47 protein-coding genes (1 of these 47 running past the window's edge) are annotated in these 57671 nt (G+C 66.2%); 15 read left to right on the plus strand and 32 right to left on the minus strand.

Features of this window, described 5'->3' with window-relative positions; all coding sequences use genetic code 11:
• The 3 genes from DU478_RS23030 to DU478_RS20615 all read left to right on the plus strand — a co-directional run.
• Positions 1-2222: MBG domain-containing protein (locus DU478_RS23030; RefSeq protein ID WP_267897122.1), on the plus strand; the 2222-nt coding region annotated here is incomplete at its 5' end.
• A gap of 13 nt (positions 2223-2235) precedes the next feature.
• Positions 2236-4152 carry a caspase family protein gene (locus DU478_RS20610; protein ID WP_114512755.1) on the plus strand — a complete coding sequence of 639 codons (1917 nt, stop codon included), beginning with the start codon at positions 2236-2238 and terminating at the stop codon, positions 4150-4152.
• Positions 4153-4216: 64 nt separating this feature from the next.
• Positions 4217-5548, plus strand: a complete 1332-nt coding sequence (locus tag DU478_RS20615; RefSeq protein ID WP_114512756.1) for a GMC family oxidoreductase — start codon at positions 4217-4219, stop codon at positions 5546-5548.
• Positions 5549-5692: 144 nt separating this feature from the next.
• Here the strand turns inward: DU478_RS20615 and DU478_RS20620 are convergent, their stop codons facing one another.
• A complete protein-coding gene (locus DU478_RS20620) occupies positions 5693-6349 on the minus strand; it encodes an OmpA family protein (RefSeq protein WP_114512757.1) in 657 nt (218 codons plus the stop codon).
• 149 nt (positions 6350-6498) lie between these two features.
• Between DU478_RS20620 and DU478_RS20625 the strand changes: the two genes are divergently transcribed.
• The 4 genes from DU478_RS20625 to DU478_RS20640 all read left to right on the plus strand — a co-directional run bounded on the left by DU478_RS20625 (position 6499) and on the right by DU478_RS20640 (position 13007).
• A complete protein-coding gene (locus DU478_RS20625; RefSeq protein ID WP_114512758.1) occupies positions 6499-7257 on the plus strand; it encodes a PP2C family protein-serine/threonine phosphatase in 759 nt (252 codons plus the stop codon).
• A gap of 3 nt (positions 7258-7260) precedes the next feature.
• Entirely contained in the window at positions 7261-8145 is an 885-nt protein-coding gene (locus DU478_RS20630) for a M15 family metallopeptidase (RefSeq protein ID WP_114512759.1), read from the plus strand.
• A 3-nt stretch (positions 8146-8148) separates the two neighbouring features.
• Positions 8149-10590: an ImcF-related family protein gene (locus DU478_RS20635; RefSeq protein ID WP_114512760.1), complete on the plus strand. Its 2442-nt coding sequence runs from the start codon at positions 8149-8151 to the stop codon at positions 10588-10590.
• A gap of 95 nt (positions 10591-10685) precedes the next feature.
• On the plus strand, positions 10686-13007 hold the full coding sequence (locus tag DU478_RS20640; protein ID WP_114512761.1) for a type VI secretion system Vgr family protein: 2322 nt from the start codon (positions 10686-10688) through the stop codon (positions 13005-13007).
• Here the strand turns inward: DU478_RS20640 and tagF are convergent.
• From tagF to DU478_RS20730, 18 genes are all read right to left on the minus strand, one after another.
• The gene (tagF, locus tag DU478_RS20645; RefSeq protein WP_114512762.1) at positions 12979-13488 is read right to left on the minus strand and encodes a type VI secretion system-associated protein TagF; all 510 of its coding nucleotides are present in this window, start codon (positions 13486-13488) and stop codon (positions 12979-12981) included. The two genes, DU478_RS20640 and tagF, sit on opposite strands and share 29 nt — an antisense overlap.
• Positions 13489-13491: 3 nt before the next feature.
• A complete protein-coding gene (gene tssM, locus DU478_RS20650) occupies positions 13492-17031 on the minus strand; it encodes a type VI secretion system membrane subunit TssM (RefSeq protein WP_114512763.1) in 3540 nt (1179 codons plus the stop codon).
• Positions 17032-17034: 3 nt separating this feature from the next.
• Positions 17035-18372 (minus strand): type IVB secretion system protein IcmH/DotU, encoded by a 1338-nt coding sequence (icmH, locus tag DU478_RS20655; RefSeq protein WP_114512764.1) that lies wholly within the window; start codon positions 18370-18372, stop codon positions 17035-17037.
• Positions 18373-18376: 4 nt separating this feature from the next.
• Positions 18377-19708 (minus strand): type VI secretion system baseplate subunit TssK, encoded by a 1332-nt coding sequence (tssK, locus tag DU478_RS20660; protein ID WP_114512765.1) that lies wholly within the window; start codon positions 19706-19708, stop codon positions 18377-18379.
• A 21-nt stretch (positions 19709-19729) separates the two neighbouring features.
• Positions 19730-20182 carry a type VI secretion system lipoprotein TssJ gene (gene tssJ / locus DU478_RS20665; protein WP_114512766.1) on the minus strand — a complete coding sequence of 151 codons (453 nt, stop codon included), beginning with the start codon at positions 20180-20182 and terminating at the stop codon, positions 19730-19732.
• Between the two features lie 4 nt (positions 20183-20186).
• A complete protein-coding gene (gene tagH, locus DU478_RS20670; RefSeq protein ID WP_114512767.1) occupies positions 20187-21695 on the minus strand; it encodes a type VI secretion system-associated FHA domain protein TagH in 1509 nt (502 codons plus the stop codon).
• Positions 21692-22738, minus strand: a complete 1047-nt coding sequence (gene tssG / locus DU478_RS20675) for a type VI secretion system baseplate subunit TssG (RefSeq protein ID WP_114512768.1) — start codon at positions 22736-22738, stop codon at positions 21692-21694. Before tssG ends, tagH begins: the two co-directional genes overlap by 4 nt.
• Positions 22702-24579, minus strand: a complete 1878-nt coding sequence (gene tssF / locus DU478_RS20680; RefSeq protein ID WP_114512769.1) for a type VI secretion system baseplate subunit TssF — start codon at positions 24577-24579, stop codon at positions 22702-22704. The genes tssG and tssF overlap by 37 nt, the downstream gene beginning before the upstream one ends.
• Positions 24579-25328: a type VI secretion system baseplate subunit TssE gene (gene tssE, locus DU478_RS20685; protein ID WP_233501495.1), complete on the minus strand. Its 750-nt coding sequence runs from the start codon at positions 25326-25328 to the stop codon at positions 24579-24581. The genes tssF and tssE overlap by 1 nt, the downstream gene beginning before the upstream one ends.
• Positions 25329-25354: 26 nt before the next feature.
• The gene (locus tag DU478_RS20690; RefSeq protein ID WP_114512770.1) at positions 25355-25843 is read right to left on the minus strand and encodes an Hcp family type VI secretion system effector; all 489 of its coding nucleotides are present in this window, start codon (positions 25841-25843) and stop codon (positions 25355-25357) included.
• Between the two features lie 32 nt (positions 25844-25875).
• The gene (tssC, locus tag DU478_RS20695) at positions 25876-27384 is read right to left on the minus strand and encodes a type VI secretion system contractile sheath large subunit (RefSeq protein WP_114512771.1); all 1509 of its coding nucleotides are present in this window, start codon (positions 27382-27384) and stop codon (positions 25876-25878) included.
• 3 nt (positions 27385-27387) lie between these two features.
• The gene (tssB, locus tag DU478_RS20700) at positions 27388-27921 is read right to left on the minus strand and encodes a type VI secretion system contractile sheath small subunit (RefSeq protein ID WP_114512772.1); all 534 of its coding nucleotides are present in this window, start codon (positions 27919-27921) and stop codon (positions 27388-27390) included.
• A gap of 34 nt (positions 27922-27955) precedes the next feature.
• Positions 27956-29095 (minus strand): type VI secretion system protein TssA, encoded by a 1140-nt coding sequence (tssA, locus tag DU478_RS20705; protein WP_114512773.1) that lies wholly within the window; start codon positions 29093-29095, stop codon positions 27956-27958.
• Between the two features lie 128 nt (positions 29096-29223).
• Positions 29224-30861, minus strand: coding sequence for a DUF4384 domain-containing protein (locus tag DU478_RS20710; RefSeq protein WP_114512774.1), 1638 nt, complete (start codon positions 30859-30861; stop codon positions 29224-29226).
• Positions 30858-31259, minus strand: coding sequence for a biopolymer transporter ExbD (locus DU478_RS20715; RefSeq protein WP_114512775.1), 402 nt, complete (start codon positions 31257-31259; stop codon positions 30858-30860). The genes DU478_RS20710 and DU478_RS20715 overlap by 4 nt, the downstream gene beginning before the upstream one ends.
• Entirely contained in the window at positions 31256-31663 is a 408-nt protein-coding gene (locus tag DU478_RS20720) for an ExbD/TolR family protein (protein WP_114512776.1), read from the minus strand. Before DU478_RS20720 ends, DU478_RS20715 begins: the two co-directional genes overlap by 4 nt.
• Positions 31660-32286 (minus strand): MotA/TolQ/ExbB proton channel family protein, encoded by a 627-nt coding sequence (locus DU478_RS20725; RefSeq protein WP_114512777.1) that lies wholly within the window; start codon positions 32284-32286, stop codon positions 31660-31662. The genes DU478_RS20720 and DU478_RS20725 overlap by 4 nt, the downstream gene beginning before the upstream one ends.
• A 3-nt stretch (positions 32287-32289) precedes the next feature.
• Positions 32290-32706: a hypothetical protein gene (locus DU478_RS20730; RefSeq protein ID WP_114512778.1), complete on the minus strand. Its 417-nt coding sequence runs from the start codon at positions 32704-32706 to the stop codon at positions 32290-32292.
• A gap of 194 nt (positions 32707-32900) precedes the next feature.
• On the opposite strand from DU478_RS20730, the gene DU478_RS20735 reads away from it, so the two are divergent.
• Positions 32901-33323, plus strand: a complete 423-nt coding sequence (locus DU478_RS20735; protein WP_114512779.1) for a DUF6484 domain-containing protein — start codon at positions 32901-32903, stop codon at positions 33321-33323.
• A gap of 11 nt (positions 33324-33334) precedes the next feature.
• A complete protein-coding gene (locus DU478_RS20740) occupies positions 33335-33682 on the plus strand; it encodes a hypothetical protein (RefSeq protein ID WP_114512780.1) in 348 nt (115 codons plus the stop codon).
• A 10-nt stretch (positions 33683-33692) separates the two neighbouring features.
• Here the strand turns inward: DU478_RS20740 and DU478_RS20745 are convergent, their stop codons facing one another.
• From DU478_RS20745 to tssH, 5 genes are read right to left on the minus strand one after another with little or no spacing between them, the layout of a single operon-like run.
• Positions 33693-34598, minus strand: a complete 906-nt coding sequence (locus DU478_RS20745; protein ID WP_114512781.1) for a beta propeller repeat protein — start codon at positions 34596-34598, stop codon at positions 33693-33695.
• Positions 34599-35912, minus strand: a complete 1314-nt coding sequence (locus DU478_RS20750) for a PAAR-like domain-containing protein (protein ID WP_114512782.1) — start codon at positions 35910-35912, stop codon at positions 34599-34601.
• Positions 35909-36943: a 3-oxoacyl-ACP synthase gene (locus DU478_RS20755; protein WP_114512783.1), complete on the minus strand. Its 1035-nt coding sequence runs from the start codon at positions 36941-36943 to the stop codon at positions 35909-35911. Before DU478_RS20755 ends, DU478_RS20750 begins: the two co-directional genes overlap by 4 nt.
• Complete coding sequence (locus DU478_RS20760; RefSeq protein WP_114512784.1) at positions 36940-38058, minus strand: DUF2169 family type VI secretion system accessory protein; 1119 nt, start codon at positions 38056-38058, stop codon at positions 36940-36942. Before DU478_RS20760 ends, DU478_RS20755 begins: the two co-directional genes overlap by 4 nt.
• A gap of 11 nt (positions 38059-38069) precedes the next feature.
• Positions 38070-40820 carry a type VI secretion system ATPase TssH gene (gene tssH, locus DU478_RS20765; RefSeq protein ID WP_114512785.1) on the minus strand — a complete coding sequence of 917 codons (2751 nt, stop codon included), beginning with the start codon at positions 40818-40820 and terminating at the stop codon, positions 38070-38072.
• A 135-nt stretch (positions 40821-40955) separates the two neighbouring features.
• Between tssH and DU478_RS20770 the strand changes: the two genes are divergently transcribed.
• Entirely contained in the window at positions 40956-43049 is a 2094-nt protein-coding gene (locus tag DU478_RS20770; RefSeq protein WP_114512786.1) for a serine/threonine-protein kinase, read from the plus strand.
• Positions 43050-43239: 190 nt separating this feature from the next.
• Positions 43240-43452, plus strand: a complete 213-nt coding sequence (locus tag DU478_RS20775) for a hypothetical protein (RefSeq protein ID WP_147276394.1) — start codon at positions 43240-43242, stop codon at positions 43450-43452.
• Here DU478_RS20775 and DU478_RS20780 read toward each other — a convergent pair.
• A complete protein-coding gene (locus DU478_RS20780; RefSeq protein ID WP_114512788.1) occupies positions 43435-44754 on the minus strand; it encodes a type II toxin-antitoxin system HipA family toxin in 1320 nt (439 codons plus the stop codon). The genes DU478_RS20775 and DU478_RS20780 overlap by 18 nt on opposite strands.
• Positions 44754-45005 carry a helix-turn-helix domain-containing protein gene (locus DU478_RS20785; RefSeq protein WP_114512789.1) on the minus strand — a complete coding sequence of 84 codons (252 nt, stop codon included), beginning with the start codon at positions 45003-45005 and terminating at the stop codon, positions 44754-44756. The genes DU478_RS20780 and DU478_RS20785 overlap by 1 nt, the downstream gene beginning before the upstream one ends.
• A 316-nt stretch (positions 45006-45321) precedes the next feature.
• Here DU478_RS20785 and DU478_RS20790 point away from each other — a divergent pair, with 316 nt between their 5' ends.
• Positions 45322-45633 carry a nucleotidyl transferase AbiEii/AbiGii toxin family protein gene (locus DU478_RS20790; protein ID WP_267897124.1) on the plus strand — a complete coding sequence of 104 codons (312 nt, stop codon included), beginning with the start codon at positions 45322-45324 and terminating at the stop codon, positions 45631-45633.
• A 62-nt stretch (positions 45634-45695) separates the two neighbouring features.
• Here the strand turns inward: DU478_RS20790 and scpB are convergent, their stop codons facing one another.
• Positions 45696-46298, minus strand: a complete 603-nt coding sequence (gene scpB, locus DU478_RS20795; protein WP_114512791.1) for an SMC-Scp complex subunit ScpB — start codon at positions 46296-46298, stop codon at positions 45696-45698.
• Between the two features lie 3 nt (positions 46299-46301).
• On the minus strand, positions 46302-47192 hold the full coding sequence (locus DU478_RS20800; protein ID WP_114512792.1) for a DUF1403 family protein: 891 nt from the start codon (positions 47190-47192) through the stop codon (positions 46302-46304).
• 76 nt (positions 47193-47268) lie between these two features.
• Here DU478_RS20800 and DU478_RS22750 point away from each other — a divergent pair, with 76 nt between their 5' ends.
• Positions 47269-47499: a hypothetical protein gene (locus DU478_RS22750; protein ID WP_147276395.1), complete on the plus strand. Its 231-nt coding sequence runs from the start codon at positions 47269-47271 to the stop codon at positions 47497-47499.
• A 694-nt stretch (positions 47500-48193) separates the two neighbouring features.
• On the opposite strand, the gene DU478_RS22755 is transcribed toward DU478_RS22750, so the two are convergent.
• From DU478_RS22755 to repA, 4 genes are all read right to left on the minus strand, one after another.
• On the minus strand, positions 48194-49261 hold the full coding sequence (locus tag DU478_RS22755) for a hypothetical protein (protein WP_147276396.1): 1068 nt from the start codon (positions 49259-49261) through the stop codon (positions 48194-48196).
• Positions 49258-50313: a plasmid replication protein RepC gene (gene repC, locus DU478_RS20810; RefSeq protein ID WP_114512794.1), complete on the minus strand. Its 1056-nt coding sequence runs from the start codon at positions 50311-50313 to the stop codon at positions 49258-49260. The genes DU478_RS22755 and repC overlap by 4 nt, the downstream gene beginning before the upstream one ends.
• 240 nt (positions 50314-50553) lie before the next feature.
• A complete protein-coding gene (gene repB / locus DU478_RS20815; protein ID WP_233501499.1) occupies positions 50554-51522 on the minus strand; it encodes a plasmid partitioning protein RepB in 969 nt (322 codons plus the stop codon).
• Complete coding sequence (repA, locus tag DU478_RS20820) at positions 51522-52721, minus strand: plasmid partitioning protein RepA (RefSeq protein ID WP_114512796.1); 1200 nt, start codon at positions 52719-52721, stop codon at positions 51522-51524. The genes repB and repA overlap by 1 nt, the downstream gene beginning before the upstream one ends.
• Positions 52722-53476: 755 nt before the next feature.
• On the opposite strand from repA, the gene DU478_RS20825 reads away from it, so the two are divergent.
• Complete coding sequence (locus DU478_RS20825) at positions 53477-55210, plus strand: ShlB/FhaC/HecB family hemolysin secretion/activation protein (RefSeq protein ID WP_114512797.1); 1734 nt, start codon at positions 53477-53479, stop codon at positions 55208-55210.
• On the plus strand, positions 55161-57671 hold part of the coding region annotated (locus DU478_RS20830) for a beta strand repeat-containing protein (RefSeq protein WP_114512798.1) (this coding region is incomplete at its 3' end). Its footprint extends 2396 nt past the window's final position; 2511 of 4907 annotated nt are visible. The genes DU478_RS20825 and DU478_RS20830, both read left to right, overlap by 50 nt.

The following is a 57671-nucleotide window of genomic DNA, read 5'->3' on the forward strand; positions in this document are numbered from 1 at the left end:
CCGTCGCCGGATCGCCCTACGCCATCACCGCGGCGGCGGCGGAGGGCACGGGCCTCGGCAACTACGCGATCACCTACGACACCGGCAGCTTCGACGTGACCCCGGCGCCGCTGACGATCACCCCCGACGATCAGAGCAAGACCTACGGCGAGCTCTTCGCCTTCGACGGGACGGAGTTCGTGGCGACGGGTCTGCTGTTCTCCGACGCGGTGACCTCGCTGTCGCTGACCAGCGCCGGGGCGGCAGCCGACGCGCCGGTGGCCGGGTCTCCCTACGCGATCACGGGGTCGGCGGCGGAGGGCTCGGGCCTCGGCAACTACGCGATCACCTACGACACTGGCAGCTTCGACGTGGCCCCGGCGCCGCTGACGATCACGCCGGACGATCAGAGCAAGACCTACGGCGAGCTCTTCACCTTCGACGGGACCGAGTTCGTCGCCACGGGGCTTCTGTTCAGTGACGCGGTGACCTCGCTGGCGCTCACGAGCGCGGGCGCTGCGGCGGATGCGACCGTGGCCGGGTCGCCCTACGCCATCACCGGGTCGGCGGCGGAGGGCACGGGCCTCGGCAACTACGCGATCGCCTACGACACCGGGGCGCTGGACGTGACCCCGGCGCCGCTGACGATCACCCCCGACGATCAGAGCAAGACCTACGGCGAGCTCTTCGCCTTCGACGGGACGGAGTTCGTGGCGACGGGGCTGCTGTTCTCCGACGCGGTGACCTCGCTGGCGCTCACGAGCGCGGGCGCCGCGGCGGATGCGACCGTGGCCGGGTCTCCCTACGCCATCACCGGGTCGGCGGCGGAGGGCACGGGCCTCGGCAACTACGCGATCACCTACGACACCGGCAGCTTCGACGTGACCCCGGCGCCGCTGACGATTACCCCCGACGATCAGAGCAAGACCTACGGCGAGCTCTTCACCTTCGATGGCACCGAGTTCGTGGCGACGGGTCTGCTGTTCTCCGACGCGGTGACCTCGCTGTCGCTGACCAGCGCAGGCGCCGCGGCGGATGCGAGCGTCGCCGGATCGCCTTACGCCATCACCGCGGCTGCGGCGGAGGGCACGGGCCTCGGCAACTACGCGATCACCTACGACACCGGCAGCTTCGACGTGACCCCGGCGCCGCTGACGATCACGCCCGATGACCAGAGCAAGACTTACGGCGAGCTCTTCACCTTCGACGGGACGGAGTTCGTGGCGACGGGTCTGCGCTTGAGCGATACGGTTGTTTCGGTTGACCTGGCCAGCGCCGGGGCGGCAGCCGACGCGCCGGTGGCCGGGTCTCCCTACGCGATTACCGGGGCAGGAGCCGCGGGCACGGGCCTTAACAACTACACGATCACCTACAACACCGGCGACCTCGACGTGGCCCCGGCGCCGCTGACGATCACGCCGGACAATATCAGGAAGGTCTTCGGCGAGCTCTATGTCTTTGACGGGACGGAGTTCACCGCCACCGGCCTGCTGTTCTCGGACGTGGTCACCAGCCTCACGCTGGCCAGCGCGGGGGCGGCGGCGGATGCGCCTGTCGCGGGCAGCCCCTATGCCATCACGGCGAGCAATCCGGTCGGCACGGGTCTCGGGAATTACGTCATTACGCTGAACCCGCCGGCAGCCGACGGCGGGCTGACGGTGACACCGCCGACGCCGGCGCAGGATGTGCCGACCCCCGAGCCGGATATCGGCGCGCCGCCCAACCCCGCGGACGAGCTGGGCCTCATCCTGGCCGGCTTTGGCACCGAGGAGGCCGCTCGGACCCTGAACGCGGTGCTGGGCTTTGCCGCGACGCTCGAAGTGGCGGCGGATGCCTGTTCTCAGAACCTCGCCGATACCGACCGCTACCTCGCCTGCCTGTCGGACGCGCTGGACGATTTCGCCAACGAGCTGGACGCGATCTCGACCCAGCTGCCGCCGGGGATGGAGGACGTGGCCCAGATCGTGCGCACGGCGCGGGTGCGGACCGATGCGGCCCGCGCACGGGCGGCGTCGCGTCTGGCCGGGGCCACCACGGATGCCGAGCGCAGCGCGATCCGTCGCGATGCGCTGAACGAGGCCCGCGCCGCCGTCGGCACCGCGGCGAGCGAGATCCGCAAGGCGATCAGCTTTGCCCGGGCCGAGGACCCGGAGTTGGCGGCGCTGCAGACCGCGACGGTGACAACGGTGGCGGCCGCGGTCGACAGCGTCGGGATCAAGCTGTCGCGGGCCGTCGGGCTGTGATGCGGGGGTCGTGATGTTGCTGCGCTGCCTGGTCATCGTGCTGTCCGTCCTGGTTCTGGGCGGGCAGGCGACGGCCGAGCAGCGGGTGGCGCTGGTAATCGGCAATTCCGAATACCAGCAGTTCGATCCCCTGGAAAATCCGCGCAACGACGCGCTCGACATTTCCGTGGCGCTGCGCGGGCTCGGGTTCGACGTGACGCTGGAAATCGACGTGACCACCGACCGCATGGACGCGGTGCTCGACCGGTTCGGCGCGGCGGCGGAAACCGCCGACGTGGTGCTGTTCTTCTACGCCGGACATGGGTTTCAGGCGGCGGGGCGCAACTACCTCGTGCCCGCCGATGCCGCGATCCGGTCGGCAGAGGACGTGACGACGCAGACTACCGGCCTCGACCGGGTGCTGGCCGCGATGGAGCGGTCGCGGGGCGTCAAGCTGGTGTTGCTCGACGCCTGCCGGGACAACCCCTTTGGTGCCACGTTGGAGGACGCCGGTGTCGGCAGCGGTCTGGCGCGGGTCGGGACCGCGGCGGATTTCCTCTTTGCCTATGCCACGCAGCCCGACAACGTGGCCTATGACGGCACCGGGCGAAATTCCTTCTTTACCGAGGCGGTGCTGCATCACATCTACACCCCTGGCCAGGACATCCAGCAGATGATGATCGGCGTGCGACGCGACGTGCTGGCCGCGACAGGCGGCAAGCAGATCCCGTGGGAAAATTCCTCGCTCACCCGTGCGTTCCAGTTCGACGACAGCCCGCCGTCGATCTCGGAGGAATCGATGCTGTACCAGCTGGCGGTGAACGCGGGAGATCCGCAGCTGCTGACGCTCTACGTCGACCGCTACCCAGAGGGGTCGCATATCGAGGAGGCGGTGGCGTTTCTGCAGACCGGTCCCGAGACGCAGACGCGCTCGCTGGGGCTGGCGGACGATGCCGACCGGCTTTGGGACCTGGCCCGGCGCAGTCGGATGCGGCCGCTGCTCGAGGTCTTTGTCGAGCGTTACCCCGAGGATCCGAATGTCGAGGAAGCGCGGCGCCTGCTGGACGCGATCCCGCGGCCCGAGGACGCCTTGCCGGGCGCGATCTGCCAGCGGCTGGCGACGCATCCGCGCGACGCCACGGCGGACAATCCCGGCGTGCCCTTCGACCGGCTGGCGCAGAATGCGCTGAGCGCGATCCAGGCCTGCAGCGCGGCGGCGGCGCAATCGCCGGAGCTGCCGCATTACGTGGCGCTGCTGGCACGGGCCACGGCGGCGTCGGGCGACCTGCCGCAGGCGGTGCGGCTCTATCGAGATGCGGCGGGGCGGGGCGACCTGCGGGCGATGGTGAGCCTCGCGCAGCTCTACGAGACCGGCACCGGCGTCGCGCCGGACCCTGCGGCGGCGCTGCAACTCTACCGTACGGCCGCCGAGGCGGGCAGCCAGGATGCGATGATCAACCTCGCGATCTCGCTGCTTGAAGGTTCGGGCGGGCCGCAGGAGGTGGAGGATGCCGTGGCGCTGCTGAAACGCGCCTCGGTCGAAGGGTCGTCGAAGGCGACCTACAACCTTGGGGTGCTGGCCCAGGATGGCCGGATCGACACGCCCCGCGACGCGCTCGACTATTTCACCCGCGCTGCCCGCGATGGCGCGCGCGAAGGCTACCTTGCCGCCGCGATCCTTCTGGATGAAGGCCGCGGAGTGGAGCGCGACCCGGACCGGGCCGCGGTCATGCTGTTGCGCGGCGCTGCAGAGGACCGCGGCGACGTGGTGCGTCAGCTGACCGAAAATGCCGACCAGTGGTCGCGAGACACCATCGCCGCGGTGCAGGAGCGGCTGCAGGCGGCAGGCTATTACACCAGCACCATCGACGGGCTGCCGGGGCGGAATTTCAGCGCCGCACTCGCGCAATGGCGCAACGGCGGATTTGTCGCCGAGGTACTGGTCAACTGAGGCGCCTTTTTTAACGTCAGATTCCTATATTGACGTCACAATCGGTAGGGTTTTGCGATTGGCTATGGGCAACGTGTGGCGACGACGGCGCGGGCAAAGCGAGGATTACGACACCTGGGCCCAGCTGGGCGTGCGCGGCTGGGCCTACAGCGATTGTCTGCCGGTGTTCCGGGATCTCGAAAACAACGAGGTTCTGAACGACGCTTATCACGGCTCGGACGGCGACCTGCACGTGTCCGCTCCGCGCAACCGCCACCCGCTCAGCGAGGCCTTCGTGAAGGCGGCGCAGGAGGTGGGCATCCCCTACAACCCCGATTTCAACGGCGCGGTTCAGGAAGGGGTCGGCTTCTACCAGACGACGACCCATAACGGTCGCCGATGGAGCGCCGCCCAGGCCTTTTTGCGCAAGGCGGCAAAGCGGTCCAACCTGACGATCCGCACGGAAACGGTTGTCAGCCGGCTGACCTTTGACGGAACCCGCGCGACCGGCGTGGAACTGGACACCGGGCAGACCATCACGGCAAGGGCCGAGGTCGTGATGTGCGCCGGGGCCTTCGAGACACCGCGTCTGCTGCAGCTGTCCGGCATCGGTAACGCCGACGAGTTGCGCAACCTTGGAATCGAGATGATCTGCGACCTGCCCGGCGTGGGCGAGAACTACCAGGATCACCTTGAATCGACCGTCCAGTGCGAAGTCAACGACCCCATTTCGACCTTTCGGCATGACAAGGGCGTTCGCGCTGTGATGCACATGATGCACTATTTGGCAACGCGCCGCGGCCTGCTGACCTCGAACGTCTGCGAAACCGGCGAATTCATCGACATATCGGGGGGCGGGACTCCCGACATGCAGTTCCATGTGTTGCCCGACATGGTTGCCGGGCTGGACCGTCCGGCGATTGATGCGCATGGCATCTCGATCGGCCGGTGTTTCCTGCGCCCTGCCTCGCCCGGCTCGTACAAGATCAGATCCGCCGATCCCAAGGAACCTGCGGTCTTTGTGAGCGGCGCGCTGACCGATCGGCAGGATGCGGAGATTCTGATGCGCGGGGTCCGGAAATCCATCGAGATCATGGACGCGCCCGCCCTGGCCAGATACATCAAACGCCGGCACCTGCCCGAACCGGGGGTGGAGACCGACGACGCGGCGCTTGAGGAGTACGTCCGCAAGACCGCCAAGACACTCTTTCACCCCTCCTGCACCGTCAAGATGGGGTCCGACACCGATCGGATGGCCTGTCTGGACAGCGAGTTGCGGGTGCGCGGCGTGCAGGGCCTGCGGGTCTGCGACGCTTCGGCCATGCCCGGCCTCGTCAGCGGCAACACCAACGCCCCGGCCATGATGATCGCGGAACGGGACGCGCGTTTCATCCTCGGACAGGACCGGCTGCACTGACCGATCGGACCGGCCACGCGCTATGACAGGGTAACGACACGCGCAACGGAGCGAGCGCCCAACTCGCGGCGCTGATACGGGTAATAGAAATTATGTTAATTCAACGCGCATAATGCCACCCGCACACGACCAAGCCGAAGCGCCTCAGCTCAGTGCCTGGAACTCTACACGGCGGTTCTCATCCGCTCGGGGATTGCCGGCATTGTAGGGGAAGCGTTCGCCCATGCCGACGGTTTCCATCCGTGACGGGTCGATGCCGCATTCCTCGTTCAGGTGGCGGGCGACCTCGCGCGCGCGCAGGATCGACAGGCGCTCGTTGTAGTCCTCCGATCCCGAGGCGTCGGTGTGGCCGACGATGCGGATCAGCTGGATATCGCTTTGCTCAAGAACCTGGCACATGGTGTCGAGCTTCGGCTTTTCCGCGTCCGAGAGCGCGGCGGAGTCAAAGCCGAAGGTGATGTTCAGATTGACCTGAAGCTCGGGGTCGAGCTGGCCGAAGACCATCGGCTGGTCCGGATCCGCCGCGGCCTGGATCGGCCTGTTCGGATCCATCGGTTCTGTTGTCGCCTCGGCAGAGACGGCGACGTTGGGGTCCGCGGATTCGACCGAGACATCCTCGACCGTGACCAGCTTGAGCCCGCGGGTGGCCCCAAGCCCGTTCGAATCCGCCTCGCTGAACACCTGTTTCTGCTTGTTGAACCGCTCGACCAGCTCGTCGACCGAAAGTGGGTCTTCGGCGAGGGCGGGACCCGCGGCCAGCAGGCCGCCAAGCAGGAGGGCAAAGGACAGGGAATGACGCATGGGAGTCACCTTGGTCAAAAAAGAGTTTGTTGCGAACACGCGCTAGGGTATCATCAAACCAGTTTGAAAACAGCCCTTTTCAGAGTGTCTGCATGGCCGAACCGTTCACGATCTGTCGCGTCTCGCGCGGTTTCGGCTGAGGCTCGCGGATGTCTGCCCCGATCACCCGCGTTCCACCGATCTGGCCCATGGCCGCCCCGCAATTCCACGGTGCCGGACTGACCCATGCCGGGCTGGTGCGCGAACGCAACGAGGACTCGATCCTGACCGATCCGTCCGGCGTGCTCTGGGCGGTGGCGGACGGCATGGGTGGCTACGGCCACGGCGACGTCGCCTCGGACATCGTCATCGACCGGCTGTCGCAGGTGGCCGAGGGTACGCTCTCTACCCATGCCCTGCGCAGCCGTCTCATCGAGGCGAACAGCGCGATCCTGGCAAAAGGCGGCGAGCCGGGCATGAACCAGATGGGTTCGACCGTGGTGGCGGCACTGATCCAGAATTCCGTCGCCACCATCGCCTGGGCCGGGGATTGCCGCGCCTACCTTATGCGCCACGGCGCACTGCGGCTGCTGACCCGCGATCATACGGTCGTGCAGGAGATGGTCGAACAGGGGCTGTTGCGCGACACCGCCCGCGAAAGCCACCCCGAAAGCCATGTCGTCACCCGTGCCATCGGGTTCGAACGGGATGTGGAGATCGACATGCTGCAGGTGCCGCTGGTGCCCGGCGACCGGCTGCTGCTGTGCAGCGACGGGCTCACCGCCTGCCTGTCGGACCAGGACATCGGCAGCTACATGCGGGCGGGGACGACGCCGCAGGGCCTGTGCAATGCGCTTGTCGCCGCCGCGCTCGAAGCCGGTGCGCCCGACAACGTGTCGGCGATCTGCGTCTTTGCGACCGGGGGTTAGAGGATGCGCGAAGGTGCCGTGATCGGGCCGATCATCGTGGCCATCGGGCTGGTTGTCGCCGCCATTGCCCTTGCGGTGGTCGGCGCGCTGCTCCAGACCGCCGATGGCAGCACAGAGTTGCGGCTGGAACGGGCCGAGGCCGAGACCGCCCAGCTGCGCAGCCAGATCGACACCCTGCGCACCGAATTGCGCGACGTACAGGCCGAGCTGGACACCCAGGCCGAGGACGTGGCGCTGGCCGCCGCCAACCCGACCTATGCGCCCCCCGCCGCGACGGACCTTGGCGTGACCGCCCCTGTGATCCTGGGCCAGGACGAGGGCGAAGGCGAGGAGCCGCCGGGCACGGAGGCGATGACCGAGGTGATGAAGCTCGCCAAGGAACGGTTCAACAAGGGCATCACCCAGCCGCGCAATTCGGTGATGCTCGAGGTGCTGGGCGCGCCGCGCGAAAGCAAGACGGTCGATTGCAGCGGCGTCACGCAGCCCCGGCTCAAGGCGCAGCTGGAAACACGGCAGGTCGGGCCGATCCGGGTGACGATGCTGAAACCGGCGCTCGAAAGCCTCGAACGGATCATGGCCAAGCTGCAGGCAACGGAACCCGACATCTACGAAGCGCTCGGCACCGCCGGGGCGCTCTGTGCGCGGCTGATCCGGGGGTCGCGGTCGTCCTGGTCGAATCATTCCTGGGGCACGGCGATCGACGTCAAGTTGCAGGGCCGGCTCGACGGGTTCGGCGACGGCGGCACCCAGTTCGGCCTGCTGCTGCTGGCCGAGCTTTTCAACGAGGAAGGCTGGTACTGGGGCGCGACCTACAATCGCGAGGATTCGATGCATTTCGAGGTCGGCGTCGAGACGCTGAAGAAATGGCAGGCCGAGGGCCAGCTGTAGCCCATGGCCCGCGGACCGGACCCTTCCGCGCTGGACCGTGCCGCCGTGCCGGTGCTGGACCTGGTCGAGGATTTCGACCGCCGCAGCCGCGTCGGCGAACATGCGCTACTGGCCGAGGCCGAGGCGGCCCTGGCGCGATTCGAAAAGGACGCCACCCGCGGCGGCGCGCTGTCCACGACGATCAAGCCCGCGCGCTACGGGCTTGCGGTGCTGCTGGACCTGCGCGCGCGGCAGGCCAGGGACGTGTCGCTGGGCACCTGGTCGGTGCTGGCGCAGCGCCAGCTGTTCGAGGGCCGCGACGTGACGCTCGCCCGGATCCGCGATTTCCGCGACACGGCGCAGAAGCAGGGCGCGGACTATGCCGAACTGGAGCGTTTTCTGTCCGGCCTGATTGCCCGCGCCGAGGAAGGGCGCCATGCGCACCGGCCCGTGGCCTCGGGGAACTGGGGTCTGCGGATCGGCGCCTATCTGGTCCTGCTGCTGCTGGTTCTGGCAGGCTATGCCGGATGGCTTGAATACCGGTTCCAGACCCGGCTGGCGGCGGTGTTCGAGCAGGATGCGCTGACCATCGGGCTGGACCGGCCGCAAAGGGCGGCCGAGCTGGTGCCGCGGCTCGACGACCTGCGCGCGGCGGTGCGCCGGGTCACCGCGGCCGAACAGCGCGCGCCGCTGCGCCGGATCGTGACCCTGCCGCTGGTCGACGGCGAGGCGCGGGCGCGGGCCGCCTATGCCGCCGCCGTGCGCCGTCATGTCCCGCCGGCGATCGCGACGGGCATCGAAGACGTCTTGGCGCGCGAGGGCGAGGGGTTGGTGCTCTACGACGCGCTGCGCGCCTGGTCGGTGCTGACCGGGGACGAGGCCTGGAGCCCGGCCTACCTGGCCGGCTGGCTCGAAGACATCGGGCAGGCGGTGGGCCTGGCGGGTTTGCAGTCGCATCTCGGCCCGCTCCAGGGCCCGTCGATAGACATCACCCCCGCCGACACCACCGTCATGGACCAGGCCCGCGTTTTTGCCGCCGAGGTGCCGGAACCGGCCCGCGCCTGGCTTGAACTGCTGCGGGCGGAACGCATGCGCGCCCTGCCCGCATGGGTTCCGACCGAAGAGGTGCCTGGCATCGGCGACGTGCTGCTGCGCCGGTCCGGCGTGGACATCGCGACACCGCTGCCGGGGCTTTTCACCGCCCATGGCTGGACCGAGGCGCGCGACTTCGCCGTCGGCGGCGCGGTGCAGCAGGCCCGTGACCTGGCGCCGCGCATCACCGGCCAGCCCCTGCCCGCGCTGAACCGGTCGCCCGACCTGCTGATGGACCGGCTGCACTCGGAAACCATCGCATTCTGGAAGGACTGGCTGGCCGATCTCCGGGTGCGTCCCTTCGCGCAGCGCGAAACCGCCATCGTCGTGTCGGGTGCGCTGGCACAGCCCGAAAACCCCCTCACGCAGTTGTTGCGGGAAGTCTGGGAGCAGGCCGGCGGCAACGACCGGGCCCGCAGCCACCCGCAGCAACTGGTGCTGGCGCGCGAATTCGGCGCGATGATCCAGTATGTCGAACAGGGTCGGATGGGCGAGATCGCGCGGCTCTTCTCGACCCTCAACGTCGCTCTGGGCGCCATCGACGTCACCCAGGGCCGCGGCACGCAGCGGCTGATGTCGGTGCAGGACCGCGCCCGCTCCATCGCCGCGCTGAAAAGCGCGCCGCGCATCGTGGTGCAGATCGCCGAGGACGTGCTGGCGCAATCCGCCCAGCCCGAAACGCAGGGCAATGCCTCCAATCCCTTGACCCGAAGCTGGCAGCAGGAGGTGTTCCCGATGTGCCAGACCCTGACCTCGGGGCATTACCCGTTCGTGAACGGCCCCGACGCGTCTCCCGCCGAACTAGCCGCGCTGCTGGGACCGCAGGGCGTGCTGACGACCTTCGTTCTGCAGAACGCAGCACCTTTGCTCGACACCGAGCAAAGCCCGTGGCGCTGGAAACCCGAGGCGAGCTTTGCCGGGCTCGCACAAGAAAGCGCCGCCTTTCTCGAACGCGCCGCGCAGGTCTCCGGCGGGCTCTTCGGCCCCGACGGCACCCTGCGTCACGATCTGACACTCGCCGCGCTTGCCGAACGCGGGCAGACCATGGTCGCCATCGGCGGCGCGGCCGAACCGGTGCGCGCCACCGGCGCCCCCGCGACGCTGAGCTGGCCCGGCCCGCAGCCCGACGCCGGGGTCGAGGTCAGCTTTCGCGACGCCGCCGATTCCGCGCGCATCCGGCACACCGGCCCCTGGGGCCTGCTGCGGCTGATGGACGGCCTGCGGCTGCGGCTGCGTGACGACGGCGCACGGGTGCTGCTGGACCTGCGGACGGATTCGGGCCGGGTGTTTCTTGAAATGACCTTTGGTCAGGCGCTCAACCCCGTGTCCGTGCGCCCTGCCCTGCAAGGCTTTGCCTGCCCGCCCGCGCTGTGACGGATTTTTCTGCGCGGCCCGGTAATCCTCGTATATACTGGCGGCATTGAGACTAACCCATTTCCAGCAAGCCCCGGATGGAAGGCGCCCCCGCTATGGCCATTGATTTCAAGTTCGATCGCATTGCCTACCTGGTCACCCCCCTGCCCCTGTTCGACGGCCTTGACGCGATGCTCTTCGCGCACCTGTCGGGCCGCGACGAAGTGAGTCGCTGCTTTCGCTACACCGTGCTGGCTCGCAGCCCCGATCCCAACATCAAGTCGCAGGACCTGCTGGGCCAGAACGTCACCGTCGCTGTGGTGGGAGAACCCGACAGCTTCACGCTGCGGTTTTTCAACGGCATCGTCGACCAGTTCCGGTTCGAGGGCAACGACGACGAGGACATGTTCATGTACCGGCTGGTGCTGCGTCCCAAGCTGTGGATGCTGTCTAAGACCACCGACAACCGAATTTTCCAGGAAGTGTCGGCCATCGATATCGTCAAGCAGTTGTTCGACGAACACGGCGTGACCGATTACCGGCTGGACCTCACCGGCACGCCCGAGCCGCGCGACTATTGCGTGCAATACGGGGAAACCGATCTGGATTTCGTGCAACGGCTGCTCGAAGAAGAAGGCATCTTCTACAGTTTCGTCTTTTCCGAGGACAAGCACGAACTGGTCCTGTCGGACGATCCCATGGCGCTGGACACCCCCGGCGGCTTCGGCGAACTGCGGTTCGAGCCGAATTTCGTGCCGGATCAGGACGGGCTCGGGGTGATCACGAAACTCACCCGGACCGAAAAGATCGTCTCGGGCTCGCACACCCTGACCGACTACAATTTCGAAACGCCCTCCACCGACCTGATCGCCCGGTCCGAGAATCTCATGGGCCACGAGAACGACGGGATGGAGCGGTACACCTATCCCGGCCGGCACGGAACGCAAGGCCTGGGGGAAAAGCTGGCCGGGTTCCGCAACCGGCAGGACCAGGCGCTGGCGCAGCAAATCTGGGCGGAGTCCTCGGCGGCGATGTTCTGCGCCGGCTGCGCCTTCAGCCTCGTCGACTACCCGCGGGACGAAGAGAACATCGACTACATGATCCTGGCGGTCGATTACGACATCTGGGATGGCCAGTATTCCTCCCGCGCGACCCGCAACCGGCCCGAGGGCATCTTTACCAGTTACCGCATGGTGCCGCAGGAGTCGGGCTACTGCCCGCCGCAGATCACGCCGAAGCCGGTGATGAAGGGCCCGCAGACCGCCATCGTCGTGGGCCCCGCCGGCGAAGAGATCTACACCGACGAATATGCCCGCGTGAAAGTGCAGTTCTACTGGGACCGCGAAGGCGGGCACGACGAGAATTCGACCTGTTTCATCCGCGTCTCGTCGGTCTGGGCCGGGTCCGGCTGGGGCTTTATCCAGATCCCGCGCATCGGGCAGGAGGTGATCGTCGACTTCCTCGACGGCGACCCGGATCGGCCGATCATCACCGGGCGGGTCTACAACGCCGAACAGATGCCCCCCTACGCCCTGCCCGGCAACATGACGCAATCGGGGTGGAAGTCCAACAGCTCCAAGGGCGGGGGCGGCTGGAACGAGCTGCGCTTCGAGGATCTGAAAGGGTCGGAAGAGGTCTATTTCCAGGCCGAGAAGGATCACACCGAATGGATCAAGAACAACGAGACCCGCAACATCGACAACGACTTTGCCGAAACCGTCGGCCATGACGCCAAGCAGGACGTCATCAACAACCGCGACGAAACCGTCGGCAACAACAAGACCACGCAGGTCGGCGTCAACCGCGACGTTACCATCGGCAACAACGACACTGAAAGCGTCGGCAACAATCGCTCCCTGACGGTCGGGGTCAACGAGGTTATCTCGGTCGGGTCGAACTCGGACGAAACCATCGGCGCCAACCACAGCCAGACCGTCGGCATCAGCCAGACCATCAGCGTGGGGGCGATGCGGGTCGACACCGTCGGCGCCGCCGAGACCCGCACCGTTGGCGCGGCCCAGGTCAACACCATCGGCGCGGTGCGGCAGATGACCGTCGGTGCCAGCCAGAGCCACGACATCGGCCTCACCGACAGCTGGACGATCGGCGGCGGACAGTCGGTCGAGATCGGCCAGGACCAGGCGACGATGGTCGGCAAGAACTACAGCCTGCAGATCGCCGAGGAAAGCTCGACCACCGTAGGCAAGAACCGGGCGGTCACCGTCGCGGAAGATCAGCGGACCGAGGTCGGCAAGAACATCATCGTCAAGGCCGGCGACAGCATCACCTTCACCTGCGGCAAGGCCAATTTCCAGATGAAGAAGGACGGCACCATCGTGATCGAGGGCAAGGACGTCACGATCAAGGGGTCCGGCAAGATCAACGTGAAGGCCAGCAGCGATGTCACCGTCAAGGGGAGCAAGATCGACCTGAACTGATCTGTGCCAGCACCGGCATCAGCGTGTCGAGCGCGCGCGGCGCGGTGCCGGGCCACCAGAGCGCCGGTGCCTCGGGCAGCTCCGGCCCCTGCCCCGGCGCCGGATCGGGGATCTGCGACAGCGCCGCCAGCAGCGCGTCCGGCCCCATGCCGCGGTCAAGCGCCGCGATGAGGTGCGGCCAGGCGGCATCGGCCCAGCGGTCCGCCGCCGGCTGCGGCGCGTCGCCATGTCCGACGCAGGCGACCAGCGGATAGGCCCGCCCCACCGCATCCAGCCCTGGTTCGATCAGCAGCAGGAAGGCGCCCTTGGCCGTGCGCAGCAGCGCCCGCACGCCGCCTTCGGGCCAGCCCACCGGATCCTGCACCAGCGGCGCGAAATGCAGGGTCAGCCAGCGGTCCAGCACCGGCTGCACGCCCGGCGCCAGCCCCCGCGCCACGAAATCCCCCGCCGCGGGCAGCTTGCCGAACAGGCCGGTCGGCATCCGTCAGAACCCGCGCGGGCAGGTAAAGCCCGAAAACATCGTCAGGTCGAAGGGGTTCTCGACCGAATTGGCGCGCAGGTTGAAGGCGGCGGAATAGCCGCCGGTCGCCAGGCTCAGGCTGAACACCTCGGGCAGCGCCGTCGCGGCCAGCCGGCCCTTGCGAATGAGCCGCAGGATCGCCCAGCTCCCGGTCTCAGAGGTGACTAGTTCCGCGGTGCCGTTCACCGGGGCAAAGCTGAGGGTGATCATGTTGGTGCCGTCCGGCCCCGGCCAGGTCATCGGCGTCGGGCGCGCCGCGGCGTTGAAATAGGTCAGCACCTGGCCATCGACGTTCAGCGTCACGCGGCTGGCATTGCCGGACAGATCCTTGGGTTCGAGCGAAAAGGCCATGACCGGACCGGCCCCGCCGGGAAATAGCGCGTCGCGCATGGCGCGGGCGTTCTCGAAGGGTTGCAGCAGCTTGGCATCGAGCCCGAAATCGGCGCGCCATTTCCAAGGCCGCACGGTGTTGTCGATATAGGGCTGCAGGTGGTCGCTGATAAAGCTGTCCACCAACCCGCCGCTGCCGAAGAGCCGGGCAAAATCCAGCGTGTTGACGTCGATGGCGCTGCTCTGGTCGAACGGGTAGCGCCCCGAGGTGGCAGAGACGCAGAACGGCAGCACGTCGGCGCGCCAGCGGGCGTTGAGCTGCGCGATCACCGCCTCGCGGGTGACGCTGATCGTATCGCCCGCGATGCCGGCGATCCAGCTGTCGATCGGGTCGGGCAGGCTCGCCGCCTCGTTGGCGATGGCACCGGTCAGCTGCGGGAGGCCGCCGCGCGCCAGCAGCGCCGCCTGCGGGTCAGGGCTGGCGGCGACGGTCTGCAATTCGTTCGACAGCGCCGTCAGCGCCGCCACCGCATCGTCCAGAAGCGGCGGCTGGCCATCCACCTCCTGCACCGTGGCACGGATAGGGGCGAAGTGATCGCTGACCGGCGTGCCCGGCGGCGCGGGCGGCGGCCCGCTGTCCTGCGCCCGCGCGATCTTGGCCCCGGTCTTGACCAGCTTGCCGAGCTTGCCCAGTTTCGACACCGCCTTGAGCCCGGCCCTTTCCGCCGCGGCATTGCCTTCGCCGCCCTCGTCCTCGACCCGCGCCAGATGCGTTTCGAAGACCACCGAGTCGAGCAGCCGTTTCAGCGCGCTGTCGACCGAAGCCAGGTCCTTGAGGTTCTGCCGCGCCTGTACCAGGTCGTCGATCGGGGTCAGCCGGATGTCACGCAGGAACCCGTCCCACTGGGCGATGAAGTCGTCATAGTAAAGCTTGAGGATATCCGCCTCGAGCGTGTCAACCGACGCGTCGGAGCTTTCCGAACAGCCCCCGGCAAAGACCGCACGGTCCAGCGTCGCCTGCGCCGCGACCTCGGGCACCAGCGGCAGAACGGCGGTGTGGAACCCGTCATAGGTAAAGGCGCCGGGCAGGCCGATGCGGAGGGTCCGCTCCGACAGGCGCGTCAGGACGCGGGCGCCGTTGGGGCCGGTCTTTTCCGCCGGAATCCAGTCCGGCAGACCCGCGACCGACGGGTCAGAACGCAGGTTGCGATAGGCGCGCACCGCAAGCGGAATGGTGCAGATGCTTTCCAGCGCCGTCGACACCAGCGCCGGGTCCGAGGCGATCTTGTCCTCCTCTCCTGCCATGCGGACCAGCGCCGCCAGCTGGTGATCGACCGACTCGTCCGTGGGAAAGGGATCGATGGGAGCGAATTCCGGCAGCACGGTCTGCCACCAGACCCCGAGGAACGCGGGGTCGTAGGGCGCCTGCCCGGTCAGCATCTGGTAGGATTTCAGCGCGCCCAGCAGGAATTCGGGATCGCGCGAATGGCGCCACATCGTAGCTTCGAGCAGCGCCAGCATGCGCGGTTCGAGGATGTTGCGCAGCGTGTGGTCGTAGGCGATGCGGTTGACCTGCGCGAGTTCGGCCTCGGCGGTCGGCCCCAGCAGGGTGAGCGCGCCGCCCTCGGCCGTGGTGGCGGCGTTCACCGTCTCGTTGGCCGCGTCGAGTGCGAGGTTCAGGTCCAGCGGATCGGTCGGCGCCTGCCGTGCGGCGACGTTGGCAAGCCGTGCCGAGAGGTTGGCCAGCTGCCGTTCCTGTTCGCCCAGGGCGCCGTTGTATCGCAGGAACGAGAACAGGAAGAGCGTCGCCAGAACCACCACAGTCAGCGTCGCCCCGGCCAGCGTGCCGCGCCAGATCCAGCGGCGCCGCTCTTCGGCGCGGGGATCGAAGCGGCCCAGACCGGCCTCGGGAAAGATCAGATCGGTGAGCAGGTTGCGCAGGAAAAAGCTCCGGGTGACGCCATGCGCCCGGCGTTCGGGCAGCGGCGCCGACAGGCCCAGCGACGCGGCGATGCCCGACACCATGCGGTCGATGGGCGAGCCTTCCTGCGTGGCCGAGGTGAAATAGAGGCCGCGCAGCCACGGGCTGTCCTCGTAGCGCGATTCTCCAAAGACCGCCTCGATCAGCACCTTGAGAGGCGCGGTCAGCTGGTCGAGCTGGCCCGGAAACCGGAAGATCTCGGCGCGCTGTTCCAGCGGTACATCCTCCGCGATGCGCGCGGTCATGCGCTCTTCAAGCGCCTCTTGCAGCACCTTCATCTCGCGCTCGACTGTCACGCCGTCCACGCGGTCGGCAGTGCCCAGCGTGGCGCCCCAGACCTGTTCGCGCTCGCGCGCGTTCAGGTCGCCGAAGAAGGATTCGAAGCCCGGCACCAGGTCGACCTTGGTGATCATCAGGTAGACCGGCAGCTTGAGCCCGCTCTCCGCCCGCACTTCGGCCAGGCGCTTGCGGATCTCGCGCCCGTGTTCGCGGATCGACACGTCGTCGCCCGCCAGCTCCTGCACCGACAGCGTCAGGATCACGCCGTTGAGCGCCCGTCGGCCGCGATGCTTGACCAGCAGGTCGATGAAGCCTTTCCATTCGGCGGAATCCACGTCCGGGTCGCTTTGCTGCTGCACATAGCGCCCGGCGGTGTCGATCAGCACCGCGTCCTCGGTGAAGAACCAGTCGCAGTTGCGGGTGCCGCCGATGCCCTTCAGGTCGTCGCCCAGGTCGATGGGGAAATGCAGCCCCGACTGCCGCAGCGCCGTGGTCTTGCCGGTGCCGGGCGGGCCGATGATCACATACCAGGGCATGTCGCGCAGGAACTTGCGGCCGCCCAGTTTCGACCGTTTCATCTGTTCGAGGATGCCCTGGAACTTGGTCTGTACCTCGGCCAGGTTCTCGTCCCCGGGGCGCGCCGCCATCTCGGGCGGCGGGGCGGCCAGCTCCGCGACGAAGGCGCGGTTCGCGCGGGCCGCGCGCATTGCCCGGACCAGCATCGACACCAGCCACAGGATGATGATCACCCCGATCACCACGATCCGCGTCAGGTCCCCGGCCAGCGGCGCCGCGTCGCCGACGCTGATCAGCGGCCCGTAGAACCAGATCAGCACGCAGAGGATGGTGATGCCGATCAGGGTCCAGAGGAACCGCGAGAACAGGAAGCCGAGGATCTTCTTCAGAAAGGACATCGTTCAGACCTTTTTCTGCAGGATGATTTCGACCCGGCGGTTGCGCGCGCGGCCCTCGCGCGTGCCGTTGTCCGCAATCGGCTCGGTCGCGGCCTTGCCTTCGGAGGTGACGAGCCCCGCCGGCACGCCGGCCGCGACCAGCATGTCGGCGATGGTCTTGGCGCGCGCCTCGGACAGACCCTGGTTGGACCGGAACGGGTTCGAGGTCTGCACCGGGATGCTGTCGGTGTGGCCCACGACCTTGACCGCGCCGATGAAGTCGATGTTGTCGCGGATCACCTGCGCGACGCTGGCCACCAGCGGGCCGTAGCCGTCGTTGAGATCGGCCTTGGACGACCGGAACACCTCGGGATTGGTGGCCTGCATGACGACCACGGCAATCGACACGTCTTCGCGCCCCGTCAGCGCCTTCGCGGTGTTCTCGGGCGCCGCCTCGGCAAAGAGCGGCAGCAGTTCAAAGACCAGCGGATCGGCGGTCAGCTGCGGCGCCTCGACGGTTTCGATCACCGGGCGGAAGATGTCGGCGCGCTCCGGAGGCGGCAGCACCGAGGCGAGGGTAAAGAGCTGCTCGCCCCGGTTCGACAGCTGGATCGACAGCCCGACATAGACGGCGGTGATCAGTGCCAGCGCCATCAGGCCGATGGACCACAGCGGCACGATGAAGCGGCGTTCGTCATCCGTCGCCTCGACGCCTTTCCAGTTCGGCGCCAGCGGCGCCTCGGCCTGGTCGCGGTCGTGCAGCAGCCGGTTCATCTGCACCCGCATCTGCGCAATCGCCGCCTCGCCCGACCCGCCGTTGATCCGATACTTGCCGCGGAACCCCAGCGACAGGCACAGGAACACCAGCTCCAGCAGTTGCGGGTCGCGTTCGGGATAGCGGATCAGGTCCTCGGCCAGGTCGAAGAACCGCTCGCCCGCGTCGACATTGCCGTACATCGACACCACAAGCGGCATCCGGGGCCAGCCGGAATGCCCGCCCCAAGGCGTGTTCAGCGCGATGTCGTCCAGCAGCGCGCCCACGAACCACGCGCCCTGGTCGGCCCGCGATAGCGGCACCCCGGCGGACACGGCGGAATCGCGGGCATGGGTCAGGCTTTCCAGCAGGCGGGTGCGCAGCACGTCCGGGTTGTCGGGCGCGGTGGCCCGCTCGAGCTCGGGCGCCATGCCCAGGAGCGCGGCATAGGCGTTGACCAGAGGGTTATCGCTGGCGCGCGAGATCCGCACCGGCGCCACCGGCGCGGCCCCGGCCTGGCGCTGCGCGGGCTGGGCGCTGCGGCGCACCGGCCGGATGCGGGTGCGCCCGGCGTCGTTCTCAAGGCCAAAGGGATCGTCTGCGCTCATGTCATCACCGGCTCACCGCGTAACAGTCGATCTGGGGTTCCCGCTCGAGGTTCCCCGCCACCCCCAGCACGAAGCCCGGCGCATCCGCCAGCGCCGCCCAGTGCTCGGACGTGCGGTCCAGTTCCAGGCACAGCCGGTCGCCGTCGTAGGGGATCTCGCGCGGCTGGCTGTTCAGCGGCTTGAGCGGGATACCGGTCAGCCGCGATTTCCAGAGCGAGTCGAAGGCATCCGCCGCTCCAACCGTGGCCTGATCGACGAAAATCTTGCGCAGCAGCTTTTCCGAGATGTCGCCGCCCACGCGCAGCACGATGCGGCTGCTGGCGATGATCTCGGGGTTGTCGATGCGCACGGTCCAGATGTTCTCGGAATGGCGCGACACCCGCAGCGCACGGCTCTTGGGCTCCACGTGCCGCAGCGACAGCACCAGCGACCGCAGCGTGTCCGCCAGCGCCTGGAAGCTCAGCTGAGGATCGGTGTGATCGTAGTCCGGCAGATCGCCCAGGCGGCGCGCCGAGGCGCCAAAGGTGGCCATCCGCCCGGCCAGCCCCGCCAGTTCCTGGTACAGTGCCGAAGGGTGATCGTTGAGCTGCGCCCCCATATGCGCCAGCCGCGGCCGCGCGGCATTGGCCAGCTCCAGGATCAGCAGGTTCTCCATGGAGGCACCTGTACCGCCCAGCACCATGGCCCCATGCGCATCGGCGATGCGGTCGAGCCCGGTCACCATCTCCTTCAGGAGCTGGCCGTACCAGTCCACCGCACCGATGTTGAGCGCCGGCGGGATGAAGTCCTTGTCGAGCGCCACCGCCCCCTCGGCGGTCAGCCCCTCGATCCGGGCAACCGGCAGGGTGCTGTAGCCCGCGACCTCGTCGCCGGGCAGCAGCAGCTTGGGGGCAAGCGCGGCGACCTCGATCTCGGTCGGTTCGGCGCCGCCGCGGATGATGTCTCGCACTTCGATCACCGTACCGCGATAGCGGGTGCCGCTGGGGTCGGCATGGGCCGGGTCGATCTGCGCGCCGCTGCCCGCCGTGGGCAGCGCGAGGTAGACATGCCCCGCGCCGGACTTGGCGCTGACCGGCACCGACGCCACCGACTCCGTGTCGCCGGGCACCGCGAAGAAGGTGCCGTCGGGCAGCACGCCCTCGGCCACCGCCACGGCGACCTGTCCTTCCTCCAGGGCGATCGTGTCCAGCTCCAGCTTCGTAAAGCCGAAGGCATGGCGCGGCAGGGCCCCCAGGACCTGGCGGATCAGCCAGTCCGTGTGCCGGTCCTGCTGTTGCAGATGCTGGGTCCGAAGGAACAGCCCCTCGGACCAGACCACCTTGTTCCTGTCAGTCATGTTCGTCCTTCTGACGTGGTCTCAGACCGCGGCAAGCGACAGCCCGCCCGATCCGACCGTGATGAGAAGCCCCTGGCTAGCGCCGGGCGCTGGGATCTTGTCGCGCACCGTGCGTCCGGTGGGGCTGATGAAGCCGCCGACCACGCCGATCATGCTGGTCGAGGGCTGGATGGTGATGGCGCGGCTCGCCGATCCGCCGGGGGCCAGGACCAGTTGGTCGGCCTTGACGAGGTCGCTACCCAGCGCGCCGGACGGGTCCTGCAGGGCAAAGTAGTCGGCGGCGTCGAAGGCGCCCGAGCCGGACAGCTGCAGGATCGACAGGGTCACCGGGCGGTCGCCGCCGCCCGAGCCGCGGTTCATGCCGGGCTGGGCGCGGGCGGTGACCGTCAGGACCGTCGGTTCCTCCGGCCCGCAACCGGCCAGCGCGAGGCCTGCGGCAGAAGTCAGCAGAAAGGTACGGCGTGGAAAAATCATCGTCTCAACTCCCTTTGTTTTCATAGGCATCTCTGAAATCGGCCCCGACATCTCCAAGGAACTGCTTTTCGGCCGATTGCGCAATGTCGCGGTAGCGGTCTTCGTAGATCTGCCACAACTTCGCCTTGCGGCCCCCTGCGGCGAGGGATTCGAGCAGGCCGACGTCGGCCATCTCCTTTTCGATCTCCGCCGGGTCGAACTTGTCGACCATGCGCCGCAGCGCGATCTGCAGGGCGCTCCAGGTTCGGACCTGGTGGTCGGCCAGGTCGCGAAAGGCCGCCGGCACCGCCTGGTCGGGGGCGAGGTAGCCGCGCCCCCGCGGACGGATCAGCGCCGCAAGCGCGTCCTCGGGTGTGGCAAGGAACTTGAGAGGGTTCACATCGGCATTGGCGATGATGGTCTGGGCCACGCGGACCTTCTGCTTTTCCTGCGCACGGGTGCGCAACAGCAGCATCACCCCCTCGACGAGGTCGTGCAGGCACTGCCCGAGATGCGCCATTTCGGCGGCGGGATCCTCGGGCCGGGGCAGGCTTTCGGGGTCCAGACCCATGCCGCGCAGCAGTGCGTCGCGCAGGTCGCCGTCCTCGGCGGAGAGGGGCCGCGGCGCCGGTTTGGGCGCGGCCGCGTGGGCTGGCAGCACTTCCGGTTCGGGTTCGGGTTCGGGCGGCGCCGATTCCGGCAAGGGTTCGGGCGGCACCGGCGCGGGGTCCGGCGCCTCGAAAAGCGGCGCGTCGAACAGCGGTTTCTCCGCAGCAGGCGGCTCTTCCGGAGCCTCGGCGGGTAGTGGCCTCTCCGCGACCGGCTCGACCTTCCAGCTGTCGAAAATGTCCTTCTTGACCGGCGGCGCCTCGGGCTCGGGTTCCGGCGCGCGCGGTCTGGCCGCCTCCTCCTCTCGTGGCGTCGACGTGTCGAAATATCCGCCGCGCGACGGGCGGTCCGGCGCGGACTCGGACTCTTGCGATTGCGGGCGGCGCAGGTCGAGCCCGAACGGATCGGCCTGGTCCAGCGGTCGCGGGTTGCGCGCCACTTCCTTGTGCCGCTCGTCGGGTTTGCCGTCGCTGCGCAGGCCGAACGGGTCCGGCAGGTTCGCCGGGCGCGGCGCCACCGGCTCGGGCGGCGGGGCGGGCGGTTCGTCGGCAAAGAAGCCGCCGCGCGCCGCCGGGCCCGGTTTCGGTGCCTCCGTCCCAGGCGCTGCCCCCCGCGCGGCTTCGACGCGCAGCACGAAATCGCCCATGTGCAGCCGCATCCCCGGCTCTACCGGCACGGATTTGCCGGTGCCCACCGGGCTGGAGGCATTGTCGATGAAAAGCCCGCCGGACGAGGCATCGGTCACCATGATGCGCCCGCCCTCCTCGCTCAGGATGCAGTGGCGGCGCGAGACATAGGCGCTCGGATCGTCGAGCTGCCAGTCGGCATCGTCGCCACGCCCGATGCTGAGCTGGCCGCCGGTGAACAGGTGTTCCGACACCGCCTGCGGCCCCGGCGCGGATTCGATGACAAGGCGCAGGGTCATGCGGCACTCCTTTCCGGCGGTCGTTCGGTGACATTGGCAAAGCTCAGGTCGTCGGCATCGCGCGCCGGATCGGGGTTGAGCCAGGTGGTGCGGCCCAGCTGGCAGGACCCAAGCCGCGCCGCGGGCACTTCGTCGGCGGCCAGGATCAGCCTCAGGCCGAAGGCGATATCCTTTCCGGCGGCAAAGACCAGCGCCTGCCGCAGCCGGTCCCGCGCGGCGGTGTCATCCAGAAAAGCGGTAAACTCCGCCAGCGTCAGCGGCCCCACCCGCAGTTCCGCATGGGCCTGCCGGTCGAAGACCCGGCCGCCGACCACGGCACCGGTGCCGAGACCGGCGTGCTGCATCCCCAACCGGCTTTGCAGGTGCTCCGGCAGGTCGATCCAGACACCCAGGTATTCCGTCAGCGCCACCGGCACGCCCAGCACCGTCTCCAGGAACGCGGTCAGCCGTTCGGGGCTGCGCGCCTCGAGCGCCAGCGACGTGGCATGGCGCAGTTTCGCCCCGTCGAGCCGTACGTCCCCGGTCGTGGTCCCCGGCAGCCCCAGCCCGGCGAGAGAGCGCATCATCGCCGTGACCCGCCCGCCGTCGCCATGGGCGATATGGACCTCGGGCCGGGCGTCGGCCCAGGCCCGCCAGTAGAGCGCGATCATCCGGTGCTGCAGCATGTTGACGAAGTCGAGGAAGGAGGTGTCCGCGCTCGCCCCCTGGCTGTCTCCGGCGAACCAGCGGTTCGACAGGCGCTGCATGATCCAGCGCGTCATATGCAGAGGCATCGGGCCTTCCGGTCCGATCAGGCCCAGCACGTTGACGTTGATCTGCGGCGGCGCCTCGGCCGCGCCGGGCGTGACCTCGGCGACATCGCTGGCGGCGAAGGCCATGCGCGCGCTCTGGCCCAGACGCGCCGGTTCGCGCCCGGCTCCGCCCGCCCGGCCAAAGCGCAGCTCGGCGGTTTCGAGCTGGCGCAGCAGCTCGAAAAAATCCATGCCCGCGACTGCCGAGGGGTCGGTCAGATCAGGGCGCGTGTTCCGGGCGTCATCGGCCATCGAACCTCCGTCTGGGCCTGGGTGAGCTGTGTGCGGGTGCAGACAAACGAATTGATCGCGGAATGGCGCGCAAAGAGCCGCGCCAGAAGCGCCGAGAGCAGCAGCGCCGAGCCGCCGGACAGCAGCCCTTCGTTGATGTCGAGCGTGATTTCCGTGCCATGGCCAAAACACAGCGGCCCCGGCACTTGCAGCCGTTCGACCACCGGACGCGACCGCAGCCGCACGAGCGAAGCGCCGTGCCGCGCCAGCGCCGGGTCGCCGCGGTCGGCGTAGAGCTTGATGAGGGCGCGCAGCGGCTCGGCGCCAGCCTCGTCCCCGGCGAGCGAGATGTGGTTCAGCGACAGCTGCGAGATCCAGCGCCAGGTCAGGTCGTCGATGCGCCGCTCGTCCGTCGCACCCGAAGGCAGGCTGGCGCGCAGGCTGGCGCGCGGGCGTTTCACCGGCGACAGCAGCGTCACGGTCTGCACCGGATCGCCAGAGTCCAGCGTCAGCACCGGCATGTCGTCGAGGATCGGCAGGTCGCGGTTGGTGCAAAGTGCGCGCACGTCCAACCGCCGCAGCGGCGCCGCGGCACGCCGCTGGCTGGGTCGGCCCACAGAGATGTAGAAGTCGTCGCCGACATAGCTGCTGCGGGTCTGGCCGCGCCGGACCTCTTCGGTGTCGGGGCGGCGCGGACGGCGGTCGGCGGAATAGACATGGCCGCTGTCGGCCTGCGCTTCGGTCGAGAAGAGCGGCGTCACCCGCGCCTGCGGGCCCTCGTTTTCGGCATCTTCGACCCGCAACAGGCGGTAGATCTCAAAATCCCGCGGGCGGGTGCGGTCGGCCTGAACGATATGCGCGGCGCGGTTGGCGCGCAGTTCGACGATGTTGCATTCGTGCTCGAACAAGTTGACCACCGGCGTCACGAAGAGCTGAAAGTCGGCGGCCGAGATGCTGGTCAGCTCGGGCCGTTCGCGGTCCAGCAGCACCACCAGTTCGACGTCATGGGTGCCGCTGGCGCGGATCACCGGCGACAACCCGTCGAGCCGCAGGAAATAGAACCGCTCGGGCATCAGGAAGTATTCCCGGAGCAGGCGGTAGCCTTCGAAGGACGACCGGACCCGCGGCAGCAGCGCCTCGGCATCGTCGATGCCGACCATGGCGGGCGCGCCGACCCGCCGGAATCGGGTGGTTGCGTCGGCCGGCCGCGCCACCGCCCCGGCGCCGAAACCGAACACCGCGTCGAAGATCGTACCACCACGGGTGCCGGCCCCGAAGTAGAGGTCGAGCCGGTCCAGCGACAGGTCCGCCAACGATCCCGCGCCCTGCCGCTTCAGCGCGATGCGAATGCCCGCCGCGGCCCCGCGCGCGGCGGGCTCTCCGACGCCGGCCTGCGCCAGCGCGCCCTTGTCCTGCAGATAGCCGACCGCGCCGATCTGTACCGGCCAGAGGTGAACGGGCTGCGCGGTCGTGTAGGTGCAGCGGGTCTGCTGCCCTTCGCGCAGGCCCGACATCATCCGCGTGCCGCGCTTCATCACGTGGCCGTCGAACATGCGCTGTACCTGCGGCCCGGGCGTCATCGCCGCCATGGTCATCGCGGGCGCCGGGCCGGCAAGGTCGGGATACAGCGTGTCGATCAGGTTGCGGGTATAGCGGCTGGCCTCGCCATCGACCTTGAGCCGGGTCCGCGCGGCCAGAAAGGCGACGCCCTCCAGCAATCGCTCCACGTAAGGGTCCGGACAGGGGATCGCATCCATCGACAGGTTGCGCGCGACATTGGGATGCAGCGCCGCGAATTCCTGCGCAAGCGAGCGGATATGCGACAGCTCCTCTTCGTAATATTCGAGAAACGCCTGGTCCATCAGCGCACCTCCAGCGCGGTCATGGCCTGACCGTTGTCGAGGTCGATGCTGGTCGACAGGCGCAGCCGCTCGGGCACCGGCGACAGCAGCAGGACCCCGTCGATGTCGATGCGCAGCCCGGTCTTTTCGCCGCTGCGCACGCGCACCTTGACGCTCTCCTTCTTCAACCGCGGCTCGTAGATGTTCAGCACCGCCTTGATCTCGCGGGCAAGATCGTCCTTGTCGAAATCCGATCCCATGCGCCCGGAAAAGGACGGCACGCCGTAGTTGAGCACTGAGGCGCGCACCTCGGGGAAGTCGGCCAGCTGGCTGGTCGGGTCCGGGTGGTCCAGGGCTTCGCGGTCGCTGAGCAGGAACTTCGCCTCCATACGTTCGATGTTGAACAGCATTTCGATGTCGCGGCGCACCGCCTCGCGCAGCACGTCGGCGGTCACGATCACGCCGCTCTCCTCGAGCCTGCGGCGCCGCGTGGTAAGCTGCACCACCCGATGCGCCAGCTGCCGCGTGTCGGGCGACAGATCCTCGCGCCGTTCGATGGCACGAGCGCCGCCCGCGATGAGCGCGGCGGCGTCCTCTTCGGCATCGGCCCGGTCGCTGCCGGCCTCGGCCATGATCTCGGTCACCAGATCGCGGCGCAGCGCGTCGGATTCGGCGACCAGACCCGGCAGGTCGTCGACCAGCCTGTCCCAGAGAGACGGCTGGACGGCTTCCTGCCGGGACACGGAGGGGGCATTGGTGCGGTCAGTCACAGATCAATGCCCCGCCCCTGCGATCCTCAGACACCCGCGGCGATGTCGTAGCTGATCTCGTGCTCGTCGCCCGCCGAGTGGTCATCGGCCTGCACGACGTATTTCACGGTGACGTTCTCGAACACGAGGCCAAGCGCCTCTTCCATGATCTCGCCGCCCTCGACATCCCCGATCCCGAGGATCTCGGATTTCGAGATGGTGACGTTCTCCATGGTGATGATCAGGTAGTCGAGATGCGCGTCACCGCTGTCCTTGCGGACCGACAGGATCATGTCCGGGAAGGACTTGCCCTGCATACAGGCCAGTTGAAGGTACGGGGTCGAGGCGTCGACGAACTTCTTGAGCATCAGGGCGCCGACCTGGGCGCGGGCGCGCGACCGGCCCTTGCCGACCTGCGCGGCCGACCCCTGTTCGATGTTCCACATGATGTCGTGGATGTCGATCTCGTCTTCGTGCTCGGTACGCTGCGATTCACCGGCGATGTCGCCGATCTTGAGATATCCGGTTAATGGCATTTGGTGGTCTCCTTTTGGTTAAATAAATTCTCTTACGATTTCACCGAGGGTAGTTCCGACACCAGCCGCAGGGACGCGTTGATCCCCTCAAGCTGGTAGTGCGGGCGGAGGAAGAACCGGGCGTTGTAATATCCGGGCCGTCCTTCAACGCTGTCCACCTGCACTTCTGCGGCGGCCAGCGGTCGTTTGGCCTTGGCCTTGTCGTCGGCCATGGCGGGGTTGGCGAGAACGTAGCGGTTGATCCACTCGCTCAACCAGACCTGCATGTCGGCACGTTCCTTGAACGTCCCGACCTTGTCCCGCGCGATCGCCTTGAGGTAATGGGCAAAGCGGCTGACGGGGAAGAGATACGGCAGGTTCGCGGACAGCCGCTCGTTCGCCTGCGCATCCGGGTCGACCAGCCGGCCGGCGCGGGTTTCGTCGTCCTGCAGGCTGTGGGCGCCGATGAAGGCGGCGACGTCGGTGTTCTTGCGGTGCAGGATCGGCATCATGCCGAGCTTGGCCAGCTCTGCCTCGCGCCGGTCGTCGATGGCGATCTCGGTGGGACATTTCATCGCCACGCTGCCGTCGTCGGTCGGGAAGGTATGCACCGGCAGGTTCATCACCGTGCCGCCCGATTCCACGCCCCGGATCTGCGTCCCCCAGCCGGAAATCTTGTGGCTGCGATTGATGTTCACGCCCATCGCAAAAGCCGCGTTCATCCAGACGTAGTTCTCGTGGTTGCCCTCGATCTCTTCCTCGAAATCGAAGCCCTTGACCGGCACCGTCTCGGCGCCGTAGGGCAGCCGTCCCAGCACGCGCGGCATGGTCAGACCGATATAGCGCGCATCCTCGCTTTCGCGCAGCGACTGCCACGAGGCATAGTCGGGGCTGCTGACGATCTGTTCGAGGTCCTGCGGGTTGGGCAGTTCCGACCAGCTTTCCATGCGGAAGAGCTGCGGCGCGGCGGCGGCGATGAACGGCGCATGCGCGGCGGCGCAGATACCGCTGAGGTTGCGCAGCATGCCCACGTCCTTGGGCTTGTGACTGAACTCGTAGGCGCCGACGATGGCGCCGAAGGGTTCGCCCCCGAACATGGAATACTCGTCGCTGTAGATCTTCTTGAAGATCGGCGACTGGTCCCACATCTGGCCCTCGTAATCCTCGAGATGATCGGCCAGTTCGTCCTTCTTGACGTTCAGCACCCGGATCTTGAGCTTCTGATCCGTTTCGGTGTTGTTGACGAGGTAATGCAGCCCGCGCCAGGTGCCTTCGATCTGGCGCACCTCGGGGGCATGCAGGATCTCGTTCATCTGCTTGGTCAGGATCTGGTCGATCCCGGCGATCAGCGACTTGATCGACTTGACCGCATTGCCGGAAATGGCCGCGGTTCCGGCTTTTTCCTGCGCGGCCAGCGCCAGGTTGGCGACCAGCGCCTGAAGCTTCTCGCCTTCGGAATCCTTGACCCGGAAATCCTTTTCCAGCAGTTCGCTGAATTCACCGAGATCAAGCGCTTCGGCTTCCGCGGCGCCGCCGGCGGCCTGCTTTTCCTGTTCAGCCATCCATCAATCCTCCTTCTTGGTGGCGGCCATCGCCTGTTCGGCGGCCTGGGCCAGCAGCGGCTGGTTGGTCAGCAGCTGCGCGATGCGCTTCTCGGCATCGACCTTGCCGTCCATGTATCCCAGCAGTTCCTCGAGCTGCTTGCGCATGGTCAGCAGTTCCGCCAGCGCGGGCACCTGTTCGGCCACCTTGTCGGGGGCGAAATCCGACATGCTCTTGAACGACAGGTCGACGAAAAGCTCTTCCTCGGCCTCTTCGCCCTCGGCGGTCGGCAGGGTGTTCTTGACCCGCGTCTTCACGCGCGGCGACAGCGCCTCCATGAACTTGGAGAAGCGGCCCGCATCGGTTTCGACGAAGGTCCGGTCGTTGATCGGCTTCTGGGCTTCCTTGGTCTCGGACGCCCCGGCAAGATCGGCCATCACGCCCATCACGAAGGGCAGTTCGATCGTGGTGGGGCTGCCGTAATGCTCCACGTCATAGGCGATCTGCACGCGCGGCGCGCGGTTTCGTTCGATGACCTTCTGCTTGCTGTCACTCATCTTCAGTCCTTCCCTTGTGCGTCAAATTCATACGTCATTTCTTCTTGCCCTCTTCCACGCCCGCGATATTGCGGAATTCCTTCAGACCCGAGGGCGCGATCTCTTCCATCAATTCGAGAAAATCCATTTTCACCATCCGCCGCATCCGCCGCGCGAGATGCGGGATCGGGCTGCTGGGTTCGGTGCGTTCGTAAAAGCCGATGATGCGCTCCAGCGCCGCCTCGACATCCTCGCGCGAGGCAACCGTCCCGGGCGGGGCGGCAGCGGCGGCCGTCGACGGGGCGGGCGCGGCACCGTTTGCCGCGGCGGGCGCAGGGGCCGCGGGGTTGTCCTCCACCGGCGCCGCATTCGCCGCCGAAGCGCCCACGGCCTTTTCCAGCGTCTGGCGGCACAGTCCCAGGAATTCGGTCAGCTCGGTCAGCGCGAGGCCCGGCTGGCTGCCAAAGCCGCCCTTCTCGTTCACCGCAGAGACCAGCGCCGCGATCGCCGTATCGCAGGCCGTGAGGCCGGCGATCATCTCCGCGGCGCGGTCGGGTTCTTCCGTGGCCATGGCGCGGGCGGCGGCGGTGACGCGGTTGACCCGTTGGCCATGCGCGGCGACCAGCGAATCCTTTTCGGCCTGGCTCAGACCCGACGCGGCCCTGTTGAGCATCTCGAAATCGCTCAGCACCGCCGCGGCCAGGTCGTCGCCGGTAATCGGCCCGATCCCGCGCGGGTTCAGCATCATCCCGAAGCGCAGGTCGCAGAGCAAGCCGTCGTCGTCGTTCTCGAGCTGCTTGATCGCGTTCAGCCGCGGCAGCGCCGCCATCTTGGCGTCGTCGCGGTCGCGCAGCGCCGGGTGCAGGCTGTCCCAATATTGCTCCACGCTGCCGGTCAGAACCGACAGACCCTCGGCGAGGCCCGCAAACCCGTTCAGGTTGTAATTCGCGCGCACAAGGATCGTGAGCAGCCGCAGGTCGCGGCCCTGGTCGGCCAGGTCGTGACCCTGATCCAGCAGCCCCTGCCAGTCCACATTCGGCACTGCCTCGGCCACGGATCCGTCTGAATTCAGCCGGTTGGACCGCGCGGCGGGATCCATCATGCGCTCCAAGGCATGGAACTGCGCGTCGTTGCGCAGTTCGTCACCCGATGGCGAATCGTCACGAATGCTGGTCAGGAGGCGATCAATGTCCATGCCTCAAAGCCTTACGAATAATCTAATCAACGTGGCGAAGTCTCTCAGATGTTTTTGATTCTGGCAACAATTCCAGCGGTATGGATTTCCACCATAGGTGGTTTGCCCGCGACACGGCGGTTTCCGGGCTAGGGCGGCGCGGGGCCGGTCTTTACGAAAAGGTAAACCCATTCGCCGCGAAACGACGGATCGGCGGCGCGCGCGTCGGCGATCCGCGCCTGCATCTCGGCGAGGTACGGCAGCGCCGGTTCCACGAGCGGCCTGTCCCCTTCGTAGAGCGGTTGGCTGGCGGCAAAGGCCACGGCGATATCCTGGCCGAACGGCGGCGCGATCCGCAGGTCGAGGTCATCGCCGCGCCCCACCGACACCGTTTCCGCCGGAGCCAGACGGCGCAGGGGACGGCGGGCGTTGGGCACGAGATGCAGCACCTGACCACTCGCGTCAAAGTAATCCACGTAGACGTAGGCGGGGTAGTCCGGCGCGGTCAGGTCGATGGTCAGGCGGTCGCCTTCGTCGAAGGCATATTCCCGCACCTGCGCGTGTTCGCCGACAAGATCGCTGTCGGTCAGCTGTTCTTCGGATTGCGGCAGGCCCATCGCGGCGATGCCGTCCAGCAGGGCGCATTGCGGGCGCGGCAGGATTTGCAGCGCATCGCGCAGCGGCAGAGCGGTTCCGACTTGCGCTTGCAGGGTTTCCAGCAGCGGCGCGCGCGCAGCCGCCTCCGGCACGTGGCCGCGCAACTCCAGCGCGCCGGTGTCAGGGTCGAAGACCGTGTGCACCCGCGCGCAGTCCGGCGCCGCCATCGCCGCTGCCATGCGGTCGCGCTGCTCCTGCCCCGCCGCTTGTCCCGGCAACAGAAACGCCTCCAGCGTGGCGAGGCTCTGCGCATCGAGGCTGACACGCCCCGCACCGCTCCACGCGAGCCCCGCCGTCACGACCGCACCGCCGGAGGCCAGCGCGGAGGCCTGCCGCGCCTGCGGCGCGCGGGCGGACAACGGCACCGGAGCGAGTGCCATTGCAGCGGCGTCTGCTCCGACCGGGGTTTCGGCCGCTACCGGCGGCGGTGTGGGTTCGGCGCGGACCCGTGCGGCAGATGGCGCATCGGCCGCGATCGGTGCCGCGTCGGCCAGCCGGGCCGACAGGACCGCGCCGACTGCTGCGACGGACATCGCCTTGACGGGCTGGGCGGGCACAGCTTCGGCGGTGTCCTGGCGCGCCGCGATGGCGGGTTGCGCCGCGGGGACGGTCCGCGCCACCACGACCCGCGCGGCGCTGGCCTGTACAGCGTCGTCCGCTGCCATCGCCCGCATCTGGTCCGGCTGGGCGGCAACGGCCTTCACCGGTTGCGCCCGCACCTCCCCCGCCCTCGCAGCAGACGGGGCAAGCGCCGCGGTCGTAGCGGCCTCGGGACGCAGCGCCGCGACCGGCGCGACCGGATCGGTCCGGGCGGACAGGACCGCGCCCGACGCGGGCAAGGCCGTCACCGCATCGGCGTTCGGGCTTTGCACCGGGGCGCGGCGCACCGGCACGGCCTGCCCCGGCATCCGCGCGCCGCTGGCCTCGGCCCGGGCCGCCTGTTCGACCTCCGGCTCCTGTGGCACCGCCCGGTCGCGCGGCACCGCCATCGTGGCCAGCATCACCCGGGTGTCGCCGCCGCCCTGTTGTGGCACCGTCCGCGGCGCCAGCCAGGGCAGCAGCGCAAGCCCCGCGCCCACGTGCAGCGCCAGCGATGCGGCGACTGCCAGACCGCCCCGCGCGACGCTCATGGCCCGGACGGGGTGACCACGATCACCACCTCCCCGAGCGCCGCCGCCTCGAGTGCCGACACCAAGGGCATCAGGTGGCGCATGGCGACGTCGCGGTGGGCGTTGATACGGATCAGGCGCGCCGCGTCCCGCGCCGCCGCCGCCTCGATCTGCGCCAGCCAGTCATCGCCCACCGCATCCCCGTTCACCGCGAGCGCGCCGTCGCGTGCCACCGACAGGGTGACGCCGCCGCCCGGCATGTCCTGTCCCGAGACGGCGATCGGCGGCACCACTTCGAACGGCGCCGAGGCGTCGAACCGCGCGACCAGCAGGAAGAACACCAGCAGGAAGAACACCACGTCGACCAGCGCGATGATCGGCTCTGCCGGAGGCCGGTGATCGGCGCGGCGCAGCCTCATGCGCCGTCCTCCAGCCGCACCAGCCGCGCATCGCCGACCCCCGCCGCCGCGACAGCGTCCATGACCTGCGTCAGCGCCCAGAGCGGCGCCGCACCCGTCGGCAGGATCAGCACCCGGGGCGCGCCGGACAGGGCCGCCGTCAACCCGGCGGGCGTCAGTGCCTGCCCGCGCAGCACCACCTCTCCGCCGGCGCCGATCCGCAAGAGCAGCGTGCCGCCCGCCACAGCGCCGCCGTCCACTTGCGCCGCTCCGGCCATCGGATCGCCGCCCCGCACCACCGGGATCATGTCGAGATCGCGGTAGACCGAGGTGACCATGAAATAGACCAGCAGGATGAACAGCACGTCGATCAGCGGCACCAGCGTTACGCGTCGCCGCACCGTCGCGGGCCGCGCCAGCCTCACGGCGTGTCCTCGCCGCCGCGCAGCCCGCGCGCGAGGGTCACGCGACCAATGAGGCGCTCCATTTCGGAGGTACCGGCTTCGACCCGCGCCTGCAGGATCGCTGCGCCGACGACTGCGGGAATCGCCACCACCAGCCCGGCTGCGGTGGTCAGCAGCGCCTGCCAGATACCGCCCGCCAGGATCGCGGCATTGGCCGACCCCTCGGCAAGTTCCAGCGAGCGGAACGACTGGATCATGCCCAGCACCGTGCCCAGCAGGCCCAGCAGTGGCGCGATCATGCCCACCAGTTCCAGCAGCCGGATGCCGCGCCCCATCGCCGCCACTTCGGCATTGCCCAACTGCTGCAGATCCGCGGCCAGCAGAGGCGCAGGCACCTTCCGCCGCAGCAAATCTCCGGCCCGCAGCGCGACCCGCCCCGCCGGCGCGCGGTTGTCACCGGGCGGGTCGGGCCAGCCCTGACCGGATTCGATCGCATGCAGCCAGTCGGCGCGCGCCCCCTGCCCCGCGCTCAGCCCGCGCAGCGCCAGAAGCCGCGCCACGAAAACCGACAAGGACACTACCGACAGCACGGCCAGCACCAGCAGGACGGGCCCCGCGCTCCCCAGTTCATCGAGACCGATCATGGCCTATTTCACCAGTGGTGTGGCCGCCTTGCTTTGCAGCGCCAGCACGGCAAAGCAGTCCATCTCCTCGCCGTTTTGCGGACGGCAGGCCGAGATGTCGTGCAGCAGGATTTCCGAGATGCCGTCACAGGCGATGCCGGGAAATTCGAACAGCTTCAGCGTTGTTCGCTCCAGCGGCAGCGGGGCCGCATCGACGGTCAGCAGCTGGTCGATGACGCCGCCGGTGTCGAGGATCGCAAGCGACAGTTCGAATGCCGCGAGCGTGCGGCCCAGATCGTTGCGGAAGAGGAAAAAGGCACGGCAGGTGCCGGCGTCACCGGCTTCGAGCTTGTTGAGTTCGACGGTCAGGCCGCCGTCCTGCGCCTGCGCGGGTCCCGACAGGGCAAGCGCGGCCAACACGGCCAGGGGGAATCGTTTCAATGCAAGGCTCCTTTTTGTAATGACCCAGGAATAACAGTTTTCGCCGCGCCTTTGGGCAATTTTGCGCGGCGGACCGCCGGTGCGCGACCCGACTTCGGCGGGCCCGCGGGCCCGCCTCTGCAAAGCCCTTGGTGAATCGACGGCGCCGTGAAATACTGCATCCATTGGTTGAAGCACATTGCGGAGTGACGGACATGGATGTCAGGGAACAGGTCGATGGCGTGGTGATCGGCCTTCTGCTGGGATTTCGGGACGGCGCGCCGCTTGTGGTCTTTCCCTCCAACCCCCACGATCACGCGATTCCCGCCCGCAGCCTCTGCGCGCTGACCGCCGAGGACGCGGGCCGCGAGGTCGCCCTCCTGTTCGAGGACGGCGCCCGCGACCGGCCGCTGATCATCGGCCGCATCGTCGAACCGGCGCGGCAGGATAGTGCGCCCCAGGTCATCCACGACGGCGAGACCACCCGCATCACCGCGCAGGACCGGATCGAACTGCGCGTCGGCAAGGCCGCCATCGTGATGGAAAAGGACGGCCACATCACTATCCGCGGCACCCACCTGGTCAGCCATGCCTCGGCGTCCAACCACATCCGCGGCGGGTCCGTGAACCTGAACTGACGGACCCGACCATGCCCGTGCCGATCCTCGAAGACATCGTGCGGCAACATGCCGAAGAGGCGGCGCATCTATGGTGCGTCTACGATTTCCACCTGCTGAACCCCGACGACAATCCCGACATGGACGAAGAGCGCCTGTCACGCCTGATCGAGCGGCTGGATGCGCATCTTGACGGGGTCCGGGTGGCCGGAGAGGGTGGAGTTACCATCGCGCAGGAGCGCTACGACGACTTTCCCGAGGCCGGAGAGCTGTTCGTGCTGCGGATGCTGCAACCGGGCGCGCGGCACCTGACGGTCCGCGACCTCGACCTCGACGCGGTGCGCCGCTACCTCGCCGCGCACCTGCCCGCCGACGCCTGAGGCGGTCGGATCATTCGGACTGCACCGGCACCTCGTCGAACGCCTCCCAGGTGTCGCCGCGCAGACGCAGCACGTCCTTTTCGCCCAGCGACCAGAGCGAGTCCGGCCCGCGCGCGAGGTTGTAGAAGGTTTCCGCCAGCTCCATCGCATCCGGGTCGACCGCCAGTCCCTCATCGCGGTCGAAGATCATCAGTGCCCGGTGCATCGCAACCCGCACATGCCCGGCATATTCCGCGATGCCCCAGATGTCGGCCAGTGGTTCCGGGGGCGTCACCACTTCGAAGGAATCGCGGCGGCCATGGGCCACCACACCGGCCTGGCCGCCGAGGTAAACCACGCCGTCGTCCGCGCAGGTGACGCAGAGAAAGGCCAGGTTGGTCGTCGCCTGCACCGGCGTCCAGACCGCGCCATCGTACCACCAGATCACCCCGTCGCGGCCCGCGGCGTAAAGCTCTGAGGCCGAGAAGCCCGCGATCGCCTCGAAGTGGTTTTCGGGGTAGTCCTCCTGCAGATCGGCGTCCGGGCCGATGTCTTCCCAATCCTCGGTGTTCCGCCGGCGGTAGACCTGGTGGTTGCCGCCGCAGACCAGCACCGCGCCGTCGATGGCCAGCAGGTCACGCAACGGCGCGCGCAGGTCGTCGATGCCGTCCTCGGTCACGCCTGTCTCGTCCAGGATCAGGACGTCGCCGCCTTCGGCCACCGCCCAGAGCAGACCGCGCGCGTCATAGTCGAGCCCTACGAAGGTCATCGGGAACAGGCCCCGATCCTGTGCGAGGCTGTCGGTGATCGTATATATCGACCCGTGCGGAAAGCTGTCGTCGAAAGCGAATTCGTCCAGGATCACCGCGCCAGCCGCGATGGAATCGTCGCGCACCGCGGCGACGGTCAGGGACATTTCTTTCAGCAGCGGCAGCATCTAGCCCCCTCCCCCACTTGCGCGAAGCTTGGCGGCGCGCACCTTGCCCATCTTGACCGCATCGGGAATTTCCTTGCTCGACCGGCCGCACTTGTCCGCCCGAAGCGGCGTTTCGTCCTTCGCTCCAAGCGTATTGACATGGTAATCGTCCAGTTGCGCCTCGATACAGGCCGGGTCGCATTTCGACAGAGGAAAGGTCTTTTCCATCGCCTTGATGGCTTCTTTCTTCTGCTCTCCATAGGTCATCGAGGTCTTTTTCTGCGGCTTCGACTGCCCTTGGACCTGCAGCGGAACGTTTTCGATTGAATGTCCCCGTGCCATGATCGCGGCCTTCATTTCGGTATGCATCATGCCGTGCGATCCGGTGGTATTGGAACAGCCTTCGGCGCAGACCACCGGCGCCTTTTTGGGGTCGTAAGGCGGCGGTTTCTTGTAGCCCGCCGGCGGCTTTTCGGGCGGGGTGTGAATCACCAGCGGCAGTTCGCCCGGCTTCGGGTTCTCGCCCCGGCCCTTGTTGAAGAAGGACGAGGCCGGCACCACGTGGTGCCCGGTCTGCCCCGGACAGGGGCAGGTGTTGCCGTCGCCGTATTCAGGCAACTTGCACGCCAGCGCGGCAAGACAGCCATCCTTCTGCGCCTTGTCGGCCATCGCGATGAGCTCTTCGTTGGTGCGCACCTTTCCGGCGGCCACCCTGGGCGACTTCGACGGTTTCGGGGCCGAGCTGCGGTCCGACGGACCGGAATGGGTAAAGCCATCGGTCTCGCGCTTGCCCGGAGACTTGTCGAGCCCGGCCTTCTTGCAGGATGCGGCGACGTCTTCCTCGCTTTTGCAGGCCTCCTGGATCTTGGCCTTTTCGCCCGCGCAGGGGTCGCCGGGCGGCGGAACCCAGGGCTGGCCGATCTTGGGCCAGGGCGGCACGTTCGGCGGCGAGCCGTGGTTGTTGGTCGAAATGTCCGAGAACCGGGTGAGGTTCTTGCCCTCGGCCTTCACGTTCATCGAAAACGCCTGGGAATAACTCTTGCCGGTGTTCTTGGAACTGACGACGCCCTTCTTGGCCGCCGCCCCGGCCTCGTCGCCGGTGGTCTTGGTGAAGTAGGACGAATTCTTCTGGTTGACCGTCTTGCCGCCGATCTTGACCGTGCCGGTGCCCTTGTCGGTGTCGCTGTCCATGCCGAAGTTGGGATAGGGGATCGGCACGCCCGGCGGCGTCGGCGGCGCCTCGGGCGGGGTCATGCAGACATCGGGAAAGGCCGCGATGATCTTGTTGGCCTGTGCCTTGCAGGACACTTCAAGCGCGTTTGCGAACACCGTCATGCCGCCGCCCTCCTCTCGGCCGAGCGGAACACCGCGGCGCCGCAACCGCCGTCGTCGCCCGAGGCTTCGATCATCAGCGGATTACCGGGACTGTAGCCCTTCTCGAACGCGGTCAGCGCCCATCCCACCATCAGCGGCACCATCGCCGCGCCGACGTTGCCGACCGAATCCGCGGGCGTCCACAGGTCCTGCACATCACGGTGTTCGCGCAGCAGCCGCTGCATCGCCAGCGCCGCCTGCTTGAAGAAATACGCCTCTCCCGACATGTCCGTGACGCGGTAGTCTATCGCGCCATAGGTGATGCCGGACATCACCAGCGCATCACGACAGGCGGTGGTCATGCCGTCGCCGCGCAGGGGCCTGTCTGCGGAATTGTAGAGATAGGCGTCTTCCCGCGCGAGCCCGAGACCGGTGAGGGTGAAATGCGTGGGCGGACCGGCAGCGCAGAGGATCGCCGCCGCCGCCTCTCCGGGGATGAACCCGTTGGCGTTGCCGGGCATCAGCAGGCGGCGTTCGCGCAGGAAATGCGCCACCGCCGGCCCGGTCAGCAGGCTGTCCACTCCCAGGATCAGCGCGTGCTTCGCCTCGCCGCGGGAGAACATCCGTCGCACCCGTTCGAGCGCCACGATCCCCGAAGGGCGGCCATGGCTAACCGTGTGCAGCTTGGTCCGCGCCGGCAGGCCCGAGAACTCCAGCACCCGCGCGCCGAAGCGGTCGACGTCGCGCACCGGGCGGCCCGGGCGGCTGTCTTCCGCCAGGCAAAGAATGACCTGCAGGTCGGCGCGCGCAGCGTCCTGACCGTCCAGCGCGTCGACCACCGCCCCGGCGGCCAGGTGCGCCATCCGCTTTTCGCCCAGCCAGTCGCGCGGCAGCGGCACCGGCGCGCCAAGCAGCCAGTCGCCGCCGGGCACGATGAACTGCGTCTCGACGATCCCGTCGAGCGCCCCGCGCATCGCCGCGCAGCTTGATGCGGCATCGAGCCCGACCGCGGTCACCATGCCCGTCGACAGGATATTGACGCCGCTGCTCATGCCGGCGTGTCCGTGTCCGCATCCACCGGGCGGCGGCCGCGGTCGGCGGTCAGGTCGCGGTAGGCTTTGCCCGTCCGCTTGGCGCGCAGCTGGCCGGGGCGCGGCCGGCCGATCCAGGCTTCGGTGAACTCGGTCACCAGCCGCTTCATCGGCACCTGCACACGCCAGACCAGCGACAGCCGCCGCGCCTCGGTGTCGAACAGCAGCGTGTCGGGATGAAGCACGCCCTCGAAGGCACAGTCCCAGTCGCGATAGAGCCGCAGCGGCAGGCTCGGGTCCGGCAGACGGAACGCCTCGCGCCCGGACGGCGTGAGGTTGAGGATCACCACCTCGAGGCTGCGCTGCGGCTTGTCGATCTGCTGGTCCGGCCCGACCTGCTGGTAATGGCGTTCGTCGAAATCCTCCGGCAGGAAGGGAAAGACGTTGTCCTGCCAGTGCTGGTCGTAGGTGCCGCCCAGGCGCAGGCGGTCAGGCCGACCGCGCCAGACCGGGCCCAGGGCCATCGGGCGATAGTCTCCGTAGGGCGAGGTGACGGGCACGCCCACCTCTTCGGTATTGGGCAGCGGCTGACCGGACAGCTTGGACTGGTTGCGGAACGAGGCAAAGCCGCGGCCGTGCGGATTGTCCATGTAGGCGGGCGGTTTCGGATCGTCTGGGTTGAGCCGGTCGATACCCCCGAACGCGGTTTCATAGCCAAAGGGCTGCCGGGTAAAGGGATAGGGATCGGTGGTCATCACCTGCGGGCCCATCACCCGCCATTCGCGGTGGCCGGTGACGTGGAACTGCTTCTGCCAGGACCCGACCCGCAGACCGACCTGCACACGCGGCACCCGGCGCCCGCCCGGCGAATAGGCCGCGCCCTGCAGGACGATATCGCATTTCGGCTTGCGAAAGGCGAAGTCGGTCTCCCACCGCGTCGCGGAAAAGCCCGGCTCCCCGGTCAGTTCGTCCGCATAGACCAGCGGCGACTGGTCCGCCACCGGCTGCGGTGCCGCCCCGGCCCGGTCGGGAAAGGCAAAGGTGCCCTTGATGACGAAGACGAAATGTTCCCGCCCCGCCACATCCATGCCGACGGTATGCTGATGGACAAAGCCCGGCCGGTTAAAGACCCTCATGGCCTCTTACCTCACGCAAACTCATAGCCGAAGCCCTCCGCCCCGCCGGTCACCGTCACGCGGCCGAGGTCCCTGCCCTCCAGCCGCCAGCTCAGGATTCGGCGGCTGAGCTCGGGCATCAGCGTGTTTGTGAGGATCGCGTCGATCATCCGGCCGCCGCTTTCGATCTCGGTGCAACGGTCCTTGATCACCTGCATGGCGCCGTCGCCGATCACCAACTCGGCGCCGTAGCCTTCGCCCAGCCGTTTGGCGAGGCTGCGCAGCTTGTGGCCCGCGATCGCCTCGATCATCGTATCCGACAGCGGGTAATAGGGGATCGTCACCACCCGCCCCAGAAGCGCCGCCGGAAAGACGTCGAGCAGCGGCTTGCGCAGCGCGGCGTTCAGTTCCTCGGCATCGGCGGCGACCTTGCCGTCCTCGGTCATCGCCATGATCTCGTCAGAGCCGACATTCGAGGTCAGCAGGATCAGTGTGTTCTTGAAGTCGATCCGCCGGCCTTCGCTGTCGTCCATCATGCCCTTGTCGAAGACCTGGAAAAAGATTTCGTGCACATCCGAATGGGCCTTTTCCACCTCGTCCAGCAGGACGACGGAATAGGGCCGCCGCCGCACCGCTTCGGTCAGGATGCCGCCCTTGCCGTAGCCCACGTATCCCGGCGGCGCGCCCTTCAGCGTGCTGACCGTATGCGCCTCCTGAAACTCGCTCATATTGATCGAGATGAGGTTGTCCTCGCCGCCGTACATGAGTTCTGCCAGCGCCAGCGCGGTTTCGGTCTTGCCGACGCCGGACGGGCCGCAAAGCATGAAGACGCCCACCGGTTTCTCGGGCGGCTTGAGCCCCGCCGCAGAGGTCTGGATGCGGTTCGCGATCATTTCCATCGCGTGATCCTGACCGACCACACGCTCGGCCAGGGTCTGGGCCAGCGACAGCGCGCGCTCGGTCTGGCTGGCCAGCATCCGGCCCATGGGAATGCCGGTCCAGTCCTGCACCACGGCGCCCACCGCCAGCCGGTCGACCGAGGGCAGGATCAGCGGCGTTTCGCCCTGCGCCATCGCCAGCTCGGCCATCTGCGCCTTGAGCCGCGTCAGAGTCGCGTCGCGGTCGAAAGGCTCTGTTTCCCCCTCATCGGTGACTTCCATCTCCGGCGCGCCTTCGGCTTCGGCCATCTCCTCGACCGCCTCGGCATCGGCATCGCCCAGATCGCCGGTGTCGTCCACCGCCGCCCCGAGTCCGCGCAACTGCGCCCGCAGGTCCAGGATCTCGTCCACCAGGACCTTCTCCGCATCCCAGCGCGCCGCCGCCGCCTCCATCGCCGCCGAGGCTTCGGCGAGACCCGCCTGCACCGCCGCCTTGCGCTCTTCGACCTCGATGCCGATGGCTTCCTCGCGCGAAATGATACCGTCCTCGATCTCCAGCGCATCGAGCCGGCGCTGGATGTCCTCGACCTCCGCGGGCGTCGCATGCTGGCTGACCGCGACCCGCGCGCAGGCGGTGTCCAGGAGGCTGATCGCCTTGTCGGGCAGTTGCCGCGACGGAATATAGCGATGCGACAGCTTCACCGCCGCCTCGATCGCCTCGTCCAGCAGTTCGACCTTGTGATGTTTCTCGAGCACCCCCGCGACGCCCCGGCACATGAGAATGGCCTTGGCCTCGTCCGGTTCCTCGACCTTGACCACCTGGAACCGGCGGGTCAGGGCCGGATCAGGTTCGATATGCTGCTTGTATTCGGCCCAGGTCGTGGCCGCGATGGTGCGCAACTCGCCCCGCGCCAGCGCCGGTTTCAGCAGGTTCGCCGCGTCGCCGGTTCCGGCCGCGCCCCCTGCCCCGATCAGCGTATGCGCCTCGTCGATGAACAGGATGATCGGCACGTCGCTCGACTGCACCTCGTCGATCACCGCCTTCAGACGCTTCTCGAACTCGCCCTTCACGCTAGCCCCGGCCTGCATCAGCCCGATGTCGAGCATGTGCAGGTGCACGTTCGCCAGTTGCGGCGGCACGTCGCCCTTGGCCAAACGCTGGGCAAAGCCCTCGACCACCGCCGTCTTGCCCACCCCGGCCTCGCCGGTGAGGATCGGGTTGTTCTGCTTGCGCCGCATCAGGATGTCGACGATCTGGCGGATCTCGGGGTCGCGCCCCACCACCGGGTCCATCTTGCCGGACTTCGCCCGCTCAGTCAGGTCGGTGGCATATTGCTCCAGCGCCGACTTGCCGCCGGGCTTGGCCTTGGCCCCCTTCGGCGCCTCCTCGGCCACCGAGTCGCCGCTGCGCTCGATCGACGCCGCCAGAAGGTTGTCGAGGTCGGCGATCATCGCATCCGGGTCGAACTTGTCGAATTCGAGACTGATCTTGAACAGCAGCCCCTCGAGCACCGGCACCTTCAGCGCCGCGAGGATCACATAGGCAGACCGCACGGAATCGTCGCCGTAGTCGAAGGATCCGAAGTTCCAGCCTTCCTGGATCGCGCGGAAGATGTGGTCGGAAAACTCTTCGACCGACCCCGCACCATGCGGGAGCGCATCGGTGGCCTTGAGCACGTCGCCGTCGAACCTGTGCCGGTCGACCCCAGCCGCCTGCATCAAGAGCGCCAGGTCGGACCCTTCGGTATCGGCCAGCGCGGTGATGAAATGCACCAGTTCCACATAGGGATTGCCGCGCCGCTTCGCCGCCTGGGCCGCCCCGGAAAAAGCCTTGAGGCAGACCGGGTTCAGCTTGCCAACCAGTTCCTTGCGCTTGATGGTTTCGGTCGATCCGCGTGTCGCCATCTGCGGCACCCTCCAAAATATATTGTTGTCACCGAAAGCCGGTGGAATAATCAAATCGAGTTATTCCCGTATGATAGTCCGGTTTCGATTTGGAATCGACAGTTTTGATAGGCCCACGGGCAGAGAGGGTTTTCGATGATCGATCCGCAGCCTTCGGATATTTTCCGGCCCGGCCAGGTGCTGAACAACACCTATGAAATCCGCGGAATCCTGGGCCGCGGCGGCACCGGAGAGGTCTACCTGGCCTTCAACCAGATCTCCGAGCGAACCTTGGCCATCAAGGCGCTGAACGCGCGGTTCTCGGGCAATTCCGACTATGTCGAGCTCATGAAGCGCGAAGAGCAGATGCGCAGCATCATGCACGATTCGGTTGTGCGCTACTCCGAATGCTCGCGCACGGACGAAGGCCATGTTTTCCTCGTCATGGACTATGTCGAGGGCGTGCCGCTCAGCAAGCTGATGTTCGACCGCCGGGTCGAGGAACGCGAATTGCTGATCGTGGCGCACCGGGTGCTGAGCGGCCTGGTGGCGACCCACGCGCAGGGCATCGTGCACCGCGACCTGTCGCCCGACAACATCATCCTGCGCGGCGGCGCGCCCGAGCGGGCGACGATCATCGACTTCGGCATCGCCAAGGACACGGCCACCGGCGCGCGCACCATCGTCGGCACGAACTTTGCCGGAAAGTACGAATATGCCGCGCCCGAACAGCTTGAAGGCCATGCCGATTTCCGGACCGACCTCTACGCGCTCGGCGCGTCGCTGCTGGCCGTGGCCCGGCGCGAGGTGCCGGATGTCGGCACCAATCCGGGCGCGGTGGTGCGGTTCAAGCGCGATGCGCTCGACACCTCCGGCATCGGCGCGCCGCTGCGGGACCTTATCGACTGGCTGACCGCCCCCGACCCGGCCGACCGGCCCGCGACCGCGTCCGCGGCGCTGGAGCGGCTCGATTCCTGGCTGAAACCCGATAGCCACCCGACCACCAAGGTGCCCGGCGGCAAGACCTCAAGGGGCGCGCCCAAGGCATTGATCGCCGCCGGCGTCGTGATCGTGGCCGGTCTCGGGCTCTGGGCGTCGGGGGTGTTGTCGGGTCTGGGCACGCAGCCCCTGCCCGTCGCCAGCCCCTACCGGCTGACCGCCGCCGCCGGCGCCGAAGGCGCCAGCCTCTCGGGCAACGCGCCAGACGCCGAGACCGCCGCCACGCTGCGCGCCGCCTTTGGCGAAACCACCGGCAGCCCGGCACCGGACGACGCGCTGACCCTCGCTACCGGCCTGCCCTCTCCCGACTGGCCCGGCCATGCCGCCGATCTGCTGACGCTGATGCAGCCCCTGACCCGCTGGGACGTGGCAGTGAGTGACGCCAGCGCCAGGGTCTCCGGCCTCGCGCCGGACATCACCACGCGCGACGCGCTGGATGCATCGCTCGCCGAATGGCAGGCCGCGACGGGCATGACGCTGAGCACCGATCTGCTGGCCGGCCCCGAAAAGCTCGACCCCGCCGCGCTCGACCCTGTTCTGGTCCAACTGGCCACCTGCGGCCCCTTGCGCCAGCAACGGACGGAAGACGCCCCCTATGCGCTTTTGGACACCGTCACCGTAACGGGCGACGTGGCCGACGCTACCGATGTGCAGGCCATCGAAGCCGCGCTGGCGCCGATGATCGGTGACCGCAGCCTGCGCCCCCTGGTCACCGTCCTGAACGAGGACCTCTGCGCCATCCGCGCGGTGCTGCCGCCCGCGCCGCCGGGCGCCGTGTCGATCTGGCTGGGGCGCGGCGACACCGGAGAGGCGGCGCTTACTGGCGTGTTCCGCACCGACGAGAACCCCGTAGTCGACATCCAGCTGCCCGCCGACATCACCGGCGCCTCGCTCTGGGTGATGGTGGTGGACAACACCGGCAAGGTCTTTCATGTCCTGCCCAATATCAACCGCACGGACCATTTGGTCGACGACCTGGGCGAGGTGCAAAACGGCCTGCGCCGCATCCGTGTGCTGTGGTCGCTTGACGAGTTCGGCGCCGATCCCAAGCGGTTGGCGATGCAGGTGACAGAAGGAGATTACGGCAAATCCGAAGTTATCGCGATCCTGTCGAAAGAACCGCTTTTCGATATGCGCCGCCCGCGCGACGAAAGCGTAAGCTCTCTGGCCGAAGCGCTGGCGGACACGCTCCAGGGTCGCGAAGACCAGATCATCGGGGTCGCGTCCCGGATCATCGACGCGCGGCCTTGAAATCGGGTCGAACGCGTCCGATTGAACGACCCCCGAATTTCGAACACTGACATAAGCTTTGATTTGCAGCCTGCCGATCCGCGCCGAGGGAATGCGGTGCAGGAAACTGGCTAGACCGGGCGGAATCCGTCGCATGACGTTTCGAAGGTCGGTCCTGGCAGTGCAGCGAAGCCACGCGGCAGAGCGGCTCGTGCTGGCGCGATTGCTGGTCAGGGTCACCTTTTTTCATGTCCAAGCACTAGGCATCAAGAACGCAGAGCAAAAGCCACTGGCCTCTGCTATTCAGACGACCCGAGCGATGATTGCGGAGCACGGAGAGCTGGCACAGATTGCAATTCAGGCAACTGAGAAAAACATCTTCGACTGGTCGTTTAAAAATTCCCCATCACAGGATGCCGGATAGCCTCAGGCCGCCAAGCCGCCCCATTAAAGCTTCGCTGACACTGTCGAAAATTGCTGGCCGAAACCCGTCCGGCAGGGTATTCGCCGCAACATCGAGGGCGTCACAGGCACGTGATTCGACCTCTTCGATCAAGGCCACGATACGTTTCCGCGACAGGCCTGCGCGCATGGCGGTTTGAACGAAATGTCGGCCATGGATCTGGTCAAATCGGTAGTGTCGGCTGTTCCCGACCGACATCGCCATCTTCATCTGTTTGCGTTTGATCTGGCGCGCATCCAACGCTCCCTGCGCGGTCACAATGTCGTAGAGCGGAGTCATGCGGTAACTGCCTCCAGGGCTTAGGAACACGCTGAAATTCTTGGCATGGGCGTCTGTCGCGCCCATCAGCCAGAAGATGATCTGAGCTTTGAGGAAGGTTTCCTGATCCTCGATTGCCATGTCGCTGCCCTGGAGCAGGTTCAGGACATCGACCATCCCCGGCCCGCCCTCGTTCTGGTATTTAAGCGTTGGCGGAACGGACAGCGCCTGACAGCAATCTTCCTGCGGCAGGCGTAATAGCCGGCCATCCTTTGTCCAGCGGCGGTCAAAACGTTCGATGACCAGCGCCTTGGTTTCGCCGAAGGTCTCGATCGTTGCGGTGTTCACCGGCAGACCGAAGGCTTCGGTGAGTTTCAGGCAAAAGTACTCGTTCTCGACACTGTCCGACAGGTCGATGCCTCCGGGCAGTTTCCCGATTTGCATCTTGAACAGATGTGTTGTCGGCGTGGCGCCATGCGGCTTGATCCACTGCCCTTCATGCCGCAGCAACGCGGTCTTTTCCTGCGCGCCAGCGATGGAAATCCGGAACGCGTCGTCACTGGATAGGCCAAGTGGCGCCTGACTCAGCCCATTCAGGAGCTTTTCGACGGCAGCCGCGTCAACCGGTTCGCCCTCGATCTGGCCGGTCGCGTCCGGGGCCTCGTCTTCGCCGGCGATGAACTGGAGCGCGCCCACGCAATCATGTCCGATCTTGGTCAGCAGGTTGTAGGCATCGATCCCACGCGCGCCAACCTTTTCGGCGACAAGGCGGCGGAGGTGGTCCGAATCCGGCAGCAGGTTTTCGAAGACGGCCATGACGGGTTCGCCCCGATAAGGCGTCTCGCGCAACGGCAGCGACAAGGAGACCGGCATGGCATGCTCCCATTCCAGCCAGTCCTCGACGTAGGAAAACCCGATGGCTCCGCTAGCCTCTCGGCTCAGAGTGCCGATGCGGCGATTGTTCATGTAGACCCGTAAAGGCGCATAGGCCGGCCGCCGCCCCATCAGAAGATCTTTTCGATGTCGCTGGCATCACCCTTGGACCGCGCGCCGATCCGGAATTCCAGATCGAGGGCGGCAAGAACAGCGAGGATGGTATCCAGCTTTGCAGGCTTCTCGCCGCTCTCGATGGTCGAGATCGTCGCTTGCCGCAGCCCGGCGCGTTCGGCAAGTTGCTGCTGTGTCCAGTCGCGCTTCTTGCGCGCCCGCTGGATCAGAGTGCCGATCTGTTTTGGTGTGCGGGCCAGGTCGCTCATTCAACAGAAATACGCCTAAGCGAATAGACAGTCAATATGCGCCTTGGCGTATCAACTGATTTTATACGCTTCAGAGAATAGATGATTTTTATACGCTGTAGAGTGTGCAAAAGAGTGGCTTTCGACCCGCGCAGCATGACACCCCCACTGCTGTCATGCGCCTGAAGACGGCCGCGTATCTCGAGAAGACGCGGATCCCGATCACGATCAATGTCGGATTCGGAGACGCGCTTGGAAACGCCGACTACATGCTCGACTACGGTTCTCTGCTCGACTATCCCTCGGCATCGGTACGCGCCTACTCCCTGAGACGGTCATCGCGGAGAAGTGCCAGGCGGTCGTCGCGCTCGGTGTCATCAATGGTCGGATGAAGGACTACTACGACCTATGGGCGCTGCCGAAGGCCGTCGATCTCGATCCGGAGGACTTGCTGGCCAGCATCGAGAAGACCTTTGAGCGGCGTACGACGGAAGTCCCGAAAGAGCGACCGCCAGGCCTTTCCCAGGAGTTCGCCACCGACCCAACAAAGTCCGCACAGTGGCACGCCTATTCCGAGGCGACCGAGATCGAAGGCATGAGCCTTGCGCAGGTCGTCGATGACATATGGACCACGCTTGAACCAATCTGACCGCGCGCGCCGGCACCGAGAAATAGTCGAGGCCGGCGTCGGATTCGGTTCACACCACAGGCTCATGTCCCAGTCTCGGACAACACGCCCGCATCTTCCAGCTGCTCCCGATCCGGCAGCTCTTGCAGCGACTCCAGATCGAAGGCGACCAGGAACTGATCCGTCGTCACGTAGGTATAGGGCGCCCCGCGCCGCGGCGACCGCGGGCCGGTGCCGATCAGGCCGCGGGCATGCAGCCGGCCGATCAGATCTCGGCTGATCTCCTTGCCGAAGATGTCCCTCAGCCCGTCCCGAGTGATCGGCTGGTGATAGGCGATGGCGGCCAGGACCGCGATATCGTACTCGCGCAGGTCGAGGTCCTGCCCGCCCACATCCGCAGCCGCCCGGATCGCCGCCGCATAGACCGGCCGGGTGCGCAGCATCCAGCCGTCGGCAACGCGGGCCACCTCGAACGACCGTCCTTCAAGATCGGCGATAAGGTCTTCAATCAGGAGGTCGACCGACGCGCCCTGCCCCACCACGCGGCCGAGGTCCTCGCACGGTACCGGCGAGGCGCTGGCGAAGAGCACCGCCTCGATCCGCCGCATCCATTCGCGCCAGCGCAACTCGGCGGGCAGGTCGTCCAACTCCCGGTCGAGCGTCTGATCTGTGTGATCTTTGGCCATCACTCAGACCCCATAGAGCCGGAAGGTGTCGCGCCCGGTCAGCTCGCGCACGGCGCCCAACTCAACCAGCCGGTCGCAGAACCGACGTGCCGCGCGATCGGAACGCAGCGAGACGAGCGACGCCGGCGCGACCGCGTCGCGGCTCAGGAACAGTACCAAAGCCTCATCGGATCCTTTCGCCCGGAGCTTTGGCGCGACCTCCTTCAAACGCGCCACACGGCGGGCAAGATCAGTGGCATCTCTGGTCGCTTCGGTCGCTGCCGCCGCGATCGCCCGATGACAGGCCATTTGCATGTCTGCGCCGCTCTTCCGCAAATCGACCCGTTTTAGTCCGAGCGCCAGAAGCGGCAGGACATAAGACCATCCGAGCCCTTGCGCCAAAGCCGCGTCAGCCAAGATCAACGCCGTAGTGGCATCCCGCGGACGATCCTCGATCAAGGCTTGGAGTACGGCCGCGGCACGCGGGACCGGCGCTCCCTGCCCGACATCGAGCCACGTTGCGATCTGCTCCGCTTCAACATCAGGCAACGCCCGCTGCAGCGCCTTGGTCGAAACCGGGCGTTCGACCGCGCGCTGCCAGGACAGGCAGACCTCTCCCGCCGGTCCGGGGCTGTCGCCGGGCTGCAAGAATGCCACCGCATCACGCAGCTCCGACGCCCGTTCCGGGCGTCCCTGGTGCGTCACACACGCTTCCGCAGTGCGCAGCGCCAGCCGCGCCCGTAGCAAGGTCTGGGGGACATCCTCGTGTCTCAGCACAAGATGGAGATGGCCAAGTGCCGCCCCCGACAAAAAAGCTACATCCTCAGGAGTTTCGGCACGTCCTGAGGTGATCCAGGCAGGCAGCTGCTGTAGTTTTGGCAGGTCGTCCGAGATCATGGCGGGCTGGAATATCATGCCACAACACTAGTCTCTTGCGGCGCTTTCGTCCACAATATGATGCACAAACCGCCCCACTCTTCTGGTTCCATTCATGTCCAATAAGTTTGCATTATCAGTCATTGTCGAATATGCTCGGAAACAGGTCAATTCCATCGCTGTTGTCGATGCCGGATTGCTGAAAACCATGAGATTCAGGCTCTTTGCCAGAAACAAGCCGGAGTTCATAAGGTTCCTACCGGTGTTTTTGAACCTGAACGGGTCGGTATTTGTGGGACTGCTGTTGTCTCGCGGCTTTTCGGTCGGCGGACGGCTCTCGCGTTAAACGCGAGCTAGACCGAGATCGCGCATCGAACCGGCCGATGCCGCTCGTCAGCGGAAAATACTGCAACATCGGGCCCTGGGCCAACTGATCGCACTATGGAGCGATGATGGTTAGCGCCTGCCGGAGGATCGGTGTATCGAGAATGTCATGATCGTCTCGCCGGGCTTTCAGAGACATTCGTGGCCGTTCGTTTATTTTCGGCGGCGAGGCACAGCGTTGCCGTTCAGTCAGAACCTCGCGCCCCACAGATCCCCCTGCTCTCGCCGCCCGCCCAATCATTGGGATTTTCTGCATCCGCCACGGCATGTCGTTCAAGTTTCTTGGCCCCCCTTACCCCAACGGTCGGACAGGGTATCATCGGTGGCTCTGCGAAACTCGTCACCATCCAACGGGCCGTGAAATCGGCAAGGCAAAGTCGGAGAATTGCGATCCAGGTCTTCGGGACAATGGGGGCCGAATATCGGCTCTTCCGCGCGATCATCATACATGCCGCAGTGGCCAACCCCGAAAGGACATGACCGGCACGGTTTCAGGTGAAAGGCCAACTCGGACCGCGACCAGGAGCCTCTGCGCTTCTAGAGACCACCGTTCCAAATCGAACACGTCCTGCCCCTGCCGGCCACGCGCGCCAGCGAAATTCGAAACCGTCATGCGTCGAACGACCCGATGCGCGGCGCCCAGGAAGACAAGGGGCTCAATGCACCAACGTCCTCTTCGTCGGGCGTGCTCGCGCCAAGCGTCGGACCAGCAGGCGTGAAGGCCGTTCCATAGACGAAAAAATCCACGTGGCGATTCGCTGAGCGCTGGACGCCCTGCCCGCTTCCGCTTGTTCACAGCTGTGGACATCTTCATCTTCGCGATGCTCATCCCCGAGCCGCACAAAGCCCGGAAAGACGTCAAGCTCGCCATAGCGATCAAGCGTCACAAAGATCCCTGACCGAACGAGTTCTTTCGCACCGAAGAACCGAGGTCGCGCGTCTCCATTTCTTCTTCCAACGCGCCAAGGCGCGCGTCGATCTATTCGGGAACTCTTCCCGACCTGCGGAGTCTTCATCAGTCGTCCGAACCGTGATGAGAAACTTTGCACTGCCGACGCCTTCTTCATCCGTGATTGACGCCGGGTATCCGCCCGGCCACCGAAAACCGTGGCCGTCGGCATAGGGCAGGTGGAATGTGAGCTCCATTCTTCGGCAGCTGGCGCATTGGCTTTGACCTGAACGTTCTCACTGACACGGCGATCGCGCAGGGAAGCGACCTCAAACGAAACGCCATCGTCGTCCTGACATTGGTCGCGCAACATGGGACGACCTGCCGCCTTGTCGGCCACGATGCCGACAAAGACGGGATAACGGGCAAAGGCACGCACCGATTTTTCCGTAACCTTGCGCCGAACCTGATGGGACTCCTTGTTCCGGATCGCCTCACGTGCGTGAGACCGGCGCTCGTGATCCAGACTGGCCGTGATGGCCGTCAGATCATCCAGCGCCATGTCGTCCTCGGCACATCCCTGGCGCAGGGAGTGGGCTACGCCGGCGCGTTTCAGGGGGTGTACGACCACCTGCTCTGCGACGAAGAACGCCGCCGTGATCCTTTCATCGCTCTGACCCTTTCCGCGCAGCGCCGCGTGTTGCGCTAGAGGGACGGTTCCCTCTTTAGTGGCCTCGGCTTCAGAAGAGGGGATTTCGAACGTGCGTTTCTCGCTTCCCGGAATCTTTGTCACAGTCCTTTTTCCGCTCGGCATGTCCACCGCGGTGGACGTCATGCAGGGGCCGTCCCGGTACGGGAAAGCCTTTCCAACAACACTTTTGGACTGAAATCAGCTTCTCTTCGACCAAGCGTGATGCTGTGGAAGTACGCGCCAATATCTCGAATGCGATTGCTCATCTGAAGAATGACGAAGATGGCGCATGTCGCTTTTCGAGAGCCAATCTTTCGAGCAGCGCTTTCGAAGGTGTTTTCGTGGATTCCCATCATTGGTGCGAGTGTTCGTGCATGCCTTTCGGCGTCGCTCCAATTCCTGAGGGAGCCCGTGGCAAATGATGTGGCCTGGTCGCAAACGGTGGTGAGCGTTTGCACTGAAGGTGTTTGACTGTCGCTCTGGCTTTCAAGATCTTTTTGTTCTTTTTCAGACTTAGAATGGTGGCGGGCAGTTTGTCCGTCATTGGCGGGCAGTTGCGTCGTTTCCGGGGCGTCCACCGCGGTGGACATCTGTTTGCACTGAGCGTCGAGTTCGTCGAACAATGCACGATACTCCGCGATCGAAAGCTTCCTGCGAAGAATGCGACGTACTTGAAGCGTTCGTTCGTTCTCGGGGTCTGCTTCGTCGATATGCGCGAGCCTGGTCAGGATTTTCTTCCGTAAAAAAACGCGATCCCGACGCGCGTTCTCCAAGTCTTGGGCTGCCGAAAGGAGTTCGTCGGCCCGCGTGAGCAAGGGTGTCAGCGACAAGCCGAAACTGATGCTCTGACCTGCGGACGACTTTACCCGGTATCTCTTGCGATTTGAGCTGTCGTGGCGTGCCATGAACCCGAGCGCGACAAAGCGATCTATGTGCCTACGGAGGGTTCGTTCATCGATCCCGCCAATTCGGCGGCAGATTTCGGCATTGGAAGCGAACACCGTATCTCCATGTCCAGGCTTGAGAAAGCTCAGCATTGCTTGGAGCGTTTGAACATGTCCTGGACGGAGGCCGAACAGGCTGCGCGTATCCCGGAGCGCGCGGAAGACCGCCCAGATGTCGATGTCAGTTTTGGACGTAGTTGGGGTGCCCTTGGCAACGCCAACGGTCTGAACGGAAAGTTTTGTGAATGCCATGTTTGTTGAACGACGACCATTCCGGCCCACATCTTCCCCGGCTCTTCACGCGTTTTCCAGCGTGAAAAGGCAATAAAAAGTCGTCCACCGAATCGGTGACTCTTGACTGCTATGTCGGAGATTGCTACATCACAGGTGCTAATCAGATGATGAGGGCTCTCCGGGGGAAACCTTGGAGGGCTCTTTTCTTTCTGGTCTTCGCCTTTCTCCTCTGCTCGTGTTTCTGGGTATGATCGGGGATCAGGTCCCCGGTCCTCTCTCATTCTGCCATTGTTTGAAAAGCTGCCGCAGCGTGGTGTCCGCGCGCTCTTCAAGCCATTGGCCGAATTCCGGGTTGTCCTTGCGGGTGATCTTGATGGCGACCGATTTGCCATCGACTGAAACTGTGCCGACAGGGCGCCCGCTTTCGTCCTTTACCAGGGTCGTTTGACCACGCGCGTTTCGGTTGGCCGCGCCGCGCGTCCTGTTGGAGCACGCGAGATAGACAGCCTGAAACCTGTCCGAACTCGGTGTGGAGTCAGGCAAAGAGGCAAGGGTCTCGCGCGCAATGTCGACAAGCGGGACCTTCTCTGAAAGAGCCGCCAGATCACCCCATTGGCGTCGACCGACGCCATGAGCCGGTCCGATAAGCCGGACGAGCGCGTCCGGCAGTTGCTCAATGACGACACGATGGTTCGACACACCTTGCCGGGTGAGGCCCAGAGCATCCTGGATGACGCCAGGCTTGTAACCGGCTTCTTGCATCTCTTTGATAAAAAGAGATTTTTCAATAAAGGACGGATCCAGCCGCAGGTTGTTTTCCTGACCTTGCGCGATCAGAGAGGCATCGTCGTCGAGGGTTCGGACAATCGCTTTGACGGTGCCGCCAACTCTGCGAATGGCTGCAAGCCTGCGGCGGCCGTAGATGATGCGATATCGATCCGGCTGGTCCGAGGGGCGAACCATGATCGGCACTTGCTGACCATGCTTCCGAATGCTTTCCGCGAGCTCTTCGATGCTGCTGTCTTCCAGGATCAGACGATCCCGGAGGCCATCCACATCGATCCGGTCGGGCTCGATATCCCGAATTGAATTGGCGGTGATCTCCCGGAGAGAGTCCCGCAATCCACCGACCGAGCCCGGGAGCTTCGTGGCTTTGACCGGGGCAGGGGAGGGGGCTGTCGGCTCTTTCTCATCTTTCGGAGGTTGGTTGAAGATATTTCGGGCCATCAGCGACGTCCCCATGCCATTTGGATCGTCTGCTCCAGTTCATCGGCAACGCTATTCACGCTGGTCAAAGCCCGATCGATGGTCTTCCGAATGAGCTGGCTCGGGTCTACCTCGTAGATGGTTTGCTGCGTCATGCCGGCATCGGAAATGGCTGTCGACTTGAGCATCGGCTCGGTCATGACCTGGCCCGCAAGGATTGAACGCAGGTAGCCGGCCATCTGCGTCTGCGGCCCGTCCGAAGGCTCGTAGCGTGTGATCAGGAACTTTACGAAGTCCCAAGTGACCTGCCGTCCAATTGCCTCTTCGACGGCTTTCACGGTTTCCGAAGCCAGTTTGAGAAACTGGCTCATCGAAGCGATGTCGAGCATCCCGGGGACCACCGTCACGAGCAAGCCCGTGGACGCGGCCAATGCCGTCAATGTCAGAAAGCCCAATTGCGGAGGGCAATCGATCAGCACGATGTCATAGTCGGAATCGACTTCCTCCAACGCCAGAGCAAGACGCTCTGCGAAAATCGGCTGAACCCTGCGCGCGAGGGCATTCGCTGTCTCTGTCTCGTATTCGGACAACATCAAGCCAGCCGGGACCATGTCGAGCTTGTGGAAGTACGTTTTCTGGATGACCTCCGAGAGCGGAACCTGATCGTCGTATCTCAATGCGTCGTAGATGGTGCCGCCGTCTGCGAATTCGAGCTCAGGCCGGAATCCGAAAAAGGTAGTCAAACTGGCTTGCGGGTCGAGGTCCAGCACAAGCACACGGTAGCCGCGCAGGGCATACCTGTGTGCCAGGTGGATCGTCGCCGTCGTCTTGGAACTGCCGCCCTTGAAATTCACGACCGAAATGACCTGAAGGCGGTCGCCATCTTGGCGGCCGGGTCTGTAGGCGTCAGCGTTTTTCCCGGTCCGGGCCAGAATGTTGCGGAGGTCGTCAACTTCCTCTGCCGAGTAGAACCTGTGTCCGCGACCGTCAGTGTGAACGTCCGGGAAACTGCCGTCTTTGTGGCGGTTGCGCAGATTCGACGTACTCACACGCAGCAACTCGGCAACCTCGGTCGAACTGAAGCGGCGCAAGGACTTGCGTTCTTCCGGCTCGAAGGCAACTTTCATCTGCCGGTCCAGCGACTCGGCTAGACTGTCTGCGAATGCGCCGATGTCGGAAGAGCCTACGCCTTGCGCAAAGGCAGTATTTCGATCATCCATGTTCTGCCGCCTCTCGTGGCCTTTGCTAAGGCTCTTTGTCGTTCTGACGGTCGAAGCCACGTCTGACGCGTTTTGCCGTCAGAAAGGAAATGCCACGAACGTGTGAGTCCGGCAAGAAGAATCTAAATATTGTGGAAAAGTTATCCACAGCACCAATAGGCGCAGGAATTGCATGATTTTTTCTAACCCGCTGGTTATAAATGATAAAAATGCAACCGGCGAAGTCGGACTCCTGGCGGAGTTAATCTGATCTCGGGACCTGCCCCTCAGCCTCGTCTGGACATGCGAGAGGCTTTAGGTGCCTTTGCCGCAACGATTCTTGCGGCTGATTCCGGGCAACAAGACAGAAGATCAGCGTCAATTCGCTGAGCGGCAGCCGATCAGACGGCGCCACGGCTCCCGCCGTTCGTATCACTGCGGTGACAATCGACAAAAACTGTCCGAAACTTCATCGAACGGCTTCCAAAACGGCACCCCCGCTGGGCGTCAAGGAATGCCCGTTGGATCGGGCAGGCGTAACCGTCTCAACGTCCCGTGTTGCGAAGAGGACATTTGCGACAGCACGGCGCCGTCTTTTGAAAGCCCCTGATGTCCGCGCAACATACCCGGTGCGCAAGACACGCTCTGATAGAAAACCCTTGCAATGACCGGGATTTCGCGCCTAGCGTTCTAGTCGGGTCCGGTTGCGCCTTCCCTGCCGGTCCTGCCGTTTTCAGTACGCGCGATTTAAGACTTTTTGAATGGAGCCGACCGGAATGACGATCGGAAAACACCTGTCCGACTACATGGTCCGGCACTCCACGAGACTGGCATTTCTGCTACTTGTCCCGACGCTGCCGCAAGGCGGCTTTGCCCAGACTGCGAGTTCCGTCACGCCCGATAGTTTCCAGCCAGAGTTGCAACGGCTCGATGGCGCGGTCGTCTTTTCCGGGGCCACCAACGCGCTCGCGCCCGAAGGGGCCGAGTTGATCGGCATCACGCTCTCGGGTGTGCGGATCGAGGGCGCGCTGCCGCAGATGACGGCGGCGAATGCTGCGGTCGAGGCGCGGCTGACCCGTGGACGTATTCAGGTATCGGAGCTTTTCGACGCGACCACGGCGCTGGAAGCGGCCTATGCCAACGCAGGCTACGTGCTGTCGCGCGTGGTGCTGCCACAGCAGACTTTGCGCGACGGCGGCGTGTTGCGCATCGAGGTGGTGAACGGCTTTGTCGAGACGGTCGATGCCTCGAGCCTGCCGCCCAACGTGCGCGAGAGGGTCGCGGCATTGACCGCACCGCTGGTGGACAGGCCGAACGTGGCGCTGCCGGAACTGGAACGCCAGCTGCTGCTGGCAGGGGATACGGCGGGCGTGGCGCTGGGATCGGCACTGACCGCGGGCCAGCAGCCCGGCGGCACGGTGGTGCGGCTGGATGGGGAGTTTCGCAAGGTCACCGGCTTTGTCGGCTTCGACAATCTCGCCTCCGAGGACCTTGGCCGGTTCGTGCTGAACGCCGGGGTCGAGTTCAACAGCCCCTTCGGATTTGGCGAATCCTTCTATGGACGGCTCACCGCCTCGCCGCATGACATTTTTTCGGAGGATCCGCGCTATCGCATCCTGGCGGTCGGTACGGTCGTGCCGCTGGGAACCTCGGGGCTGAGCCTCAACCTCGAGTTGACCACCAGCGACACCACGCCGGACGACGACACCACGCCGACGCGGTCCAATTTCGACCGCCAGTCGGTGCGGCTGATCTATCCGTGGATCCGGTCGCGGCAGTACAACCTGACGACGCAGATGGCGCTGGATTTTCAACAGGACGAACAGGATCTCATCGCCGGCGGCACCACGACGCCGATCTACGAGGACCGCCTGACGGTCCTGCGGCTCAGCGCAAGCGCCAACTACATCCACAAGGACAACGCCTTTTCCGAGGCGAGCGTGGTCCTGTCGCGCGGCATCGACGCCTTCGGGGCGCGGACCGAAGACGATGCGGCCGGATCGACGCCGCTGTCGCGCCAGGGGGCGGATGCGGAATTCACCAAGCTGACCTTGGCCGGATACCACCAGAGGTCGCTGGCGGAGCGGGTGACGCTGTCGCTCTCGGCCCGCGCGCAGACTTCTTTCGGCGATCCGCTGGTGACGGCGGAGCAGATCAGCATCGGCGGGGCGCGCGATCTTTCGGCCTTCGAGTCCGGTGACCTGCGCGGCGACAGCGGCTGGCTGGCGCGGGCCGAGCTTGCCCGGCAATTTCCGGTCACGCTGGGCCAGACGCCGCTGCTGCTGAGCCCGTACATTTTTGCGGCCGCCGGTGGCGTCACCATCGAAGAGCCGACGGCGGTCGAATTCGGGCACGAAAGCGCCCATTCCTTCGGCGTCGGACTGGACCTTATTTCACAAACCGAATCCAGATTTCGATCAAATTCGTTGAGGATCGAACTTGCCAAAGGAGACAGGGATCATGGCTCGGACGAGACACGATTCAGCATTTCAGGCAATTTCCGTTTCTGACCGCCCGGTCGTCCTGATCTTCTCGACCGGCCTTCTGATCGGGGCCATCGCGCTTCTGCCCGTCGTTGGATGGGCGCAGGAGCTGCCAACCGGCGGCACCGTCGCCGAAGGCTCTGTCAACATCGGCGCGCGCGACGGGTCGAGCATGACCGTTACCCAGAACAGCGACCGCGCCGTGGTCGACTGGCAGAGCTTTTCGATAGGGCAGGGCGGGCACGTGGGCTTTTCCCAGCCGTCCAGCTCCAGCGCGATCCTCAACCGCGTCACCGGTAGCGCCACCAGCGAGATTCACGGGCGGATGACCGCCAACGGCCAGGTCTTCGTGGTCAACCCAAACGGCATCTTCATCGGACCGAACGGGCAGGTGACGGCGGGCGGCGGCTTTGTCGCGTCGACCCTCGATACCCGGAACGAGGATTTCATGGCGGGCCGCCTGCGGTTCGAGGGGCTCGGCAATTCCGCGCCGGTGGAGAACGCCGGGCGCGTCACCATCGGCCGCGGCGGCTATGCCGCGCTGCTGGGCGGGCAGGTCAGCAACTCGGGTGTCGTGACGGTGCCGCTGGGGCGGATCGGGCTGGGGGCGGGCGAACAGGCCACGCTCGACCTGTCGGGCGACCGGTTCCTGCAGATCGGAGTGCCGTCAGAGTCGGATGATCCCGGCGTGCGAGCCCTGATCGAGAATTCCGGCAAGCTGTCCGCGGATGGCGGACAGATCGAGATGCGCGCGGCAACGGCGCGCAACGCCGCCCGGCAGGCCATCAACCTGAGCGGTGTGGCCGAGGCGCGGTCAGTGTCGGTGCGCAACGGCGCCATCGTTCTGGGCGGCGGGGCAGGCGGGTCGGTCAAGGTGACCGGCCGCGTCACCACCAGGGCGCGGCAACCCGTGCGGCGGGCGCCGATCCAGGTCGAGACCTCCCTGCGGCCGCAACTGCGGCCCGGTGGCGGAGAGATCACCATCACCGGCCGGGATATCGCCCTGGCCGGGGCGACGATTTCCGCGGATGGCGCCAGCGGCGGTCACGTGCGCATCGGCGGCGACTACCAGGGCGGCGGCACGCTGCCCACGGCGCGCAGTCTGACGGTCGACGCCGACACGACGATCACCGCCAATGCCGAAGGCAATGGCGACGGCGGGCGGATCATCCTTTGGTCCGACCTCTACACACAATTCAGCGGCAGCATTGGCGCACGCGGCGGCGATACCGGCGGCGACGGCGGCTTTGTCGAAGTGTCGGGCAAGCAGGTGCTGGCCTTCAGCGGTCTGGTCGACACCCGGGCGCCGCAGGGCCGGTCGGGGACGTTGCTTCTTGACCCGGTAGATGTGACGATCCAGGACATCGACCCGACCACGCCGGGATACGAGGACAGCGACGGTAACTTCGGTCCCGACGGCACCTTTACGGCGGGCACCTCGGTCATCAACGTCAACGACCTCGAGGTCAATCTCGAGATGGGCGATGTCGTGGTCAGCACCGGCACGCCGGGCGACGGACGCGGCGGCGCGGGCAACATCACCGTCGACGCGCCGATCGACTGGCTGCTGGCCTCGACCCTGACGCTGAATTCCAACAACAATATCGACGTGAACCAGCCGGTGACGAGTCCCAGCGGGAGCCTGGTGCTCACCGCGCCGGGGAATATCTCTTTCTTTACCGGAGCCGACGTGACCGTGGGCAGCCTGTCGGCCACAGCCACGAACCTGTCGGTCGCCACGGCTGATGTGGTCGAGAACGGCGGCGGCGGCACGGTCGCGGTCCAGTCGTTTTCCCTGAACGGTGGCAGCTGGACGCAGAACGCGCCGGTGCTGTCGGCGTTTTCCGCAACGAATTTCGAAATGTCCGACAGCGCCACCTTCCTGCGCGCCGCGGGCGGCGACGGTTCGGTGGCGACCCCCTACCGGCTCACGGATATCTTCGGGCTGCAGGGCGTGGGATCGCAAAGCCTGCTCGACCAGAACTTCGTGATCGCCAACACCATCGACGCGACCGGCACGGCGAACTGGACCGCGGGCCTGTCCAGCCCGGCGGGCTTCAAGCCGATCCAGGGTCTCGGATTCACCGGGTTTTCCGGTACGCTCGACGGGCAGGGCTTTGCCGTCGACGGGCTCTTCATCGACACCGATCAGGCGGAATCGACACTGGTCGACAACGCGGGCTTGTTCGGCCTGACCCGAGGCGCAACGGTCACCGATCTGGCCCTGACCAATGTCGACATCCAGGGCGGGCCGCAGGTTGGCGCTCTGGCGGCCGAGGCGATCAATTCCACCTTCGACACGATCACAGTGACCGGACGGGTCGGGGACGCCGTTGCTGATGCCGATTACGTCGGCGGGATCGCGGGCGAGCTGCAACAGAGCGACCTGACCAATTCCTCCTTCACCGGCACGATCGACTCAGACATCACCAGCGAGATTTTCCAGTACATCGGAGGCCTGGCGGGCTACCTCTTCGATGGCACGATT

The sequence above is a fragment of the Thalassococcus profundi genome, from assembly GCF_003344785.1.
Classification (GTDB): Bacteria; Pseudomonadota; Alphaproteobacteria; order Rhodobacterales; family Rhodobacteraceae; genus Puniceibacterium; species Puniceibacterium profundi.

What these genes read in the sequence shown, in the direction of transcription:
- DU478_RS20620 (WP_114512757.1), bottom strand. Translation starts at nt 6,349, where the DNA reads ATGCGTCATTCCCTGTCCTTTGCCCTCCTGCTTGGCGGCCTGCTGGCC.
- DU478_RS20715 (WP_114512775.1), bottom strand. Translation starts at nt 31,259, where the DNA reads ATGAGGCTGCGCCGCGCCGATCACCGGCCTCCGGCAGAGCCGATCATC.
- DU478_RS20725 (WP_114512777.1), bottom strand. Translation starts at nt 32,286, where the DNA reads ATGATCGGTCTCGATGAACTGGGGAGCGCGGGGCCCGTCCTGCTGGTG.
- DU478_RS20750 (WP_114512782.1), bottom strand. Translation starts at nt 35,912, where the DNA reads ATGACGGTGTTCGCAAACGCGCTTGAAGTGTCCTGCAAGGCACAGGCC.
- tssC (WP_114512771.1), bottom strand. Translation starts at nt 27,384, where the DNA reads ATGGCTGAACAGGAAAAGCAGGCCGCCGGCGGCGCCGCGGAAGCCGAA.
- repC (WP_114512794.1), bottom strand. Translation starts at nt 50,313, where the DNA reads ATGGCATTCACAAAACTTTCCGTTCAGACCGTTGGCGTTGCCAAGGGC.
- DU478_RS20735 (WP_114512779.1), top strand. Translation starts at nt 32,901, where the DNA reads ATGGATGTCAGGGAACAGGTCGATGGCGTGGTGATCGGCCTTCTGCTG.
- DU478_RS22750 (WP_147276395.1), top strand. Translation starts at nt 47,269, where the DNA reads ATGTCCAATAAGTTTGCATTATCAGTCATTGTCGAATATGCTCGGAAA.
- DU478_RS20635 (WP_114512760.1), top strand. Translation starts at nt 8,149, where the DNA reads ATGGCCCGCGGACCGGACCCTTCCGCGCTGGACCGTGCCGCCGTGCCG.
- DU478_RS20755 (WP_114512783.1), bottom strand. Translation starts at nt 36,943, where the DNA reads ATGAGCAGCGGCGTCAATATCCTGTCGACGGGCATGGTGACCGCGGTC.
- tssA (WP_114512773.1), bottom strand. Translation starts at nt 29,095, where the DNA reads ATGGACATTGATCGCCTCCTGACCAGCATTCGTGACGATTCGCCATCG.
- repA (WP_114512796.1), bottom strand. Translation starts at nt 52,721, where the DNA reads ATGGATGATCGAAATACTGCCTTTGCGCAAGGCGTAGGCTCTTCCGAC.
- tssJ (WP_114512766.1), bottom strand. Translation starts at nt 20,182, where the DNA reads ATGATTTTTCCACGCCGTACCTTTCTGCTGACTTCTGCCGCAGGCCTC.
- tssM (WP_114512763.1), bottom strand. Translation starts at nt 17,031, where the DNA reads ATGTCCTTTCTGAAGAAGATCCTCGGCTTCCTGTTCTCGCGGTTCCTC.
- tagF (WP_114512762.1), bottom strand. Translation starts at nt 13,488, where the DNA reads ATGCCGACCGGCCTGTTCGGCAAGCTGCCCGCGGCGGGGGATTTCGTG.
- tagH (WP_114512767.1), bottom strand. Translation starts at nt 21,695, where the DNA reads ATGACCCTGCGCCTTGTCATCGAATCCGCGCCGGGGCCGCAGGCGGTG.
- DU478_RS20630 (WP_114512759.1), top strand. Translation starts at nt 7,261, where the DNA reads ATGCGCGAAGGTGCCGTGATCGGGCCGATCATCGTGGCCATCGGGCTG.
- DU478_RS20615 (WP_114512756.1), top strand. Translation starts at nt 4,217, where the DNA reads ATGGGCAACGTGTGGCGACGACGGCGCGGGCAAAGCGAGGATTACGAC.
- DU478_RS20780 (WP_114512788.1), bottom strand. Translation starts at nt 44,754, where the DNA reads ATGGGGCGGCGGCCGGCCTATGCGCCTTTACGGGTCTACATGAACAAT.
- DU478_RS22755 (WP_147276396.1), bottom strand. Translation starts at nt 49,261, where the DNA reads ATGACGTCCACCGCGGTGGACATGCCGAGCGGAAAAAGGACTGTGACA.
- DU478_RS20710 (WP_114512774.1), bottom strand. Translation starts at nt 30,861, where the DNA reads ATGAGCGTCGCGCGGGGCGGTCTGGCAGTCGCCGCATCGCTGGCGCTG.
- tssH (WP_114512785.1), bottom strand. Translation starts at nt 40,820, where the DNA reads ATGGCGACACGCGGATCGACCGAAACCATCAAGCGCAAGGAACTGGTT.
- DU478_RS20785 (WP_114512789.1), bottom strand. Translation starts at nt 45,005, where the DNA reads ATGAGCGACCTGGCCCGCACACCAAAACAGATCGGCACTCTGATCCAG.
- DU478_RS20625 (WP_114512758.1), top strand. Translation starts at nt 6,499, where the DNA reads ATGTCTGCCCCGATCACCCGCGTTCCACCGATCTGGCCCATGGCCGCC.
- tssK (WP_114512765.1), bottom strand. Translation starts at nt 19,708, where the DNA reads ATGACTGACAGGAACAAGGTGGTCTGGTCCGAGGGGCTGTTCCTTCGG.
- DU478_RS20800 (WP_114512792.1), bottom strand. Translation starts at nt 47,192, where the DNA reads ATGATATTCCAGCCCGCCATGATCTCGGACGACCTGCCAAAACTACAG.
- icmH (WP_114512764.1), bottom strand. Translation starts at nt 18,372, where the DNA reads ATGAGCGCAGACGATCCCTTTGGCCTTGAGAACGACGCCGGGCGCACC.
- DU478_RS20610 (WP_114512755.1), top strand. Translation starts at nt 2,236, where the DNA reads ATGTTGCTGCGCTGCCTGGTCATCGTGCTGTCCGTCCTGGTTCTGGGC.
- scpB (WP_114512791.1), bottom strand. Translation starts at nt 46,298, where the DNA reads ATGGCCAAAGATCACACAGATCAGACGCTCGACCGGGAGTTGGACGAC.
- tssF (WP_114512769.1), bottom strand. Translation starts at nt 24,579, where the DNA reads ATGGACCAGGCGTTTCTCGAATATTACGAAGAGGAGCTGTCGCATATC.
- DU478_RS20825 (WP_114512797.1), top strand. Translation starts at nt 53,477, where the DNA reads ATGACGATCGGAAAACACCTGTCCGACTACATGGTCCGGCACTCCACG.
- repB (WP_233501499.1), bottom strand. Translation starts at nt 51,522, where the DNA reads ATGGCCCGAAATATCTTCAACCAACCTCCGAAAGATGAGAAAGAGCCG.
- DU478_RS20770 (WP_114512786.1), top strand. Translation starts at nt 40,956, where the DNA reads ATGATCGATCCGCAGCCTTCGGATATTTTCCGGCCCGGCCAGGTGCTG.
- DU478_RS20690 (WP_114512770.1), bottom strand. Translation starts at nt 25,843, where the DNA reads ATGCCATTAACCGGATATCTCAAGATCGGCGACATCGCCGGTGAATCG.
- tssB (WP_114512772.1), bottom strand. Translation starts at nt 27,921, where the DNA reads ATGAGTGACAGCAAGCAGAAGGTCATCGAACGAAACCGCGCGCCGCGC.
- DU478_RS20745 (WP_114512781.1), bottom strand. Translation starts at nt 34,598, where the DNA reads ATGCTGCCGCTGCTGAAAGAAATGTCCCTGACCGTCGCCGCGGTGCGC.
- DU478_RS20640 (WP_114512761.1), top strand. Translation starts at nt 10,686, where the DNA reads ATGGCCATTGATTTCAAGTTCGATCGCATTGCCTACCTGGTCACCCCC.
- DU478_RS20760 (WP_114512784.1), bottom strand. Translation starts at nt 38,058, where the DNA reads ATGAGGGTCTTTAACCGGCCGGGCTTTGTCCATCAGCATACCGTCGGC.
- DU478_RS20740 (WP_114512780.1), top strand. Translation starts at nt 33,335, where the DNA reads ATGCCCGTGCCGATCCTCGAAGACATCGTGCGGCAACATGCCGAAGAG.
- tssG (WP_114512768.1), bottom strand. Translation starts at nt 22,738, where the DNA reads ATGGCCGATGACGCCCGGAACACGCGCCCTGATCTGACCGACCCCTCG.